Origin of the sequence: Xanthomonas sp. NCPPB 3761 (genome assembly GCF_041475705.2) — a bacterium.
Classification (GTDB): Bacteria; Pseudomonadota; Gammaproteobacteria; order Xanthomonadales; family Xanthomonadaceae; genus Xanthomonas; species Xanthomonas phaseoli.
This window is the reverse complement of sequence record NZ_CM191262.1, coordinates 4,621,990-4,679,660: the sequence shown is the minus strand read 5'-3', so window position 1 is coordinate 4,679,660 and position 57,671 is coordinate 4,621,990. Positions and strand designations below refer to the sequence as shown.

The 57,671-nt window shown below is 66.4% G+C and carries 44 protein-coding genes, 3 pseudogenes and 1 riboswitch (2 of these 48 only partly in view); of the genes and pseudogenes, 25 read left to right on the top strand and 22 right to left on the bottom strand.

Features of this window, described 5'->3' with window-relative positions; translation table 11 throughout:
• On the top strand, positions 1-890 hold the 3' end of the coding sequence (locus tag ACCQ00_RS20370; RefSeq protein WP_039567292.1) for a GH36-type glycosyl hydrolase domain-containing protein. It extends 1,510 nt beyond the left edge of the window; the window shows 890 of its 2,400 coding nt (coding positions 1,511-2,400); its start codon lies beyond the left edge, outside the window; it ends in the stop codon at positions 888-890.
• A gap of 93 nt (positions 891-983) precedes the next feature.
• Here the strand turns inward: ACCQ00_RS20370 and ACCQ00_RS20365 are convergent, their stop codons facing one another.
• Entirely contained in the window at positions 984-3,626 is a 2,643-nt protein-coding gene (locus ACCQ00_RS20365) for a glycosyl hydrolase 115 family protein (protein WP_039567289.1), read from the bottom strand.
• A gap of 684 nt (positions 3,627-4,310) precedes the next feature.
• On the opposite strand from ACCQ00_RS20365, the gene ACCQ00_RS20360 reads away from it, so the two are divergent.
• Entirely contained in the window at positions 4,311-7,763 is a 3,453-nt protein-coding gene (locus ACCQ00_RS20360) for a hybrid sensor histidine kinase/response regulator (RefSeq protein ID WP_228507658.1), read from the top strand.
• A 165-nt stretch (positions 7,764-7,928) separates the two neighbouring features.
• On the opposite strand, the gene ACCQ00_RS20355 is transcribed toward ACCQ00_RS20360, so the two are convergent.
• The 4 genes from ACCQ00_RS20355 to ACCQ00_RS20340 all read right to left on the bottom strand — a co-directional run bounded on the left by ACCQ00_RS20355 (position 7,929) and on the right by ACCQ00_RS20340 (position 12,409).
• The gene (locus ACCQ00_RS20355) at positions 7,929-8,513 is read right to left on the bottom strand and encodes a manganese efflux pump MntP (protein WP_017156050.1); all 585 of its coding nucleotides are present in this window, start codon (positions 8,511-8,513) and stop codon (positions 7,929-7,931) included.
• A 12-nt stretch (positions 8,514-8,525) separates the two neighbouring features.
• Positions 8,526-8,687, bottom strand: a riboswitch (yybP-ykoY riboswitch).
• Between the two features lie 79 nt (positions 8,688-8,766).
• The gene (locus ACCQ00_RS20350) at positions 8,767-10,254 is read right to left on the bottom strand and encodes a S41 family peptidase (protein WP_039567286.1); all 1,488 of its coding nucleotides are present in this window, start codon (positions 10,252-10,254) and stop codon (positions 8,767-8,769) included.
• Between the two features lie 152 nt (positions 10,255-10,406).
• A complete protein-coding gene (locus ACCQ00_RS20345; RefSeq protein WP_039567285.1) occupies positions 10,407-11,534 on the bottom strand; it encodes a helix-turn-helix domain-containing protein in 1,128 nt (375 codons plus the stop codon).
• Positions 11,535-11,659: 125 nt separating this feature from the next.
• Positions 11,660-12,409, bottom strand: coding sequence for an IclR family transcriptional regulator (locus tag ACCQ00_RS20340; RefSeq protein ID WP_017156047.1), 750 nt, complete (start codon positions 12,407-12,409; stop codon positions 11,660-11,662).
• Positions 12,410-12,589: 180 nt separating this feature from the next.
• On the opposite strand from ACCQ00_RS20340, the gene fucP reads away from it, so the two are divergent.
• Complete coding sequence (gene fucP, locus ACCQ00_RS20335) at positions 12,590-13,891, top strand: L-fucose:H+ symporter permease (RefSeq protein WP_039567283.1); 1,302 nt, start codon at positions 12,590-12,592, stop codon at positions 13,889-13,891.
• Between the two features lie 2 nt (positions 13,892-13,893).
• The gene (locus ACCQ00_RS20330) at positions 13,894-14,253 is read left to right on the top strand and encodes an L-fucose mutarotase (protein ID WP_017156045.1); all 360 of its coding nucleotides are present in this window, start codon (positions 13,894-13,896) and stop codon (positions 14,251-14,253) included.
• A 444-nt stretch (positions 14,254-14,697) separates the two neighbouring features.
• On the opposite strand, the gene ACCQ00_RS20325 is transcribed toward ACCQ00_RS20330, so the two are convergent.
• The 6 genes from ACCQ00_RS20325 to ACCQ00_RS20300 form a co-directional block, all read right to left on the bottom strand.
• A complete protein-coding gene (locus tag ACCQ00_RS20325) occupies positions 14,698-16,020 on the bottom strand; it encodes an L-fuconate dehydratase (protein WP_372354015.1) in 1,323 nt (440 codons plus the stop codon).
• Between the two features lie 523 nt (positions 16,021-16,543).
• A complete protein-coding gene (locus ACCQ00_RS20320) occupies positions 16,544-17,401 on the bottom strand; it encodes a fumarylacetoacetate hydrolase family protein (RefSeq protein WP_039567280.1) in 858 nt (285 codons plus the stop codon).
• Positions 17,402-17,615: 214 nt separating this feature from the next.
• Entirely contained in the window at positions 17,616-18,386 is a 771-nt protein-coding gene (locus tag ACCQ00_RS20315; RefSeq protein WP_039567278.1) for an SDR family oxidoreductase, read from the bottom strand.
• Positions 18,383-19,255 carry an amidohydrolase family protein gene (locus tag ACCQ00_RS20310; RefSeq protein ID WP_039567277.1) on the bottom strand — a complete coding sequence of 291 codons (873 nt, stop codon included), beginning with the start codon at positions 19,253-19,255 and terminating at the stop codon, positions 18,383-18,385. The genes ACCQ00_RS20315 and ACCQ00_RS20310 overlap by 4 nt, the downstream gene beginning before the upstream one ends.
• Positions 19,252-20,262, bottom strand: a complete 1,011-nt coding sequence (locus tag ACCQ00_RS20305; protein ID WP_039567275.1) for an aldo/keto reductase — start codon at positions 20,260-20,262, stop codon at positions 19,252-19,254. The genes ACCQ00_RS20310 and ACCQ00_RS20305 overlap by 4 nt, the downstream gene beginning before the upstream one ends.
• Positions 20,259-20,480, bottom strand: a complete 222-nt coding sequence (locus ACCQ00_RS20300; protein WP_039567273.1) for a hypothetical protein — start codon at positions 20,478-20,480, stop codon at positions 20,259-20,261. The genes ACCQ00_RS20305 and ACCQ00_RS20300 overlap by 4 nt, the downstream gene beginning before the upstream one ends.
• 90 nt (positions 20,481-20,570) lie before the next feature.
• Between ACCQ00_RS20300 and ACCQ00_RS20295 the strand changes: the two genes are divergently transcribed.
• Complete coding sequence (locus tag ACCQ00_RS20295) at positions 20,571-22,193, top strand: family 43 glycosylhydrolase (protein WP_039567271.1); 1,623 nt, start codon at positions 20,571-20,573, stop codon at positions 22,191-22,193.
• A 208-nt stretch (positions 22,194-22,401) separates the two neighbouring features.
• On the opposite strand, the gene ACCQ00_RS20290 is transcribed toward ACCQ00_RS20295, so the two are convergent.
• Both ACCQ00_RS20290 and ACCQ00_RS20285 read right to left on the bottom strand, forming a co-directional pair.
• Positions 22,402-22,605 (bottom strand): hypothetical protein, encoded by a 204-nt coding sequence (locus tag ACCQ00_RS20290; protein ID WP_039567269.1) that lies wholly within the window; start codon positions 22,603-22,605, stop codon positions 22,402-22,404.
• Between the two features lie 3 nt (positions 22,606-22,608).
• Positions 22,609-23,172 (bottom strand): peroxiredoxin family protein, encoded by a 564-nt coding sequence (locus ACCQ00_RS20285; RefSeq protein WP_162292280.1) that lies wholly within the window; start codon positions 23,170-23,172, stop codon positions 22,609-22,611.
• A gap of 341 nt (positions 23,173-23,513) precedes the next feature.
• Between ACCQ00_RS20285 and ACCQ00_RS20280 the strand changes: the two are divergent.
• Both ACCQ00_RS20280 and ACCQ00_RS20275 read left to right on the top strand, forming a co-directional pair.
• Positions 23,514-23,973, top strand: a pseudogene (locus tag ACCQ00_RS20280) (DUF4424 family protein); the annotation flags it as partial.
• Between the two features lie 227 nt (positions 23,974-24,200).
• A pseudogene (locus ACCQ00_RS20275) lies at positions 24,201-24,355 on the top strand (DUF4424 family protein); the annotation flags it as partial.
• A 217-nt stretch (positions 24,356-24,572) separates the two neighbouring features.
• Here the strand turns inward: ACCQ00_RS20275 and ACCQ00_RS20270 are convergent.
• Entirely contained in the window at positions 24,573-25,241 is a 669-nt protein-coding gene (locus tag ACCQ00_RS20270; protein ID WP_017156036.1) for a response regulator transcription factor, read from the bottom strand.
• A 289-nt stretch (positions 25,242-25,530) separates the two neighbouring features.
• Positions 25,531-27,474, bottom strand: a complete 1,944-nt coding sequence (gene acs, locus ACCQ00_RS20265) for an acetate--CoA ligase (RefSeq protein ID WP_372354014.1) — start codon at positions 27,472-27,474, stop codon at positions 25,531-25,533.
• A gap of 296 nt (positions 27,475-27,770) precedes the next feature.
• Between acs and ACCQ00_RS20260 the strand changes: the two genes are divergently transcribed.
• The 6 genes and pseudogenes from ACCQ00_RS20260 (at position 27,771) to ACCQ00_RS20235 (ending at position 34,709) form a co-directional block, all read left to right on the top strand.
• Complete coding sequence (locus ACCQ00_RS20260; RefSeq protein WP_039567263.1) at positions 27,771-29,153, top strand: DcaP family trimeric outer membrane transporter; 1,383 nt, start codon at positions 27,771-27,773, stop codon at positions 29,151-29,153.
• An 87-nt stretch (positions 29,154-29,240) separates the two neighbouring features.
• Positions 29,241-29,558 (top strand): DUF485 domain-containing protein, encoded by a 318-nt coding sequence (locus ACCQ00_RS20255; protein WP_039567262.1) that lies wholly within the window; start codon positions 29,241-29,243, stop codon positions 29,556-29,558.
• The gene (locus tag ACCQ00_RS20250; RefSeq protein ID WP_017156032.1) at positions 29,555-31,282 is read left to right on the top strand and encodes a cation acetate symporter; all 1,728 of its coding nucleotides are present in this window, start codon (positions 29,555-29,557) and stop codon (positions 31,280-31,282) included. Before ACCQ00_RS20255 ends, ACCQ00_RS20250 begins: the two co-directional genes overlap by 4 nt.
• Positions 31,283-31,875: 593 nt before the next feature.
• On the top strand, positions 31,876-32,886 hold the full coding sequence (locus tag ACCQ00_RS20245) for a glycerophosphodiester phosphodiesterase family protein (protein ID WP_080948774.1): 1,011 nt from the start codon (positions 31,876-31,878) through the stop codon (positions 32,884-32,886).
• A 68-nt stretch (positions 32,887-32,954) separates the two neighbouring features.
• Positions 32,955-33,839, top strand: a pseudogene (locus ACCQ00_RS20240) (peptidylprolyl isomerase).
• A gap of 162 nt (positions 33,840-34,001) precedes the next feature.
• Positions 34,002-34,709 (top strand): hypothetical protein, encoded by a 708-nt coding sequence (locus ACCQ00_RS20235; protein WP_039567258.1) that lies wholly within the window; start codon positions 34,002-34,004, stop codon positions 34,707-34,709.
• A gap of 32 nt (positions 34,710-34,741) precedes the next feature.
• Here the strand turns inward: ACCQ00_RS20235 and ACCQ00_RS20230 are convergent, their stop codons facing one another.
• Complete coding sequence (locus ACCQ00_RS20230; protein ID WP_039567257.1) at positions 34,742-35,884, bottom strand: ROK family protein; 1,143 nt, start codon at positions 35,882-35,884, stop codon at positions 34,742-34,744.
• Between the two features lie 363 nt (positions 35,885-36,247).
• Between ACCQ00_RS20230 and xth the strand changes: the two genes are divergently transcribed.
• Both xth and ACCQ00_RS20220 read left to right on the top strand, forming a co-directional pair.
• The gene (xth, locus tag ACCQ00_RS20225; protein ID WP_008575976.1) at positions 36,248-37,027 is read left to right on the top strand and encodes an exodeoxyribonuclease III; all 780 of its coding nucleotides are present in this window, start codon (positions 36,248-36,250) and stop codon (positions 37,025-37,027) included.
• Positions 37,024-37,461: a GFA family protein gene (locus tag ACCQ00_RS20220; RefSeq protein ID WP_039567253.1), complete on the top strand. Its 438-nt coding sequence runs from the start codon at positions 37,024-37,026 to the stop codon at positions 37,459-37,461. Before xth ends, ACCQ00_RS20220 begins: the two co-directional genes overlap by 4 nt.
• 61 nt (positions 37,462-37,522) lie before the next feature.
• Here the strand turns inward: ACCQ00_RS20220 and ACCQ00_RS20215 are convergent, their stop codons facing one another.
• Positions 37,523-37,774 (bottom strand): GlsB/YeaQ/YmgE family stress response membrane protein, encoded by a 252-nt coding sequence (locus ACCQ00_RS20215; RefSeq protein ID WP_005914591.1) that lies wholly within the window; start codon positions 37,772-37,774, stop codon positions 37,523-37,525.
• Positions 37,775-37,900: 126 nt separating this feature from the next.
• On the opposite strand from ACCQ00_RS20215, the gene ACCQ00_RS20210 reads away from it, so the two are divergent.
• On the top strand, positions 37,901-38,497 hold the full coding sequence (locus tag ACCQ00_RS20210; RefSeq protein WP_039567250.1) for a 4'-phosphopantetheinyl transferase family protein: 597 nt from the start codon (positions 37,901-37,903) through the stop codon (positions 38,495-38,497).
• 18 nt (positions 38,498-38,515) lie between these two features.
• Here the strand turns inward: ACCQ00_RS20210 and ACCQ00_RS20205 are convergent, their stop codons facing one another.
• Both ACCQ00_RS20205 and ACCQ00_RS20200 read right to left on the bottom strand, forming a co-directional pair.
• On the bottom strand, positions 38,516-40,087 hold the full coding sequence (locus tag ACCQ00_RS20205) for an alkaline phosphatase D family protein (RefSeq protein WP_039567248.1): 1,572 nt from the start codon (positions 40,085-40,087) through the stop codon (positions 38,516-38,518).
• A 169-nt stretch (positions 40,088-40,256) separates the two neighbouring features.
• Positions 40,257-41,885: an alkaline phosphatase D family protein gene (locus ACCQ00_RS20200; RefSeq protein ID WP_039567245.1), complete on the bottom strand. Its 1,629-nt coding sequence runs from the start codon at positions 41,883-41,885 to the stop codon at positions 40,257-40,259.
• Positions 41,886-42,225: 340 nt separating this feature from the next.
• Here ACCQ00_RS20200 and rsmG point away from each other — a divergent pair, with 340 nt between their 5' ends.
• The 9 genes from rsmG to rpmG all read left to right on the top strand — a co-directional run bounded on the left by rsmG (position 42,226) and on the right by rpmG (position 54,356).
• On the top strand, positions 42,226-42,864 hold the full coding sequence (gene rsmG / locus ACCQ00_RS20195) for a 16S rRNA (guanine(527)-N(7))-methyltransferase RsmG (RefSeq protein ID WP_039584097.1): 639 nt from the start codon (positions 42,226-42,228) through the stop codon (positions 42,862-42,864).
• Between the two features lie 909 nt (positions 42,865-43,773).
• Positions 43,774-45,591 carry a DUF885 domain-containing protein gene (locus tag ACCQ00_RS20190; RefSeq protein WP_039571625.1) on the top strand — a complete coding sequence of 606 codons (1,818 nt, stop codon included), beginning with the start codon at positions 43,774-43,776 and terminating at the stop codon, positions 45,589-45,591.
• Between the two features lie 488 nt (positions 45,592-46,079).
• Positions 46,080-46,463, top strand: coding sequence for a DUF2946 family protein (locus ACCQ00_RS20185; protein ID WP_017154871.1), 384 nt, complete (start codon positions 46,080-46,082; stop codon positions 46,461-46,463).
• Between the two features lie 55 nt (positions 46,464-46,518).
• Complete coding sequence (locus ACCQ00_RS20180) at positions 46,519-47,790, top strand: TolC family protein (protein ID WP_039571629.1); 1,272 nt, start codon at positions 46,519-46,521, stop codon at positions 47,788-47,790.
• Between the two features lie 182 nt (positions 47,791-47,972).
• The gene (locus tag ACCQ00_RS20175; protein ID WP_039571630.1) at positions 47,973-49,247 is read left to right on the top strand and encodes an efflux RND transporter periplasmic adaptor subunit; all 1,275 of its coding nucleotides are present in this window, start codon (positions 47,973-47,975) and stop codon (positions 49,245-49,247) included.
• Positions 49,248-49,820: 573 nt separating this feature from the next.
• Positions 49,821-53,033 carry an efflux RND transporter permease subunit gene (locus tag ACCQ00_RS20170; protein WP_039583982.1) on the top strand — a complete coding sequence of 1,071 codons (3,213 nt, stop codon included), beginning with the start codon at positions 49,821-49,823 and terminating at the stop codon, positions 53,031-53,033.
• Positions 53,030-53,677, top strand: a complete 648-nt coding sequence (locus ACCQ00_RS20165) for a cation efflux transmembrane domain-containing protein (protein ID WP_039571635.1) — start codon at positions 53,030-53,032, stop codon at positions 53,675-53,677. Before ACCQ00_RS20170 ends, ACCQ00_RS20165 begins: the two co-directional genes overlap by 4 nt.
• Before the next feature lie 261 nt (positions 53,678-53,938).
• The gene (gene rpmB / locus ACCQ00_RS20160) at positions 53,939-54,175 is read left to right on the top strand and encodes a 50S ribosomal protein L28 (protein ID WP_002809459.1); all 237 of its coding nucleotides are present in this window, start codon (positions 53,939-53,941) and stop codon (positions 54,173-54,175) included.
• Between the two features lie 13 nt (positions 54,176-54,188).
• Positions 54,189-54,356 carry a 50S ribosomal protein L33 gene (gene rpmG, locus ACCQ00_RS20155; RefSeq protein WP_002809462.1) on the top strand — a complete coding sequence of 56 codons (168 nt, stop codon included), beginning with the start codon at positions 54,189-54,191 and terminating at the stop codon, positions 54,354-54,356.
• A gap of 448 nt (positions 54,357-54,804) precedes the next feature.
• Here rpmG and ACCQ00_RS20150 read toward each other — a convergent pair whose 3' ends face one another.
• The 3 genes from ACCQ00_RS20150 to ACCQ00_RS20140 form a co-directional block, all read right to left on the bottom strand.
• Positions 54,805-55,827: an amidohydrolase family protein gene (locus ACCQ00_RS20150; RefSeq protein ID WP_017157749.1), complete on the bottom strand. Its 1,023-nt coding sequence runs from the start codon at positions 55,825-55,827 to the stop codon at positions 54,805-54,807.
• Positions 55,828-56,055: 228 nt separating this feature from the next.
• Complete coding sequence (locus tag ACCQ00_RS20145; protein ID WP_039571638.1) at positions 56,056-57,111, bottom strand: 4-oxalomesaconate tautomerase; 1,056 nt, start codon at positions 57,109-57,111, stop codon at positions 56,056-56,058.
• Positions 57,104-57,671, bottom strand: partial view of a 4-carboxy-4-hydroxy-2-oxoadipate aldolase/oxaloacetate decarboxylase gene (locus ACCQ00_RS20140; RefSeq protein WP_039571641.1) — the 3' portion only. The gene runs 98 nt beyond the window's last position; 568 of the gene's 666 nt are visible here — the last part of the coding sequence; its start codon lies beyond the right edge, outside the window; it ends in the stop codon at positions 57,104-57,106. Before ACCQ00_RS20140 ends, ACCQ00_RS20145 begins: the two co-directional genes overlap by 8 nt.

Sequence of the window (57,671 nt, the reverse complement as noted above, 5' to 3'; positions counted from 1 at the left end):
CCACCGCGTACGCGCTGCGGCTGTGGTCGGACATCTGCGCTGCGCACGGACGCAGCGCACAGGCCGACAGGTTTGGCGAGGCGGTGGGCGCGGTCAATGCCGATGCCAACCGTGAGCTATGGGACGGCAACTGGTACGCGCGCGGCATCACCGACGACGGGCTGCGCTTCGGCATCGCCGACGATGTGGAGGGGCGTATCTATCTCAATCCGCAGAGTTTCGCGCTGCTGGCCGGCACTGCCGATGCGCAGCAACGTGCGGCGCTGCTGGAGGCGGTGCGCGAGCAGCTGCACACGCCGTATGGCCCGGTGATGCTGGCGCCGGCGTATACGCACATGCGCGATGACGTGGGGCGGCTGACGCAGAAGTGGCCGGGCGCGGCGGAAAACGGCGCGGTGTACAACCACGCGGCGGCATTCTATTTGTACAGCCTGTACCAGATTGGCGAGGCCGACCGCGCCTGGGAGATCCTGCGCGCTTTGCTGCCGGGGCCAACCCGCGAGGATGTACTGCAACGCGGCCACCTGCCGGTGTCGTTGCCCAACTACTACCGTGGCGCGTGGCATCAATACCCGCGCACAGCCGGGCGCTCGAGCCAGCTGTTCAACACCGGCACGGTGGCGTGGGTGTATCGCTGCGTGCTGGAAGGCTTGTTCGGGTTGGTCGGGCAGGGCGATACGCTGGCGATCCGTCCGCAGCTGCCGTCGCACTGGCCGCACGCGCGTGCCAAGCGCCAGTTCCGTGGTGCGGACTTCGATGTCACGCTGACGCGCGAGCCGGGCCGCACCGCGATGGAGGTGCGGGTCGATGGCGAGCTCTGTCCGCAGCAGCGCATCGGCAACATTGCGCGCGGGCAGGTGTATCGGGTCGAGGTACGGCTGCCCGGATGACTCCGCGGGCCGGTCGCCGCCTCAGCGTTGGCGGCGGCGATGGCCGGCTGAGAGCGCCACAGCGCGCTCGCGACGCGCTCCAGCTGGCGCGCTTCAGCGTGTCGGCGCGGGCCCCAGATAGGACACAGGCACCGGCACGGTGCTCAGCACGAGTTTCTCAAGGACGATGTTGTCGTCGATCCGGAAGACCTTGATCGTGTGCCGACCCTTCGCCAGCGTGCCCATCTGCGCCGATACGAACACCGCATTGTCCCGCACCGCGGTTGCCCAGGCTTTTTCGGCGGGCGTGTTCTGTGCCCCGCCGGTGGGGTGCAGTTCCCAATTGACGGTGGTCATCGGACCGTCGTCGATGGAGACGCCGAGGCGGAGCGGCCCGCGGTTGGACGTGTCCAGTGTGGGCGCAAGATACAGGCCGAGCGTCGCAGGGCCCGGCGTGGTGACGACCACGTCGTACTCCACTGCGACACGGTCTTCGGCCGCGGTGGCAGGCTGCCCCTGCGGCAGCGCGACCAGGGCGCCTTGGGTACGTCCCAGCGCGGGGATCGCGGTCCATTGCAGCCCCTTGTTGGCGATGACCCGCGAGTACCTGGGCGCTTCGAGCGATAGCACCCCTGGCGTTTGCGGGGCCGGCGGGGCGAACGCGATGGAGCGCGCGATCCGGTCGGGCGGCGTGTCTCCGCCAACGCGGCTGATCGAGGGCATGGACTGCTGGGTGGGGTCGTTCCAGATCACATAGCTCATGTGGACCTGGTTCATCATGCCGTCCCATTTGCCGCCGTTGATCGTGTGGTAGCGCTGTGTCAGGGCCTTGTCGCGCTCGAAGGCGGTTTCGACCATGTCGGCGAAGTAATTGGCACGTGCATCGTTGCGTGCGGCCAGGCGCTTGTTCCATGCGGCCGCGTAATAGAGCTGGTAAAGATTGGACACTGCCGCGATCGGGTATTCGATCAGCTGGTAATAGGCGTCTTGCTGGTCGGCGGGCAAACTCGCCTTGACCTCGAGCATGCGCTGCTCGAGCGCCTGCCATTGCGCCACGATGGCGCCGAACTCACCGCCATCCAGCTCGGTTGGCGCACCTTCGCCCAGGGCGAAGCTGTCCTGATCGACCAATTCCGGCTTTCGCCGTGCAACCAGCATGCCGTAGCGGGTGATCAGCTCTCCGATGCGTGCGGCATGCGCCGCGTCGAACGATTCCTGCGCCCATCGCTGCGGATACGCCGCAAGTGCCCCGGGCGTCATCGCTTCCGGATTCCAAGCCATCTTCAGGAAAAAACTCAGTGGATATTCCATCGGCTTGATATCGCCGACGTTGACCACCCACAGTTGCCGTGCGCCGCGCTGATAGGCCAGATCCATCTGCTGCCAGATCTTTTCGACCTGATTGGTATTGATCCATTTGTAGTTGCGCGGCACCCCCACATAATCGAAGTGGTAGTACACGCCATACCCGCCGGCGCGCTGCAGGTCGGTGACCGGAAGACGGCGGATCTGGCCCCAGTTGTCGTCGGAAAACAGCAGCGTGACATCGTCGGGGACCTGCATTCCGTGGTCGTAGTAGTCCTGCACTTCCTTGTAGAGCGCCCACACCTGCGGCGTCTGCGCAGCCGGCGCTTTCGTCACATCGGCAATGATGGCGCGCTGGTCCGCCACAACCTTTTCCAGTAGATGGCTGGCCGTGTTCTCGGCCATCGGTTCGTCGCCATCGCCGCGCATGCCGACCGTCACCAGGCTGTCGTAGCGCTGGCCGCCGCCCTTGGACATCATCCGCGCGATGCCGCCCTTCCAGAACGCACGCAAGTTGGCGGCATTGCGGGTGTAGTCCCAGGCACCGCCGCTGTTGGGGATGCTCTTGAGATGCCACTCCTTCTGCGCACGCATCATCGGCTCATGATGGGAGGTGCCCATGACGATGCCCATCTGATCGGCCAGCACCATGTTGTTGGGATCATCGACATTGAATGCCTTGCCCCACATCGCCGGCCACAGATAGTTGGCCTTCATGCGCAGGCCCAGCTCGAAGACATGCGCGTACATCTTCGCGTTGACGCCGCCGAATTTCTTCATCGCCCAGCCCTTCAAGGCAGGGTCTTCGTCGTTGATGAAGAAGCCGCGGTAGCGCACCTTCGGCGCATCGGACACGCTGCCGCGGGTGATGAACAGGTTGGAGCGATGCGCCGTTGCGACGTCGGCAAACCAGTACCACGGCGACACGCCAATCTTCTCCGAGACATCGTAGGTACCGAACACCGCGCCACGGCGATCGGCGCCGACGATGACAAGCGCCCGATCGATCTGCGGCGTGGGGCGATCGACGACAATCTGCGTGTACGCCTCCCAGCGCTGCAGCAGGGCGCGCCTGTCGATTTTGCCGGCGGCGATGAGCGCGTCGATGATCGGGCTGTGGCCGAGCGTGCCCACGATCACGGCCGCTCCGCGGACGCCTGCCAGATCGGTGCTCACGCCACTGCTGTGGCCGGCAACCCGTTGCAGGTCGGCCGCGAAATTGTCGGCCACCGATCGCACGGCGGAATCGGCCGAGGCATCGACCACGACCGTGGCCGGCAGCTCCGAGCGGATCAGCGCAAACGCACCGGCGCTGTCGCGTTCGCACACCGACACCGGCGTGGTACACGCCCAGGCACCGTCGGCGGCGAAAAGGCCGGCAACGATGATCAGCAGGGATCGCACGCCTGACGGCGCAATGGACGAGGTCTGGCTTCTGGCTTGAACGGACATGGGCTCTCCACACCTGCGGTGCTGGTTTCTGGATGGGTGCGACACACGGATCGGCTGCACTGCCAGGCGACGGGCGCGGCCGATGCATGCATCGGTATGCGCGGCGCCTGCACGCCGGGACGCATTCCATCGCGTGGTGGTGAATGCGCATCGCGGTGGCTGCCGTCGTTGCACTGCAACAGTCAATCGCATCGCGCGGTGGCGCAGGCGATAGCGATGCGGGGAAGAGGCATTGCTGCAATGCAAGACGCCATCGCGCAACGAAATCTGGGGCATTCGTCCGATTCAAGGTGGACAGACAGTATGGTGTGTTAGCGCTAACATCAAGCCTGCAGCGCGCAGGTCGTGTCTGTCGCGGGCATGTATTCGCCGATCGCGGCGCTGGCAGCGGTGCGATTCGACGGTGCTGGCATGGTTGAACAAGCCATGGGCGCCGTACCGGTGGCCGCACACCAACCACGGATATGCCCGCAGTTCGCGCGGGCATGTGCGCGCGTCTTCGATGCCAATGCCTGGCAAGGTGGCGGCCGCGGATTCTCCAAGGCCTTGCTTGGCCCGGCAGGGTCCGTGGCGCATGCCGATGCGACCCACGGCAGACGCCACCCGGCCCGGATGCTGCGCCTGCAACGCCAACGTGCGCGACTGCGTAAACTCCACCGCTGGCGCTGCGCCACGTCGGAGGACATGTTGGTCTCGAGCTGGATCCTGTTGCTGGTGTCCCTGGGTTACGCAGCCCTGCTGTTCGGGGTGGCGTGGTGGGGCGATCGCCGTCCGCTGTATCCGGAGCGGCCGTGGCTGCGGCCGGCGGTCTACAGCCTGGCCCTGGCGGTGTATTGCTCGTCGTGGACCTTCTACGGCGCGGTCGGCTCGGCGGTGCGCAATGGCATCGGCTACCTGCCGATCTACCTGGGCCCGCTGCTGTTGCTGCTGTTCGGCTGGCGCATCATCGAGCGCCTGGCACTGATCGCGCGCGCCGAAAATACCGTGTCCATCGCCGATTTCATCTCCTCGCGCTATGGCCGCTCGCGCCGGCTGGCCGCGTTGGTGGCGGTGATCGCGCTGATCGGCATCGTTCCGTATCTGGCGCTGCAATACAAAGCGGTGGCGATGAGCCTGGAAGTGTTGACCGGGCATAGCAGCGCCGGGCGCGGCATCTTCGCCGACCCGGCGTTGTATGTGGCATTGCTGATGGCCTTGTTCGCCACCTTGTTCGGCACCCGCCAGGTCGACGCCACCGAACACCACCGCGGCATGATGCTGGCGATCGCGCTGGAGTCGGTGATCAAGCTGGTTGCCATCGTGGCGGTGGGGCTGTTCGCGTGGCTGTGGTTGAGCGAGCACCAACTGCATATCGCCGATTCGGCGCGCACGCTGTTCGAGCACACGCCGTCGGTGGGCTTCATTTCGCAGACATTGCTGAGTTTTCTGGCGGTGATCTGCCTGCCGCGCCAGTTCCATGTGGCGGTGGTCGAATGCAGTGATGTCGGCGATATCCGCCGTGCGCGTTGGTTCTTCGGCGCCTATCTGGTGATCATCTCGGCGATGGTGGTGCCGATCGCCTCGGCGGGCATCGCGTTGTTCGGCAAGGGCAGTGCGGTGGTCGACGATGCGGTGGTGCTGGCCCTGCCGCTGAGCCAGGGCAACACGGTGCTGGCGCTGGTGGCGTATGTGGGCGGGTTTTCCGCGGCTACCGGCATGGTGATCGTGGCCAGCATCGCGTTGGCCACCATGGTCAGCAACGACCTGGTGATGCCGGTGCTGCTGCGTCGCCGTGGCAGCGCCGATGCGCGCGCGGCGGTGGCCTCGCGCGTGTTGTGGATCCGACGTGTTGCGATCCTGCTGCTGGCGCTCATTGCCTACGGATATCACCGCAGCGTGGCCAACGACACCACGCTGGCCGCGTACGGATTGATGGCGTTTGCCGCGGTGGCGCAATTTGCGCCCGGTGTGATCGGCGGCCTGTATTGGCGTGGCGCTAGCCGCAAGGGCGTGGAGACCGGCATGGCGCTCGGCTTCATGACCTGGATCTACACGCTGCTGCTGCCGGCGGCCACACGCGCCGGCTGGCTGCAGGCGGACTGGCTGGTGGACGGGCCGTTCGGTATCGCCTGGCTGCAGCCGCAGCAGCTGTTCGGCATGCGCGGCTGGGACCCGCTGGCGCATGGCACGTTCTGGTCGCTGCTGATCAACGTGGGCGCGATGATGCTGGTCTCTGCGCGCTGGCGTCCGGGCGTGGACGAACGGCTGCGTGCCGCGCCGTTCCTGGATCCGTACGCGCAGCGCCCGGCGGTGGCCGGCGAGTGGCCGGGGCACGTGCGGGTTGGCGACCTGCAGGCGCTGGCCGAACGCGTGGTGGGCGAGCGGCATGCGCGGCGCGCGTTCGTGGAGCAGGCGCAATTGCTGGAACGCGAACTGCAGCCGACGGTGGTGGCCGACCGCGCCTGGGTGCAGTTCACCGAACGCCTGCTGGCCGCCTCCATCGGCGCCGCCTCCGCACGCCTGGTGCTGACCAGCCTGTTGCGCGGTTCGGGCATGGAGCTGGGCGAAGTGGTGGCGGTGCTGGACGAAGCCGGCCAGGAGCTGCGCTTCAATCGCGAGATTCTGTCCACCACGCTGGAAAACATCAGCGCCGCGGTCAGCGTGGTCGACCCGGACATGCGCTTGACCGCCTGGAACCGGCGTTATCAGCAGTTGTTCGGCTATCCCGATGGCATGTTGTACGTGGGCCGGCCGGTGGCCGATCTGATCCGCTACAACGCCGAGCGCGGCGAACTGGGCGAGGGCGATATCGAAGACCAGATCGATCGCCGGATCCGGCACATGCGCGCCGGCTCGCCGCATGTGTTCGAACGCACCCGCAGCGACGGCAAGGTGATCGAGATGCGCGGTCAGGCGCTGCCGGGCGGTGGCTACGTCACCAGCTACAACGACATCACCGACTACAAGCGCGCCGAACGCGCATTGCTGGACGCCAACGAAAACCTGGAGCAACGCGTGGCCGATCGCTCGCGCGAGGCCGAGCTGGCGCAACAATCCAAGACCCGCTTTCTGGCAGCCATCAGTCACGACGTGTTGCAGCCGCTCAACGCCGCGCGCCTGTTCGCCTCGGCCTTGCGCGAGAGCCTTCAGCACAACGAAGAGCAACGGCATCTGGCCGAACGCGTGGATGCCTCGCTGCGTGCGGCCGAAGAATTGCTCGACGGCCTGCTTGACGTCTCGCGCCTGGATGCCGGTGGGTTGCGTCCCACGGTCGAGGATTTCGACGCCAGCGCGCTGATGCACGAGCTGGCCGCGCAATACGCGCCGGTGGCGGCCAGCCGTGGTCTTCGGCTACAGGTGCATGTGCGCGCGATCTGGGTGCGCAGCGACCGCCGCCTGCTGCGCCGGGTGATGCAGAACTTCCTGGCCAATGCGTTGCGCTACACGCGCCAGGGCCGCATCGTGCTGGGCATGCGTGGGCGCGGGCAGCAGGTGGAGCTGCAGGTGTGGGACACCGGCCCGGGCATTCCCGAGCACCACATGCGGCAGATCTTCGAAGAATTCCGCCGCTATCAGCAGCCCTTCGATTGGGGCGAGCAGGGTCTGGGCTTGGGTCTGTCGATTTGCCAACGCATCTCGCGCCTGCTCGACCACGACCTGAGCGCGCGCAGCCAGGTCGGTCGCGGCAGCATGTTCTCGATCCTGTTGCCGCGTGTGGCGCCGGTTCCGGTGGCACCGCTGTTGCCGGTGACGGCCGCACGTGCATCGCCCAGCGGCGATTCGCTGGCCGGCCTGCGCGTGTTGTGCGTGGACAACGACCGCGAAATTCTCGATGGCATGCGCGCGCTGCTCGGCCGCTGGCAGGTGGAAGTGATCACCGCCAGCACCGTGGACCAGGCGCTGGAACGTGCGCGCGAACAGCCGGACCTGATGCTGGTGGATTACCACCTGCACGACCGCATGGATGGCCTGGACACGCTCGATGCCGTGCAAGCCGCCGCGCCGGCGCCGATCGCCGGCGCCCTGCTTACGGCCGACGGTCGCGACGAACTCAAGCAGCTTGCGCGCGAACGCGGGTATCGGTTGCTGACCAAGCCGGTGAAGCCGGCGTCGCTGCGCGCGTTCCTGAGCGCCTACCACGATGCAAAGACACGCTGACAGGTGCACCTGTGCATCGCGACATGCGGGCGGTACGCCGCAGCGATCACGCATTCCATGATGCCGATCGCGTGCGGTTCGCACGCCCACATAGCGTAGGAGCGCACCCGGGCGCGATGGGGGCGTTACCAGGAAAGCGCGCCGCGCCCAGGTGCGCTCCTACGGCTACGCCGCACCGCCCAGGTGCTCGTAAAGAATCACGCTGCCGACGATCACCAGGATCAATCCACCCAGGATTTCGGCGCGCTTGCCGATCAGATTGCCCAGCGCGCGTCCCAGCATCACGCCGGCAGTGACCATGCTGAAGGTGCACAGGCCCACCACCACCGCCACCACGCCAATGTGCACATCCAGAAACGCCAGGCTGACGCCGACCGCCATCGCATCGATGCTGGTGGCAAAGCCGGTGGTGGCCAAGCCCAGCAAGCCATGCCGCTTTGGCGTGCCGGAGGCTGCATCTTCGGCATCCTGCGGCCCGTTGCGCAGGCCGGCCACGATCATGTGGGTCCCCAATGCGCCCAGCAGCACGAAGGCGATCCAGTGATCGTAGGCAGACACATAACTGGCTGCGGCACGGCCCAGCAGCCAGCCGATCACCGGGGTGATCGCTTCGATGCAGCCGAAGATCAGGCCGGCGCGCAGTGCATCGCGCCACTGCGGCTTGCGCATTGCCGCGCCCTTGCCGATCGCCGCGGCGAACGCATCGGTCGACATCGCAAAACCGATCAACACAATGGAAAAAGGAGACATCGACACTCTCGGGTTGGGCACGGTCACAACGGCATGCGCCCGCGCCAACCGTCGTCGTGCACGCATGCCGCTGGTCTCGCCAAACCGAAACTGGTTGCCTGCACCACGGCGCACTGGCCGAGTATGTTGATGCAGGCGCTTTCGATGCACGAAAGCAGGCTACTCCCCAAGGGGCGCGCAGTGTACCAACGCATTGCCGCGTTCGGTGGGTTTGCACTGCACGCGAAGGTCGGTCTGATCTTTATAGCCGTGGCTATGCGGGCGCATTCTGGTCGCCCTGCGGCGGTGTTCCATCACCACGCAGCAAGGCGCGCACCATGTCCATTTCCGCGTCGCGACCGTCTTGCAGATCCTGCGCCGTGATGTGCACGGGCACATCGGGCAACACGCCGCGATCCGGTTGGGCGCTGATCGGAAACTGCCCAATCAGTGGCAGGTCCACTTCGATCTGCGAGTTGGGCAGATGCAGGAAGAAAAACGCACTGCCGTTGATGCCACGCAGGTTGCCGCCGGTGGGCTGGCCGACCAGCGTGGCCAGGCCGTTGCGCTGCACCTGTTGTGCGAACTCGAAGGTGGCCGAGCTGTTCTCGGCACTGGTCAACACGAAGACCTGGCCGGCGAAGTGCGGCGTGCGCAGCGGCAGGTACGCCTGCGCCGCTGCGCCGCGTGGAGAATCGAGTGCGTAGAAACGCGCGTCGTAGGCGCGCGCACGCGTGCCCCAATCACGGAAGGAACGATCCCAGGTCGTGACAGACGATGCCAACGCATCGGGCAGACGCCGATAGCGCACCAAGTTGCGCACGGGCGGCACAGCCACCTCGCCTGCGGCCAGATAACCAAGCAGCACGCTGCCCACATCCAGCCCGCCCTCGTTGCCACGCAGATCGATCACCAGCGCACGCACGCGCCGCTCGGCAAGGCGAGCGAAGCTGCGCGCCAAGAAGGCGTGCCAGTCCCAGCGGCTCTCATAGAGCGCCCAGTCCGGCATGCGCAGGATCGCCAGATCGCTCGAGTCCATCGTCAGCGTCCATGCCGGTGCTGCGCTGTCGCGTGCACGCTGGGGCGCCATCGCGTTGCGTTGCGCCGCGTCGATGCCGCTGACCCGCAGCGCGCGTGGCGCGTTCGCTCCCGGCGTGCGGACCTGCAGCACCGGGTTGGCGGAAATCTGTGGGAACAGCAGCGGCAGGTACACATCGAATGCCTCGATGCGTGCAAACCCTCGCACCTCCATCTGGGCAACGCGCTTGGCATCGTTGCTGCCGTCCGCGCGTGCCACGCTCATCAGGGCCGCCAGAATCTGCGCGCTGGTAACGCCATCGATCGACAGCACTTCGGTGCCGGGGACCAGGCCGGGCTGGTCCGAGCCATTGCGGCTGATGATCATGCGGCCTTGCAGCCAGCGGAAGTGAAACGGGAGCAGCCGCTCGCCGGGGAACAGGGCCTGCTGGATCGGCGCGGGTTGATTGACGAAATTGGGGAAACTGTGGCCGCAGCGCACGCTGGCGGTCAGGCGCGAAATGGCCAGATAGGCCCGGCCGAGCGTGGCGCCGTGTGCCAGTTCGGCGCGCAGCGCGGCGAAGCGTTGCGCAACCTGCGGCTCGGTAGCGTAGCGGTACAGGCCCGGATGCAGTGCTGCATAGGCCTGTTGCAGCACATCGACATCGGCCAGCAGCGCCGGGCCCGACAGCGGGCTGTCCCTGCCCAACGGCGGCGCTGGCGGGGCGGCCCACGCCGGGCACATGGGCAAGCACAGCACGCACCATGACAGGACGCGCCACAACGGCAACGGGTGGGGGCGGATGCGCGGGGACATGGCAACTCCTTGGCAAGAGTCGAGACAATTCCCGACCGCACGGCGGCATGCGCCTCAAATGCCCAATCGCCAAGCGATTTTCAGGATATGGGACGTTGCGTGCGCCGGTAATCGCTGGGCGTGCAGCCAACCTGCGCCCGAAACACCCGGTTGAAGCTGGCCTTGGAGCCGAAGCCGACCGCCAGCGCGATGGACAGGATGTCCTCGTTGCCCGCCAGCAAACGCCGTGCCTCGGCAATGCGCAGCGCGTTGACGAAGGCGCTGAAGCTCAGCCCCAGCCCCTCGTTGAGCGCACGCGAGAGGTAATTGCTGTTGGTGCCGATGCGGCGCGCCAGCTCGGGCAGGGTGAGGTCCGGCTCGCGCCACCAGCCGTGCGCGCCGACTTCTGCGGCGACGCGTTGACCCAGTGCCTGCCAGTCCTTCTCCGGCGCCGCGGGCTGTGGGCAGGCGGGCGCGGGCAGGTCCGGCACAGGCATTTGCGGGTCCAGCACCTGCGCCGCGTCGCGCTGCGGATAGTGCGCGCGCGCATGTCGCCAACCTTCCAGCCCCAGGTAGTAGACCAGGGCGGCGGTGGCCAGATACCGCGGGAACTCGTCGAAGTACGACAGGCGATGCCATAGGCGGTCGCTGGCGGTAAAGCCCAGCCGCAACGCCACCAGCAACGAAGCGGCCAGCAGAAAGCCGCGCAGCCACGGCAGCCGCAGTTCCTCGCGCGCGCTGCTGTGGTGCTCCAGCCAGCGTTGATAGGCCAGGTACTCGCGCCAGGCCAGCAGCAGGTACACCGCCAGCGAGGCCAGCACCAGGGCATCTTGCAGCGGGGCGATCCAGGGCACCTGCACAGCGGCGTTCCAGGCCCACTTGCGTTGCAGCGGCCAGGTGAACAGCCAGGTGTAGTAGGCGCCTTGCAGCAGCGCCGGCAGCAGATGCAGCGCCCAGCGCGGCGGCAACTGCTGGCGTGCCAGTTGGCGCACGTAGAGCCACAAGAGCGGGCCGATGGCCAGCTCCCAGAACAGCGGCGCGTAGGTAAGGTCCGGGTAGGCGTCGTAGGCGCCGGCATAGCCGAGCGTGTAGGGCGTGATCAGCGCCACCACCACCAGCAGCAACGCCGCCAGACAGCGGTTGGCGATGCGGTTGACCGGCGTCAGCAGCAACAGGACTGCACCGAGCACGCCATGCGCGCTGCCGAGCAGCAGGATGGTGCTCCACATCCCGAAGGTGATGCTGGACATGCGATCCCGCGTGGTCGATCGCGCCGAGTATAGAGGCCAACGGCGGCGGCGCCGTTCCGGCCACGTTTCCGGCCACGGTGGCGTGGCCTTCGCGCGGTGTGCGGCTAGTGCAGCGCGCCGGAAATCTCGGCGGTTGCCGCGCACAGGGCCTGCAACGCCGCTTGCGGGCTCACCAGCGCAGGGCGCCGTTCGATAAAGGGCACCGTGAGCGTGTAGGTGGCGCTGCCGCGTTGCAGGATCGGGGCAGTCAGGTCGACCACGCCCACCACCGCCTCGCTGGGCTGCATGGCATAGCCATCGCGGCGCGCCTGCGCGGCGGCGGCCAGGAACTGCACGCGCTCGAACGGCACGTCGCTGGCCTCGAGCATGTCCAACCAGCGCGCCTGCACCTCCGGCTGCTGGAAGGCGAACAGCACCAGCCCGGAACTGGAATGCGTCAACGGGCGACGATGCCCCGGGCGTACCACCAGGCCCAGGTCGCTGGGTACGTCCATTTGCGCGATCACCACGATCTGGTCACCGGACGGCGCCACCAGGTGGCACGGCTGGTAGATCGCATCGGACAGGCGCCGCATCACCGGCAGTGCGGCTTCGCTGATGCTCTGCACCTGCGGCTGCTGCATCCCGAGCATGAACAAGCGGTTGGTCAGCACGTAATCGCCTTCGCCATCGCGGGTGAGGTAGCCGCGCTCTTCCAGCACCTGCAGCATGCGAAAGATTTCCCCGCGCGAGCGCCCGATGCCCTGCGAGATCGCGCCCATGCTCATCGGCTGCGCCTGGCGGGCGAGCAATTCCAGGATGTCCAGCCCCTTGTCCAGGGCGGGTGCGCGGTACTTGGCGGGTGCGGTGCTCATCCGTTTGCGGGTCCAGGCAAGGTGCGGCGCGCCAGGGTACAGGCATCGCAGGCACGGCGGCGGTGGAAGTCTCTCCGTGCAAATATAAACAAAGATTTTATATTTGCATGGCGCTGGCCTGCGCAGTACGCTCGCTCGATTGCAACGCAAGCGCCACAGCCTTGGGAGGGGAACGGTCGCATGCATCACAGTGACATTGCCGCGTCGCCGCGCGGCAACCTGGCGCGCGCCGCCATGGTTCCCCTGTTGTTGATCGTCAGCCTGTTCTTTCTATGGGGCATGGCCAACAACCTCAACGACATCCTGATCAAGCAGTTCAAGAAGGCGTTCGAGCTGACCGACCTGCAGGCCGGGCTGGTGCAGAGCGCCTTTTACATGGGCTATTTCGTGTTTGCGATGCCGGCGGCGATGTTCATGCGCCGCTACAGCTACAAGGCCGCGGTGGTGCTGGGCCTGCTGCTGTACGCATGCGGCGCGTTCCTGTTCTATCCGGCCGCGCAAGTGCACACCTACTGGCTGTTCCTGCTGGCGCTGTTCGTGATCGCCAGCGGCCTGGCCTTCCTGGAAACCACGGCCAACCCGCTGGTGACCGTGCTAGGTCCGGCCGATGGCGCGGCGCGGCGCTTGAACCTTGCGCAGGCGTTCAACCCGCTGGGCTCGATCACCGGCGTGCTGGTCGGCCAGCATTTCATCTTCTCCGGCGTGGAGCACACCCCGGCCGAACTGGCCGCGATGGCGCCGGCCGCGCGCGAGGCGTTTTTCGCCACCGAATCGGCAGCCGTGCAGATGCCCTACCTGATCATCGGCGCGGTGGTGGTGCTGTGGGCGATCCTGATCGCGCTGGTGCGTTTTCCCAGCGGCGCGCCGGAGGCAGGCACCGGCGCCGCGCCCAGGCGCGCACGCTTTGGCGAATTGCTGCGTAACCGCCTGTTCGTGTTTGCGGTGGTGGCGCAGTTCTTCTACGTGGGCGCGCAGGTCGGCATCTGGAGTTACCTGATCCGTTATCTGCAGGACGCAGTGCCCGGCACGCCGGAAAAAACCGCTGCGACCTATCTGACCATCTCGCTGGTGCTGTTCATGGCCGGCCGCTTCATCGGCACCGCGCTGTTGCGTTACCTGGCGCCTGCCAAGCTGTTGGCGAGTTTTGCCGTGATCAATCTGATCTTGTGCGCGGTGGCCATCGCACTACCCGGGTGGATCGGGTTGTATGCGCTGGTGGCGGCGAGCGTGTTCATGTCGGTGATGTTCCCGACCATTTTTGCGCTGGGCCTGGACGGCATGCACGACGATGCCCGCAAGCTGGGCTCGTCCATGCTGGTGATGTCCATTATCGGCGGTGCCTTGCTCACGGCGGTGATGGGCGCGGTGTCGGACATGGCCGGCATCCACTGGGCGATGGTGGTGCCGGGTGCGTGCTTTGCGGTGATTTTGTCGTTCGCATTGCGCGCCCGCCGCGCGGCGCCCGTCGTTGCAGGAGCCTGAGCATGCCGCGTCTTTGTTATGTGTTGGACCTGCACGACGATGCGGACTTGATCGCCGAATACGAGCGCTGGCATCAACCCACCGAGGTGTGGCCGGAGGTGGTGGCTTCCCTGCAGCAGGCCGGCATCCAGGAACTGGAGATCTTTCGCAGCGGCGACCGGTTGGTGATGCTGATGCAGGTAAGCGAGGACTACGATCCGGCAGCCAAGGCCGCGCGCGATGCAGCCGACCCGCGCATCCAGGCATGGGAGCAGTTGATGTGGCGGTTCCAGAAACCGCTGCCCGGCGGTGCGCCGGGCGAGAAGTGGCGGCCGGCCGGGCGGATCTTTGCGCTGAGTGAGGCGATCCACGCGCAGCGTTAAGAGCGCCCTCATCCGCCCTGCGGGCTCCTTCTCCCGCAGGCGGGAGAAGGGCGTGATTGGCGGGCAGGGCAGATGCGTGCGCTGCGGGGTCTTGCGCGTACCGCCGGGCTCCTGCGACACAGCGTGTGGCGAGCCGCCCGTCCTTGCTCGAGGTCGCTGTCCTGGTGGATACGAATGCAGGAGACTTCCTTCTCCCGCAAGCGGGAGAAGATTCCCGCAGGGCGGATGAGGGAACGCGGGCTCCGGTCGTCGTGTCGGCCGCCAGATCCTCAACCCAGACGGGAGATTGCCTTCTCCCGCAAGCGGGAGAAGGTGCCCGCAGGGCGGATGAGGGAACGCGCGCTCAGGTCTTCGCGCTGGCCGCCAGATCCTCAACCCAGACGGAGATTGCCTTCTCCCGCGCGCGGGAGAAGGTGCCCGCAGGGCGAATGAGGGAACGCGGGCTCAGGTCTTCGCGCTGGCCGCCAGATCCTCCACCCAGAACCGTCCGCCCGGATAGCTGAACTCCGCGATCGAGGCGGCGTGCATTTCTGCGGAGAAGCCCGCCGCTTCCGGGGCGAGATAGCGGCCGTGGCGGATGCGCACCGGGTCCAGGAAATGCTGGTGCAGGTGGTCGACGAACTCGATCGCGCGGTCTTCCATCTTGCCGGTGATGGCCACGAAATCGGCCATTGCCAGATGCTGCACCAACTCGCACAGACCGACACCGCCGGCGTGCGGAAACACGCGCACGCCGAACTTGGCGGCCAGCACCAGGATGGCGAGGTTCTCGTTGACCCCGCCCACGCGCGCGGCATCGATCTGGATCAGGTCCACCGCACCGGCCTGCAGCAACTGCTTGAACACCACCCGGTTCTGCGTGTGCTCGCCGGTGGAGACCGGCACCGGCGCGATGCCCTGGCGGATGGCGGCATGGCCGAGCACGTCGTCCGGGCTGGTGGGTTCTTCGATCCAGGCGATGTCGAATTCGGCCAGCTGGCGCATCCAGTCGATCGCCGGGCCCACGTCCCAGCGTTGGTTGGCATCGACGGCCATGGCGATGTCCGGGCCGATCGCTTCGCGTGCCAGGCGGCAGCGACGGATATCGTCACGCACGTTGGCGCCGACCTTGAGCTTGATGGTGCGGAAGCCGTCGGCCACCGCTTCCTTGGCCAGCCGCACCAGCTTTTCGTCGGAGTAGCCGAGCCAGCCCGGCGAGGTGGTGTAGGCGGGGTAGCCCTGTTCGATCAGCGTGGCGATACGTTGCGCGCGCTGCGGCTGCGCATTGCGCAGGATCGCCAGCGCCTCGTCGCGGGTGAGCGCGTCGGTGAGGTAGCGGAAGTCGATGGTGTCGACCAACTGCTCGGGCGTGAGTTCGGCAATGAAGCGCCACAACGGCTTTTTCGCCGCGCGTGCGGCCAGATCCCATGCGGCGTTGATGACCGCGCCGATGGCCATGTGCATCACGCCCTTTTCCGGGCCGAGCCAGCGCAGCTGCGAATCGTTGGTGAGCCGGCGCGCGAACGCGCCCAGATCGGCGATGACGTCTTCCACCCGCAGGCCGACCACATGCTCGGCCAGTGCCGCCACCGCAGCGGTCTGCACGTCGTTGCCGCGGCCGATGGTGAACACCAGGCCGTAACCGGCCAGGTCATCGGCCGCATCGGTGCGCAGCACGACGTAGGCCGCCGAGTAATCGGGATCGGGATTCATCGCGTCCGACCCATCCAACTCGCGCGAGGTGGGGAAGCGGACGTCGTGGGTTTCGAGGGCGATGATGGTGCGCATGAAAATCCTGGGCGGTGAAGGGTGGAAGAAGAACGGACCGACAAGAACGGAAACAGGGAATTGATCTAGCCCCTCTCCTATCGGGAGAGGGGTTGGGGTGAGGGTGCGAACGCGTAGCGCCGGTTGTGTTGACGCATGGCAGGGCCCCTGCGTTTGAAACTCAAATCACTGAATCGATTGCACGACCAACTGCGTATCGCCATCGAAGCGCTACAACGTTTGGACATTCAATGCGGGCGCCCGTTCGCTAAAGACCTGCTGATGATGCGTTAGCACCAGCATCGAGGTAGCAAACCAACAAACAGCGGCATTGCGTCGATTTGCGCGACGACGTGGTACCTCACCCTCACCCCAACCCCTCTCCCGGTGGGAGAGGGGCTTGAGCTGCAGCGCGTACCCATGGTTGCTCGGCGACGTCTACGGTTGTTGTTCGGCTTTTGCTGCAAAAGAAGGGTCTGGGTGGTGGAGCGCAACGCGTCAACACGCTTTCAATTCGGTAATCCTCTCCTGCCGGCACGCAACCTCACCCCGCATCGCGTGGATGCGCCACCACCGGTTGACGCTGACGACCCAGGCCTTCGATCTCCAGCTCCATCACATCGCCCGGCTTGAGGTAGACCGGTGGCTTCTGGCCCAGGCCCACGCCCGGTGGGGTGCCGGTGCTGATCACATCGCCCGGCATCAGCGTCATGTAGCGGCTGATATGGCTGACCAGCTCGGCCACGCCGAACACCATCGTGCGCGTGCTGCCGTTCTGGTAGCGGTGGCCGTTGACCTCCAGCCACATCGACAGGTTCTGCGGGTCGGCGATTTCGTCGCGGGTGACCAGCCACGGGCCGATCGGACCGAACGTGTCCGCGCTCTTGCCCTTGACCCACTGGCCGCCATGTTCGAGCTGGAATTCGCGCTCGGACAGGTCGTTGATCACGGCGTAGCCAGCCACATGATTCAGCGCTTGGTCCACCGAGACATCGCGCGCCACATCGCCGATCACCACGCCCAGCTCCACTTCCCAGTCGCTCTTCACCGACCCGCGCGGGATGACCACCGTGTCATTGGGGCCGCACACCGCCGTGGTGGCCTTCATGAAAAGAATCGGCATCTTGGGCACTTCCATGCCCGATTCGGCGGCGTGGTCGGCGTAGTTCAAGCCAACGCAGATGAATTTACCGATGCGGCCCACGGCGGCGCCGTAACGCTGTTCGCCTTCGATCACCGGCAGCGCAGAGACATCCAGCGCGCGCAGCTTGTCCACGCCGGCATTGGTGAGATGCTCACCGGCGACATCGTCGATCGCACCGCTGAGGTCGCGGATGCGGCCTTCGCTATCGATCAGGCCAGGGCGTTCGTGGCCTTCGGCGCCAACACGTACGAGTTTCATGCAGTCTTCCTTTGCAAGGGAGGAGTGGAGCGGCCAATCACACGTCGCAGGCGGGTGCGGAAGGTGCGCTCGGAACAGGAATATGGATGATGCATGCTGCAAACAGCGGTGACGCCAGGTGTGAAAGAGCGTTTTTTGTCAGCGCACAACGCGCGATAAAACCCTGGCGAGCGTGAGTGCGCCTGGCGGCTGCACTCTCGTTCGCCAGCGGTGCTCAGTTCGACCAGCCGCCATCGATGATGTGGGTCTGACCGGTGGTGAACGACGATTCGTCCGAAGCCAGGTACACCACCAGCTGCGCAATCTCGCGTGGGTCGCCCAGGCGGCCCATCGGCTGGCGGTCGGTGAAGCTCTTCCATACCGCCTGTTCGTCGCCGCCCAGGGCCTTGACGCGCTGGCCCAGCGACGGCGTCTTGATGGTGCCCGGGCAGATCGCATTGCAACGCACGCCCTGCGCCACGTAGTCGGCCGCGATCGCCTTGCTCAGCCCGATCACCGCGGCCTTGGTCACGCCGTACACGAAGCGGTTCGGCACGCCCTTGATGCTGGAGGCCACCGAGGACATGTTGATGATGCTGCCGCGGCCGCGTTCGAGCATGCCCGGCAACACCGCCTTGCAGGCGTAGTACATCGCATCGACGTTGATCGAGAACGAGCGGCGCCACGCCGGCTCGTCGCAGTCGAGAATGCTGCCCTGATGCACGAAGCCGGCGCAGTTGAACAACACATCGAACGGGCCGTGTGCGGGGATCAACGCGTTGATCGCGGCAGCATCGGTGACGTCGAGCAGTTGGGTGGTGATGGCATCGGATTCGGCGGCCAGTGCCTGCAAGGCCCCGGCGTCGATGTCGGTGGCGATCACCTGTGCACCGGCGCGTGCGCAGGCCAGCGCACTTTCGCGACCGATGCCGGCGCCGGCGGCGGTGATCAGGCAACGCTTGCCCTGCAGGCGGTTATTGGAAGTGGTGGGAATCGAGACAGTCATACCGATGAAGTTCCGTGGGTGGGGGCCGCCGGCCGTGGCAGACGATAGAACGTGCGTGCGTTGTCGCCGAAGATGGCTGCCGCGTGTTCGGCGGCATGCCGGGTAACGAGTTGCTGGGCAAGCGCGAACCAGTGTGCGTAATCGGCGCGCAAGGTCAGCACCGGCCAGTCGCTGCCCCAGAGCAGCCGCTGCGCGCCGAAGCGGGCGAACAAGTGCGCCACATACGGCTCCAGCGCGTCCACGCCCGCGCCGCGCGCGGCTTCGGTCAGCAGGCCGGAGAGTTTGCAATGCACATTGGGATGCTGGGCCAGTGCGGCCATGCCGGCGGCCCAGGCGACGAATTCGCCGGCCGCAATCTGCGGTTTGCCGCCGTGATCGACCACCACGCGCAAGCCCGGATGGCGCTTCAGGCGTGCCTGCAGTGCCGGTACATGGGCGGCACGAATCAACGCGTCGAAGGCCAGATCGTGCGCCAGCAGGGCATCGAAGGCGGCATCCAGGGCAGGACTGGCCAGCCAGTGCACGTCGGCGATGTCCTGCACCATCGGGCGCAGGCCCTTGAGCACGCCGCCGCCGGCGCGCACCAAGGCGCCGATGCGTGCAGCCGCATCGGGTGCGGCGAAATCCACCCAGCCCACCACGCCGGCAATGCGCGCATCGTCGCGGGCCAGCTCGAACAGGTAGCAGGTCTCGGCCTCGGTGGCGGCCGCCTGCACCACTACCACGTGATCGACATCGGCCGCGTCCAGCGCAGCGCTGACGTCATCCGGGCCGAAGTCGCGGTACAGCGGCGCCAGCTCCGGCGTCAGCCAGTGATAATCGCCACGGGCCAGGTGCCAGAAGTGCAGGTGCGCGTCGACCCGGCTCATGGCGTGGGCAGCTCCGTTGCGAGCAGACCCTCATCGCGCAGGCGTTGCCACAGTGCCGATGGCACCGGAGCGGCAAGCCGCGTTGCAGCCGATCGCACTTCGGCCACGCTGCGCATGCCGGCCACCACCGTGGTCACCGCCGGGTGCGCCAGCGGGAACTGCAAGGCGGCCGCACCGATATCCACCTCGAACGCCGCGCAGGCCGCGTACAGCCGCTGCGCATGCTGCAGCGTTGCGGTGTCGACCGGGGCGTAGTTGTAGGTGGCGCCGGGGCCGCGTGCGTCGCTCAGCAGGCCGGAGCTGTACGGGCCGGCCGACAGGATCGCCACATTGCGTTGCTGCGCCTGATCCAGCAGCGCACGCGCGCCATGCTGTTCCAGCAGGGTGTAGCGGCCGGCCAGCATCACGCAGTCGAGCGGAAAGCGCGGCAACACCTCCAGTGCCACGTCCTGCTCGTTGACGCCCAGCCCGATCGCCCCGCAGGCACCGGCCGCCTTCAGCTCCGCCATCGCCGGCAAGGCCTCCTCCAAGGCCTGGCGCAGGACGTTGGCGTGGTTGTCGCCGTGGGTGAGCGCACCGATGTCGTGCAGCAGCAGCACGTCCATGTAGTCGGTGCCCAGGCGCTGCAGGCTGGAGTCGAACGCGCGGCGGACGCCGTCGGCGCTGTAGTCGAACTCGGCACGCCGCCCGGCCACCGCAAAGCCATCGCGGCCGGCAACGGCGCGCGCATCGTCGTAGACGCAACGGCCGACCTTGGTCGACAGCGTGTAATCCGCGCGCGGCACGCCGGCCAGGCCACGCCCCAGGCGCGCTTCGCTCAGCCCGTAGCCGTAATAGGGCGCGGTATCGAAATGGCGGATGCCCGCCTCGAACGCGCCTGCAACCGCTGCCAGTGCGTCCGCTTCATCCACTTCCGCATACAGGTTGCCGATCGGGGCCGCACCGAAGCCCAGTGCAGACAGCTGCACGTCGGTGCCGCCCAGGCGCTGCCGTGCCACGCCGCTCATACGCGCCGCTCCGCGAGCAGGGCGCAGGGGCGGGCGCTTGAAGAATCCGTAGACCAGAAGCTGAGCATTGCAACGTCCACCATCCGGCCGGTGCCGGACTGTTCGCATATGAATATGGCAATCATCAATGAACAGATCACGCTGCAGTGCAGCATTGCGCTGGCCTGGGTGTGCGCATCGTCGTCGAGGCCGGCGGCGCTATGTCGGATTTCGCACATGGCATGACCAGTTCCTATAACGCCCCGCCTGCGGTTGCGGCATGACAGCCGGTGCGGCTAGATACCTGCCTTCTTCAACGAACCTGGCGCATGGCAGACACGACACGGCGGGATTTGTTCAAGGGGCTGGCTGCCGGCGCACTGGTCGCACCGCTGGCGGCCGCGGCCCAGGCGTCGGCGACACGGTGCGCACGCACGCCACAGTGGGCGCGCGGTGTGGAGGGGCAGCGCAAGGCGGATCTGGGCGACGGCACCTATCTCAATCCCATCGTGGCCGGCGATCACCCCGACCCCACCATCCTCAAGGATGGCGACGACTACTACATGACGTTTTCGTCGTTCTTTTCCTACCCGGGCATCGTGCTGTGGCATTCCACCGATCTGGTCAACTGGACCCCGATCGGCCCGGCGTTGCATCAGGAGCTGGGCACGATCTGGGCGCTGGACCTGTGCAAGCACAACGATCGCTACTACATCTACATCCCGGCCAATCCGGACGACACCGGCTGGTCGATCTTCGTGATCTGGGCCGACGACATCCGCGGGCCGTGGAGCGCACCGATCGACCTGAAGATCGCCGGCTGCATCGATCCCGGCCACGTGGTCGGCGAAGACGGCAAGCGCTATCTGTTCGTCAACGGCATCCGCAAGATCCGCCTGCGCGATGACGGCCTGGCCACCGACGGGCCGCTGGAACCGGCCTATGCGCCGTGGCGTTATCCCGACCACTGGGTGGTGGAGAATTTCGCGCCCGAAGGCCCCAAGCTGACCTGGCACGATGGGTGGCTGTACCTGGTCACCGCCGTTGGCGGCACCGCCGGGCCGGTGACCGGGCACATGGTCATCGCCGCGCGTTCGCGCTCGGTGCATGGGCCGTGGGAGCACTGCCCGCGCAATCCGCTGGTGCGCACCCAATCGGAGCAGGAGCCGTGGTGGTCGCGCGGGCATGCCACGCTGGTGGAAGGGCCGCGCGGCGACTGGTGGATGGTCTATCACGGCTACGAAAACGGCTTTCGCACGCTGGGGCGGCAGACCTTGCTGGAGCCGATCGAGTGGACGGCCGACGGCTGGTTTCGCGCCACTGGCGGCGATCTGTCCAAACCACTACGCACACCGGCACGCGTGCCTGCCGGCGGCATGGCGCCGGCGACGGGGTTGGCCTTGTCCGACGATTTTTCCAGCGACAGGTTCGGCACCCAATGGAGCTTGCATGCGCCCAAGCCCGGCGAACAGGCGCGGGTGCGGCGTGCGCACAAGGCGCTGACGCTGGCCTGTGCGGGCAGCTCGCCGATCGACAGCACGCCCCTGACCTGCGGCGTGCCCGATCGCGCCTACATGGCAGAGCTGACGCTGGAACTGGTCGGCAATGCCGAAGGCGGCATGGTGTTGTTCTATAACCACAAGGCCTTCGTCGGCATCGGCTTCACTGCCGACACCATGAAGACCTACGAATATTCCGAAGAACTGGTGTGGGCACGCGCGCCCAATACGCATCGGCGCATTCGGGTGCGGTTGACCAACGACCACCAGATCGTGAGTTTCGAATACTCCTTCGACGACGGCCGGCAGTGGGCGCGTCACCCCACCCGCATGGAAGTGTCCGGATTCCATCACAACGTGTTCGGCGGCTTTCTGAGCCTGCAACTGGGCGTCTACGCCGCGCAACAAGGCCACGTGGTGATGCGCGACTTCCGTTATCGCGCGCTGACGTAAGGATGTGGCGTGCCCCACATAGCGCTGCAGTCAAACGGCGAGGCCCGGGGGACCTCGCCGTCAGGCGTGACAGCGACCATCGAGGCCTTGTGCACAGCGTCAGCCGGATGCGGACGGCACGAAGAATTGGAATGTAGACGTGTACATGCCGATTCCGTACGCCGGCCTGCTCCATCCGATAGCGAGGCAGTCGCTCTCGCGATCGCAATTAACCGCAGCAGTAGCAGACGTTGCCCTGGCCCAGGTCGCCGCCGAATTCCGGACACTCGGCTTTGCAGGCCCATGCACTACACGATTCGACTTTCGGCTGTGCGTTATCGACCGCCATCACCTGGAAGGCACCGAACCCGGTACTGGCAAGAAAGGTCGCTGCCATCAACGCATTACGCAAGCTTACCCAACGCTTCTTCATGCATTACTCCTTCACCGTTGCAAAAGCCGCTGGCGCGTCCGTGCGGCGCAAGGCGGCAACGAGGTCCTGCACCCGCTCCGTGGTATCGAAAATGCCAAGATGCGAATGACGCACGCGCCCCTCCCCATCGATGGCCATCAGCAGCGGCACATTGCGTGCGCGGAACAGCATCAGCGCGCGACGATCGGTCAACGTGACCACCGGGAAATCGAAACCGTGCACATGGGCGTAGCGCGCCGCCTGCGCCGCATCGCAATGGCACACGCCCAACAGCTGCGGCCGTCCGGGAAGGTTGGCCTGCAGCTCCCGCGCTGCCCGCAGCACGGTCGGTGCCGAGCGCTGGCAGTACGGGCAGGTGGTGGTGAAAAAGAACAGCACCTGTGCCGGCCCCTGCGGCGCACCGAGCAGATGCCGCCGGCCATCGCCATCGGTCGCTTCGATACGCGGCACGTACATGCCGTCATACGGCGTGCTGATGCGCGTCTGCAGCCACTGCTGCTGCACGCGTAGCTGCCGGTTCTGCCACGCCAGCACCGCAATCAATGCACAGGCCACCAGCAGGCCCATCCAGAGCCAGGGGAAACGTCGCGCCATGCCAGCTCCAAAGCGTCCTGGGTGCTCGAGCCTTGCCCAGGCATCAGCTCATGGTCAATGGTGATATCGACAACTGCGATGTCGCACGGTATGCGGTTGTGGATGCGATCACGCCCCCGCGCTTGGGCTTGTCACTGAAGCAGGGTGTCGCGATCGGCATTTGCGCAATCAGCGCATCGTGGAAGGGTGCAAAGCGGCATTGGCATGGGCAAGCGCGTGGAAGGCTGGGATGACGTTGCGCGAGCGCGCACAACGTTTTCGCCACCACTAGCGAGCGCGACCTGAGCGTACCGGTGGTCTTTCTGATACTGCCGATGTACTACCGAATGGCCGACAACAAGGCACTGAGCGATTTCAAACTCTGGGCCGACGGCAAGCCGGCTGCCACCGCGCGCAAGCTGGGTATGCTCCTGGATGACGGCAGCAAGAACTCCACTGCGTTCGCCGCCACCGGCTGGACCCAGGACAATGTCGCCGCCTTTACCGCACCGGCCACGCCGCCGAACGGACGCAAACCGCTGCCCGCACTGGGTCGATGGCGATGGGCCGGCGCGATTCACGCTTGATGCCTACTTCGTCTGGCAGCAGGAATTTCCTGCCAAGGTCAGAGTGCAGATCCGCCACCGCTACACACCGCCTGTCCACCGGCATTCCGCAGCCCAGCAGGGAGTGGCTGGAGTCATATGCAAAGACACCTGTATCGAACCGACGACCCAGGCCAGCATGCAGCGTCGTGAGGACAAGTGCGGTCTGGAATGGACCAACCTGTGCTACGTGCGCACGAACGGCAACCACTGGAACGGCCCGATCAAGCAGGCAACAGCCTGCGTTGAGGCCGGCATGCTGGCGCAGGCACGATTGCACCGGCGCGCGCAGCGTTTGCTGCCCGCCGGCATCGATACGGTGGCGCTGCTTCCACGCACTCGCCGTCGCTGCGGGCCGTGCCCGGCGCGTCGTACAGCACCAGCCAGGTGGGAATCTTGCCCGCCAGTTGCCTGGGGTTCCGGCTGACCATTCGCAAGCAGGCGGCCAGCGCCATCCCGAGCGTGTGCCTGGATGGCGAACTGAAAAAGCCGACCCGCTGACCTTCCAGTTCACGCAGCCCAACTTGGTGCCGATGCGCGAGTTGCACGTGCTGTTGGTGTGCGCGCCGGAATTGGGGACACGGCCTGAAAGTGCAGGAACGCGCTTGCGCGCGATACCGCACTACCGATAACGCCCTCGCGCCCGGGTGCGCTCCTACCGCGGTGCCGGAGCGTGCGATGTAGCGCAGCGCATCGGGTGACTCGGATGGATGCCGGGTCAGGCGCAGGCGCGCACCCGGGCGCGATGAAGTGTTCCCGAGACGCCCAACGCAGGACGTCCGGCGCGACTCATTCCTCTTCCGGCGGCGGCAGCACGATGCCGTCGGCATCGATGGCGAGCTTGCCGGCCATCAGCACTGCCTGGGTGCGATTGGTGACGCCGAGCTTGCGCAGGATCGCGGTGACGTGGGCCTTGATGGTGGCTTCGGACACGCCCAGGTCGTAGGCGATCTGTTTGTTGAGGCGCCCGGCACCCAGCATCTGCAACACGCGAAATTGCTGTGGCGTGAGATCGCGCAAACGTTGGCCAACCTCGCGTTCCTCGCTGTCGGTCGGCGGCAGGTTTTGCGCTTCGGCCGGGATCCAGCGCTCGCCGTCGAGCACGGTGGCCAGCGCCCGCCCGATGGTGTCTGAATCGGCGGATTTGGGAATGAAGCCGAACGCGCCGTGGTCGATCGCGCGCCGCATCACCGTGGGCTCTTCGCGTGCGGAGACCACCACCACCGGCAACTGCGGATGCAGCGAGCGCATGTGCACCAACGCGCTGAATCCCTGCGCGCCAGGCATGTTGAGATCCATCAGCAGCAGATCGGCGTCCGGCTGCGCATCGGCCAGGGTGTACAGCGCATCCACGTTATCGGCTTCGAATAGTTCCACCCCCGGCATCACGCGCTGCACCGCCCCGCGCAAGGCTTCACGGAACAGGGGATGGTCGTCGGCGATGAGCAGGGTGGTCATTGGGGAGCCGGGAATCGGGAGTGGGGAATCGGGAATCGCGAAATCAAGAGCAGCCCAGAAGCAGGCAAGCAAGCAGCAACTAACGAGGGCACAGGCAGCACACGACAACAAAAGAAGTAACGAACGAATTGAGTGGGGCGGCGTTGGAGGAAATCAGTTGACGACGATGGCAGCGCAGCAAGGAGATTCGCTTCCGACGAATCCCCATCCCCATCCCCCTCTCAGCAACCAGGGAACCGCTCTGCCGATTCCCCACTCCCGATTCTCCATTCCCACGCGCGCCAGCGCGTCAGCGCGCCAGGCGCTCGTTGACCAGCGAATCCACCACCGACGGATCTGCCAGCGTGGAGGTGTCGCCAAGCTGGTCGGGCGCGTTCTCGGCGATCTTGCGCAGGATGCGGCGCATGATCTTGCCCGAGCGGGTCTTGGGCAGGCCCGGCGCCCACTGCAGGTGGTCGGGCGAGGCGATCGGGCCGATCTCCTTGCGCACCCAGCTCACCAATTCCTTGTGCAGGTCCTCGCTCGGGGTTTCGCCGGCGATCAGGGTGACATAGGCATAGATGCCCTGGCCCTTGACGTCATGCGGGAAGCCCACCACGGCCGCTTCGGCGACCTTTGGGTGCGAGACCAGCGCGCTTTCCACTTCGGCGGTGCCGATGCGGTGCCCGGAGACGTTGATCACATCGTCCACGCGGCCGGTGATCCAGTAGTAGCCGTCGGCATCGCGACGGCAGCCGTCGCCGGTGAAGTAGCTGCCCGGATAGGTGCGGAAGTAGGTGTCGATGAAGCGCTGGTGGTCGCCATACACGCTACGCATCTGGCCCGGCCAGGAATCGAGCAGCACCAGGTTGCCTTCAGTGGCGCCTTCCAGGATCTTGCCTTCGGCATCGACCAGCGCCGGCTGCACGCCGAAGAACGGCAAGGTGGCCGAGCCTGGCTTGAGATCGACCGCGCCGGCCAGCGGCGAAATCAGGATGCCGCCGGTTTCGGTCTGCCACCAGGTGTCCACGATCGGGCAACGACTGTCGCCGACCACCTCGTAATACCAGCGCCAGGCTTCTGGATTGATCGGCTCGCCAACGCTGCCAAGCAGGCGCAGGCTCTTGCGCGAGGTCTTCTTGACCGGCTCGGAGCCGTCGCGCATCAGTGCGCGAATCGCAGTGGGTGCGGTGTAGAAGATGCTGACCTGGTGCTTGTCGATCACTTCCCAGAAGCGCGAGACGGTCGGGTAATTGGGCACGCCTTCGAACATCACCGCGGTGGCGCCATTGGCCAGCGGGCCGTAGACGATGTAGCTGTGGCCGGTGACCCAGCCCACGTCGGCGGTGCACCAATAGATGTCGTCCTCGCGCAGGTCGAACACCACTTCATGCGTGTAGCTGGCAAACAACAGATAGCCGGCGGTGGTGTGCAACACGCCCTTGGGTTTGCCGGTGGAGCCGGAGGTATAGAGGATGAAGAGCGGGTCTTCGGCGTTCATGCGCTCGGGCGTGCACTCGGCCGGCTGGCCGTCGACCACGTCGTGGAACCAGCGATCGCGCGGTGCCTGCATATCCACTGCGCCACCGGTATGACGCACCACCAGCATGGTTTCCACCGTATTGGTGCCGGGAATCTTCAGTGCTGCATCGACATTGGCCTTGAGCGGAATCTTCTTGCCGCCACGCAGGCCTTCGTCGGCGGTGATGATCAGCTTGCTCTGGCAGTCGATCACGCGGTCGGCGATCGAGTTGGCAGCAAAGCCGCCGAACACCACCGAATGCACCGCACCGATGCGCGCGCAGGCCAGCATGGCCACGGCGGCGTCGACGATCATCGGCAGGTAGATGGTGACCCGGTCGCCCTTCTTGACGCCCAGGTTGCGCAGCGCATTGCCCAGCTTGCACACGCGTTCATAGAGCTCGCGATAGGACACCGGGTACGAGGCCGCGTCCGGGCTGTCGGGTTCGAACAGCAGCGCGGTCTTGTCGCCGCGCGTGGCCAGCTGGCGGTCCAGGCAATTGACGCTGGCGTTGAGCTCGCCATCGCCGAACCAGCGGATGTGGAAGTCGTCCAGCGCATAGCTGACGTCCTTGATCTGGGTCGGTTGCTTGAACCACTCCAGCCGCTGCGCGGCCTTGCCCCAGAACTGTTCGGGGTGTTCGATCGATTCGCGGTACAGCGCGGCGTACTGCTCGCGCGTCACGCGCGCATCGGCGGCGAACGCGGGATCGACGGGATAAACATCAGCCATGGCACCCTCACTTGCGATGAACTTGTCGGAAGAGGGCGTTGCGGCTGCCCTCGGTAGGCAATCAGTGTGCCGCATCCATTCTGTCCCGGCGGTCAACGGCGCCTTAGACCATGGTCGTAACCCGGATGAGTGGGGCAACGCACATGCCAGGCGTGATGCGGTGCGACCATCGGTCATCTTGCGGAATGCTGCGTTGCAGCTACGACCAAAGGCGAATAGGCTCCGAAGCGCGGACTGCCTCACGCTCCGCACAGCATCGCCATCAAGCGCGAGGCCTTCATTGGGGAGAGGGTTCCATGAAACACCGTATTGCACCGCTGGTGCGCCATCCGTTGGCGGCCGCCTTGTTGGTCGCCACCTTATCGCCGGGCGCTGCGTTCGCCCAGACGTCCAAGGAAAAGGCACTGGAAGCGCGCATCGCCGAGCTCGAGCGTCAGGTCCAGATGCTGGTGTCCGCGCAGCAACAGCAGCAGGGCCAGATCGCGCAGACGCAGACGCAGGTCACCGAAGTGCGTACCTTGCAGGCGCAGACGCCGCCGGCACCGGCGGTGCCTGCCGGCAAGAAGCCGATCCAGCTGACCAGCATCACGCCGAACGCGTTGCCGGGGACAACGTTCCGTTACGGTGGTTTCATCAAGGCCGACTTCATGACCACCCGCACCAGCGACGGCGCACTGCCTGAGGGTGCGGTGGGACGTTACCTGTATATCCCGACGCAGACGCCGGTCGGCGGGCAGGCGTCCAGCACCGATACCGACTTCCACGCCAAGTTCTCGCGCTTCAATCTGGGCGTAGACACTGTCACCGAAAACGGCGACAAGCTCACCGCCTTCATCGAACTGGATTTCTTCGGCAACGCGCTGGCCAACCAGGTCAACAATCTGTATGGCGGCACCTTGCGGCACGCCTACATGAGCTGGAACAACTGGCTGGCCGGTCAGACCTGGTCCAACTTCATCGATCCCACCATCCTGCCGGAAGCGGCCGACATCGTCGGGCCGACCGACGGTGCGTTGTTCAGCCGTCAGACCCAGATCCGGTACACCCGCGGCGCTTTCAGCGTGTCGGCCGAAAACCCCGAGACGCTGACCACCCCGTACCAGGGCGGCAATACCATCCTGGCCTCCGACCATGGCGCGATGCCGGACCTGACCGCACGCTACAACTGGAAGGGCACCTGGGGCACCTTCGGGTTGTCGGCCATCGCGCGCCAGTACCGCACCCGCAGCGCGCTGACCAACGACACCGACTTCGGCGGTGCCATCGCCGGCGGCGGCCGCTGGATCATCAACTCCAAGAACGATCTGCGTTACCAGCTCAGCTACGGCGAGGGCCTGGGACGCTATCTGGGCCTGGGCAACGGCTCGGATGTGGAGATCGACATCGACGGCAATATCCAGACCGTCACCACGGTTGCCGGTTGGGTGGCCTGGCGGCACGACTACAACGCCAAGCTGCGCAGCACCCTCATGTATTCGCAGGTGAATTACGACCATTCGCTGGCCAATACCGGTGGGCTTGCCAGCAAGTCCCAGCAAAGCATTCGCGCCAACGTGTTCTATTCGCCGTTGCCGAAGGTGGATGTGGGCGCCGAGCTGATGTACGGCCGTCGCGAAGCCGAAAACGGCGACAGCGGCGACATCTCGCGTCTGCAGTTCACCACCAAGTACAGCTTCTAGCGTTCTGCCACTGGCGGCCTGTTCCACTGCGGTGGAACGGGCATCGCCGCCTTCATGTCTTACCAGCGCTCTACCAGGAGACAGACCATGACCGTCTCGAATGACGCGTTGATCGCCAAGATCGATGCCAATCCGAAGTACCACGCACTCAAGCGTCAGCGCAATACGCTGGGCTGGACGCTCACCGTACTGATGTTGCTGGCCTATTACGGCTACATCGGCCTGATTGCCTTCGACAAGGAATTCCTCGCCAAGCCGATCGGTGCCGGGGTGACCTCGATCGGCATCCCGATCGCGATCGGGGTGATGTTGTTCACCATCGTCATCACCGCCATCTACGTGCGTCGCGCCAACAACACCTACGACCAGCTGACCGCGCAGATCCTGGAGGAAGCCCGCAAATGAGCAAGACTTCGCGCCTTCTCCTGATCCTGGCCGGCCTGATGCCTGCCGGCATCGCGCTGGCCGCCGGCGGCGACCTGGGCCAGGTCGACAAGCAGCCCACCAACTGGGTGGCGATCGCCATGTTCGGATTCTTCGTGCTGGCCACCCTGTGGATCACCAAATGGGCAGCGGCCAAGACCAAGTCGGCCGCTGACTTCTATACCGCTGGCGGTGGCATCACCGGTTTCCAGAACGGCCTGGCGATCGCCGGCGACTTCATGTCGGCGGCCTCGTTCCTGGGCATCACCGCCGCGGTGATGGCCAACGGCTACGACGGCCTGATCTATGCGATCGGCTTTCTGGTCGGCTGGCCCATCCTGACCTTCCTGATGGCCGAACGCTTGCGCAACCTCGGCAAGTACACCTTCGCCGACGTGGCCGGTTACCGCTTCGCGCCGACGGCGATCCGCAGCTTCGCGGCGTCCGGCACGTTGGTGGTGGTGCTGTTCTACCTGATCGCACAGATGGTGGGTGCCGGTGCGCTGATCAAGTTGCTGTTCGGCCTGGACTACTGGGTGGCGGTGACCCTGGTCGGCGTGCTGATGATGATCTACGTGTTGTTCGGCGGCATGACCGCAACCACCTGGGTGCAGATCATCAAGGCCGTGCTGCTGCTGACCGGCGTGACCTTCATGGCCGTGGCGATCATGTGGCATTTCAACTTCAGCTTCGAGGCGCTGTTTGCCGAAGGCGTACGGGTGAAGACCGCGGTCGCGGCCAGCGGTGGCGCTTCGCCCGAGGATGCGGCGAAAGCAGGCCTGTCGATCATGGGGCCAGGCGGTTTCGTCAAGGACCCGATTTCGGCGATTTCCTTCGGCATGGCGCTGATGTTCGGTACCGCCGGCCTGCCGCACATCCTGATGCGCTTCTTCACCGTTCCCGATGCCAAGCAGGCACGCAAGTCGGTGCTGTGGGCCACCACCTGGATCGGCTACTTCTACATCCTGATCTTCATCATCGGCTTCGGTGCGATCGCGCTGGTGCTGACCAATCCGCAGTTCGCCGATGTTGCCACCGGCACCATCCACGGCGGCAAGGGTGCGGCCAACATGGCGGCGGTACTGGTCGGTAACGCGGTGGGCGGCAACGTGTTCATGGGCTTCATCTCGGCAGTGGCCTTCGCCACCATCCTGGCGGTGGTGGCCGGCCTGACCCTGTCCGGCGCGTCGGCGGTGTCGCATGACCTGTACGCCACGGTGATCAAGAAGGGCAACCCGGCACCGGGCTCCGAGCTCAAGGTCTCGCGTGCCACCACCCTGGTATTGGGCGTGATCGCCGTGCTGCTGGGCATCGTGTTCGAGAAGCAGAACGTGGCCTTCATGGTTTCGCTGGCCTTTGCCATCGCCGCCTCGGCCAACTTCCCGGTGCTGATCCTGTCGTTGCTGTGGAAGAACTGCACCACCCGCGGCGCGGTGGTGGGCGGTTTCCTCGGCCTGATCTCCTCGCTGGTGCTGACGATCCTGTCGCCGTCGGTGTGGGTGGACACGCTGGGCAATGCGGCCGGCTCGGCGCCGTTCCCGTACACCTCGCCGGCGCTGTTCTCGATGACGATTGGCTTTGTCGGCATCTGGTTGTTCTCGGTGCTGGATCGCAGCCCGCAGGCAGCCAATGAACGCGCCGCCTTCAAGGCGCAGCAGATCCGTGCCGAAACCGGCCTGGGTGCCAGTGGCGCTTCGGGTCACTGATAGATGGGTTGATGGTTGATGCGACCGCACAACGCCGGCCCAGTGCCGGCGTTGTGCGTTTTGGCGCCGCCGCCGCTGTGCTGGCGGCCCGGCCAGGGACGTGTGCGAGATACCCGCGCGGCCCTGGCCCAGGTGGCCGCGTGTTCGTGGTGGTGCGCGCGCGCACGCGCAGTGCCCTATGCAGGCCGAGCGCCGGCACTTCGTGGTTGTCCCGACGCCGGGAAACACATGCAGTAGACCCCGGCCGACACATGTTGGACATGTCTTTCGTTGCGTGCGCCATCGCTGCGCGCCGGTAGCAAACCGCCATCTGGTCGAAGAAATTAGGTCATGGAAAGTGACTAAGTTTTTCGCCAAGCCGACCGCCAAGTGCGGCCGGCTTGCGCTCCCTCGCGGCCATTGATCCGTTGAGCGAGTGTGCTGTCCGGCGAGTGCATCGATGGTGTCGACCCGTCGGTCCTTGTCGTTGGGGATGCACCTTCCTTCACTCTGGACAATGAGACATGACCACTTCCTGCGAGATTCATAGGCTGGCCCGTGCGTGCCGGCGCCTCGGAACGATTGCGTTATTTGCAGCGTTGCCACAGTGGGCGATGGCCGCCTGCGGCGACTCCAGCGCAACCAAAATGAACGCCATCCTGTTCAATGGCGCCGACAAGACCACGGTGCTGGCGCATCGCGGCCTATGGGGAAAATACGCCGGGATCGCCGATCTGCCGGAAAACTCGCGCGGCGCGTTGCAGGCTGCCAACGATCAATGCATGGATGGCGTGGAGCTGGACGTCAAGCTCACCAGCGATGGCGTGCCGGTCCTGTTGCACGACTACAACCTTGGCCGCACCACCACCGTGTGGCAGCAGCATCCCGGCGTCAAATACGACCCGATCACCAACCAGGGCGTGAACCCATCGGTGCTGGTGACACCCTGGTCGCAGGTCAGCGCGCTGTTCCTGCTGAGCCCGGACCGCAACACCATTACCGGCTATCACGTGCCGCGCGTCGATGACGTGTTCGCCTATTACAAGCAGCACAACCTGCGCACTCCGATGGTGTTCGACATCAAGGATGCGGCGACGGTACGCGCTGTCCGCAAAGCGGCGGAAGGCGCGTTCGGTGTGGCCTCCGGCAGCTATGTCGCCGCCAAGGTCAATGCAACGCTGTACACCAGTCGCGATGCCTACCGTGCCGACGGTAGCGGCATGGTCGGCATTCCGGTGTTCACCACCAACATGCTCGGCAAGATCAACGTGCGCCAGACGATCTCGGCGTGGATGAACGACGGCCAGCAGACGATGGAGATCAACGTCAAGCAGCTCGGTGGCTTGTTGCAGAGCGATGCCGACTTCATTCGTGAGCGCGGTTATCGCGTCGGTGTATTCCAGGCCATTCCCGATGGACCGTATGCCGGCAAGTTCTATCAAAACAGCGGTGCCTGCTGCTATGCCTTGTCGGATCTGTATTTCTCCTACTCCGGTGGCCGAGACACCGCCGACAATCGCGGCAACCTGGATTTCATCGTGCGCGACGAGGCATTCGGCCTGATCACCACCGATGACCCGAAGGCCGCCATCGCCTATTTGCGTGCGCGCGGCAAGCACGAATAACGCGTGCATCTGGCCGACCCGACGGCGGCGCTGACCGCCGTCGGGTCTTGTCTAACGGAGGTTGTCGTATGGTGTCCACACGTTTGTTGCTCGCTGCGCTAGCGGTGAGCCTGATCTTCTGCGTGGCAGCGGCGCAGGCCGGCGCTGCCGTATCCGATGTACGCAGTCACCAGGCAACGGTGCTGCAGATCGGCAAGCAAGCGCTCGATGCCCAGGAGTACCGCGTGCTTGCACTGGCTGGCTTGCCACAGGATTTCAATCCCGCCAGTGCAGCCGACCCGGAATTTGTGCGCGAATTCGCCGATCGCCTGTTGCTGGTGGAGCAGGCTCGGCGTGAGCATTTGCAGGACGACCCGGTCGTGGCCGCGCGCATACGTCAGGCGACCGATGCGATCCTGGCCAAGGCCGTGTAGACGCGTGCGCGCGAAAGCGCGCAGATCGATGCGTCGCAGATCAAAGCGCAGTTCGATGCGCATCCCCACGATTACGATGAAGTGCACTTGAGCCATTTGTTCGTGGCGTTGAAGCCGCAGGGCGCCGCGCGGCGTGGGACGCCCCTGACCGATGCTCAGGCGCTTGCCCGGGCGCAGCGCCTCAAGCAACAGCTGGAGTCCGGCACACCGTTTGCCGAACTGGCGATGCGGCAGTCCGACGATGCCAGTACTGCGGCCGAAGGCGGCGAACTGTCGCCGATGTTTCTGCGCAATGTGGCGGACGCGTTCGTCGCGCCGGTGCAGGACCTGGCGGTGGGGCAGGTGTCGGCGCCGGTACGTGGCGCGGAGGGTTACCACCTGATCCGTGTCGATGCGCGGCGACCGGCAACCCTGGACAGCGCACGCGGACAGATCGAAGTGCAATTGCGCGACGAGGCGGCTGCCAACGCATTGGAGCAATTGCGTCAGGCCAATCCGGTGCGTTTCGATCGCGCCGCGCTGGAAGCGGCACTGCGTTGAGGGGGCCATGACAAGCCAAGTGCATACCGTGCATGCATCTGGCGAGCGGCCAACTTGGCCGAGCTGGGGCCTGCGTGTCGCGGTCATGGTATTGCTGGCGTGCAGCGCGTGGTGGCTGTGCGCGTTGCATGCTTCAGCCCCCGGCACGTGCAGGATAAATCGATGATGCCAGGCACGCCTCCGGTCGCGGCCCGATCGCGCCAGCGATCGGACAACATCTCGCGCAGCCTGTTCGATACTGCCATGCAGCAACTCGCCTGCCGCGAACGTCAGCACCAACAGGCTGCGCAGATCGCGCGCGGTGGGGTGATGGTCGCAGGGTTGCCTGGTCGGGCCGGATGCGTGGCAGACACGCCCTTGCAGATCGAGGCGATGCTACGGACCGCCGCCGCGCGTGGCGACGCGGCTGCCCAGCGCTATCTGCTGGCGCAACGCGCTGCCGACCTGATGCAGCGTGCTGTGGCGGCCGCGCCTGCAGGCACGCAGCCAACGTTGTCGCCGGATGCAGAGCGCGAGGTGGCTGTCATCGTGAGCGAGCTGGAGGCGCTGGCATTGGCAGGTCACCGCGATGCCATCGATACCCTGGCGCAGGTGGTGGAATCGCCGCTGCTGCATGCGCCCGACCCGGTGTATGCAGCGGCGTGGCGACTGGCTGCACGCCAGCCGCCGGGGCAGCTGCTGGATGCAACTGCGCCGCTGCAGGCCGAAGACGAGATGTTGGACGCGCTTACTCAACAGCAGCAGCAACAGGCACGCGGTTTGGCGATGGAATTGTTCGACGATTGCTGCCGCCATCTGCCGCTACTACGAAATGACGGTAGCGCTTCGGCTCACCGGGGAACGCATCTCTCTTCGCAGCAAGGACGCTAGCCGCGCCGGCCATGCGCGGGGCAGCGCCTCGCTCAGCCGAAATAACGCGCCTGCAACGGCAAGCTGGCCGCGCCAATCGCGCAGGCATCGGCAGGCGCCTCGGCCAGAAGCAGCACCGGCAGGCGCGCCTGGTCGCCGCGTGGCAGGGTGGCGATCTGCACTGCGGCGACCAGGCGTTGCGCCAGATCGCCCGGCAGGCGACCGCCGAACACGATGGCGTCGGGGTCGCACACGGCGGTGATGGCCGACACGATCGACACGACCCCAGGTACGCTGCCGGCAATCCAGCGCTCGATCGCCTCCCAGGCCGGATCGTAGGCCGCCAGCAGGCTGCGCACATCGGCAAACGCCAGGCCGTCTTCGGCCAGCAGTTCGCGCAGCACTTCCAGGGTGGCCGGCTCCCGCTGCGGCGCCGGCAAGATGTCGGCGAATGTGCCGGCGTTGCCACGTGCCCCACGCATCACCTGGCCATCGATGACCAGGCCGCCTCCCAGGCCGTCACCCACAGACAAATAGGCAAAGTCGCGATGGCGCCGGCCAACCCCCAGCATCGCTTCGCCGGCGGCGGCAACGCTGCCGTCGTTATCCATCCACACCGGTTGCCCGAACGCCTCGGCCAGCCACGGGCACAGTGCGATCTGGCCCAGGGCGCGCAGCGGTTGGGGCGGATGGATGAAGGCATCCTCGCCGGTGAAGTACCCGCCCAGCGCCACGCCGATGCCCAGGCGCGCGCCGGCTGTGTCCACGCGTGCCAGCAGCGCCGCATCGGCGGCCTGCAGTTGGGTGAGCACCCCGTACAACGTGGTGTCGGTCAGCGCGGCCTCGCTGCAGGCGAGCAGGGCACCGGAAAAATCCACCAGTGCCAGGGCCAGCGCATCGGCGGCGATGGAGATGCCCAACGTGTGCCCATGCGCCGGATTCAGCGACACCGCCACCCCGGGCTTACCGCGCCCGTGGCGTGCCACCACCTCGCCCATCTGCACCATGCCGCGCGCGTGCAGACCTTCGATCAGGCGCACCGCAGTCTGCATGGTCAAGCCGGTGCCACGGCTGAGGTCGGCACGGGTGAGTGCACCGGCCAGACGCAGGCGGTCAAGCATGTCGCGCTCGTTGCGGCTCAGGCTGGGAAAGGCAGGCGACTGCGGCGGCAATGCGACTGCGGCGGAGGACGGCATGGCTAGCGGTGTCATGGGGGTCGGGCAAGCTTACCCACATCAACCGGGAGGATTGCTTCACGCTAAGTGATTGAATTGGCGGCGGCTGTCCGGCGCAGGTGCCCGCTTCGCGCTTTCGGCGACGGCGGCGGTCGCCGGACTGGCAGCGCCACCGTTCGCGGGCAAGCGTGTCCGTTGCGCCGATCCAGTGCGCCAGCGCAATGGGCAGCACCGATAACGCGCACGGCCAGGACCGCACGCGCCTTCCCAACGACACAACCGCAGCGCGTGGCGGAATGCCCCGGTTCTGCCACGCCGGGCTCCACCGTCCTGAGGGCGACACATGGCGCGGTACCATTGGTGGTTTGAACCACGGTCCGCGCCATGAAGATTGCCTCCTGGAACGTCAACTCGCTCAATGTGCGCCTGCCGCACCTGCAACAGTGGCTCGCCGCGTTTGCGCCGGATGTGGTGGGCATCCAGGAAACCAAGCTGGAAGACCACAAGTTCCCCGATGCGGCGCTGGCGGCACTGGGCTACCGCAGCGTGTTCTGCGGGCAGAAAACCTATAACGGCGTGGCGATCCTGTCGCGCTCGCCGGCCGTTGACGTGCAGATGGGCATCCCCGGGCTCGACGACGTGCAGCAGCGCGTCATCGCCGCCACTGTGGATGGCGTGCGCATCATCAATCTGTATGTGGTCAACGGCCAGGACGTGGGCACCGACAAGTACGCCTACAAATTGCGCTGGCTCGCCGCAGCGCACGACTGGATCGCGCAGGAGCTGCAGCGGTACCCGCAGCTGGTGGTGCTGGGCGACTTCAACATCGCCCCGGATGCGCGCGACGTGCACGATGCGACGGTGTGGAACGAGCACCACATCCTCACTTCGACCGACGAGCGCGCCGCGTTGGACAAGCTGCTGGCGCTGGGCCTGCACGACGCATTCCGGTTGCACAACCAGGACGCCGAACACTTCAGCTGGTGGGATTACCGCCAGGCCGGTTTCCGCCGCAATCTGGGCCTGCGTATCGACCTGACCCTGGTGTCCGATGCCTTGCGCACGCGCGCGGTGGAATCGGGCATCGACCGCGAACCGCGGACCTGGGAGCGCCCCAGCGACCATGCGCCGGCGTGGGTGCGGCTGGCGGAGGTCGGCGCATGAGCGAGCGGCATCTGCGTCGTAGCACGCACAAGGTGGGCGATGTCACGCTGGGGCCGGTGCATCGCCTGAGTTGCCACTGCGGTGCAGTGCAGATCGATCTGGACCTGCCGCATGGCCTGCTCGATCCACGCCGCTGCGATTGCTCGATGTGTCGCCGTCGCGGCGCCATCGTCGCGTCGGTCATCCTCGATGGCCTGCATGTCGTGCAGGGCGAAGACGTGCTGCAGCTGTATCAATTCAACACGCAGACGGCAGCGCACTATTTCTGCGGCGTGTGCGGCATCTACACCCATCATCGGCGCCGCTCCAATCCCAACGAATACGGCTATAACGTCGGCTGCCTGGAGGGCGTCAATCCGTATGCGTTGAACATTGCCGTGCCGGTGGAAGACGGCGTGCATCATCCGGCCGATCGCATTGCCGCCAAAGGCTGAAACGACAACGCCCGGGCGGGCCCGGGCGTTGCATGACGCGAGAACTGTATGAGGCGCCGCGTTAGCGCAGGCGGCCGCGGGTCACCAGATTGACGATGGCCAGCAAAATCACCGCACCCACCAGCGACCACACGAAGGTCCACAGCGTGATGGCCTGGTTGATGCCGCCACCGAACAGGAAACCGGCGATCAATGCACCCACGATGCCGACCACCACATTGAGGATGATGCCCTGCTGCGCGTCGCGGCGCATGATGATGCTGGCCAGCCAACCCACGATGCCGCCGACGATTAACCAGATGATGATGCCCATGTTGCCGATCTCCCTGTTTGCGTGCACCGGAAGCGGTGCATGGGCGCCATTCAACGCAGCCGCGCGTGAAGCAGCTGTCGAGCGTGATGAACGCTGTGGCCGAATGTTCGGCTTGGTGCACGGCGCGTGACAGCGCACGCAAGTTGGCAGGTTGGCCCGGTGCAGCTGTGGCTACGCCCGCACCGCCCTGGCGATCGTGGCGAGCCGCAGGCACGTCAGCTGCTGGGCCCGGCGTTGGGCATCGATCCGGCAGTGGTGCCATTGCAGCGCGATGCACGCGGGCGTCCTTCGCTGCACGCCGCGCTACCCGACCGCGACACCGGCTGGAGCCATAGCGGCGAGTATCTGCTGGTGGGGCTGGGCCAAGGCGTGCGACTGGGCGTGGATCTGGAGCGCATTCGCGCGCGGCCGCGTGTGGTGGAAATCGCGCAACGCTTCTTTCATCCCGACGAGATCGCCTTGCTCGCTGCGCTGGCGCCGGATGCACAACACGCGTTGTTCTTCCGGCTGTGGTGCGCCAAGGAAGCCTTGCTCAAGGCCCATGGGCATGGCCTGTCGTTCGGCTTGCACCGGCTTGCGTATGCGCTCGCACCCGACGGCGCACTGCGCCTGCAGTGGTGCGATCCGGAACTCGGCCAGGCCGCACACTGGCAGCTGCACGAATGGTGGGCTGCTCCGGAGTGTCGCGCGGCGCTGGCGTTCCATCCGTTGGCGGGCGCGTAATCGGTCCGCAGCGTGGGCCTATGCCACGCCGTGCGGCAGAATCGGTTGACGGAACTGCGCCACCCCATCCAGGTCGCGCAGCGTCACCGTGAGCACGCCGCTGCGGCCATCGATGTCCACTTGGCCAAAGAACTGATAACCGGCCAGCGGCGAGGTGTTGGGCGCAGGTGGCGCTTTTTGGAACACCACGCTCGGGCCGAACGTGGCATCCAGCGCATTGGGCCCGAAACTGCCGGCATTGAGCGGGCCGCCGACAAATTCCCAGAACGGGTCGAACTGCTGAAACGCTGCGCGATCGGGGTGGTAGTAGTGTGCCGCGCAGTAATGCACGTCGGCGGTGAGCCACACCGTATTGCGGATGCGTGCGCGGCTGATGAAGCGCAGCAGCGTGGCGATTTCCTGTTCGCGGCCACGTGGCACGCCGGGGTCGCCATTGGCGATCGCTTCCCAGCGCGGACGCCCGTTTCCATCTTCGCCATCGGGCACCTGCAGGCCGATCGGCATGTCGGCGGCAATCACCTTCCATTGCGCGCGCGAGCCGGCCAGTTCGCGCTGCAACCACGCCAATTGCTCCGGCCCGAGAAACGCGGCATCGGGACCGGGCTGCGGTTGCAGGTTGTCGCTGTTGGCGCCGCGGTAACTGCGCATGTCCAGCACGAACACATCCAGCAGCGGGCCGTAGCTGATCTTGCGATAGATGCGCCCGCTGCCGTCGGCGCGCACGCCGCGCATCGGCGCGTATTCCAGGAACGCCTGGCGGGCGCGCCTGGCCAGCACATCGATATCGCGCACCTGGTAGCGCGCATCCACTTGCTTGCCGGGCGACCAATTGTTGGTGGTTTCGTGGTCGTCCCATTGCCACAGTTGCGGCACCTCGGCGTTGAAGCGGCGCACGTGTTCATCAAGCAGGTTGTAGCGATAGTTGCCGCGAAATTCGTCCAGCGTCTCGGCCACCTTGCTCTTGGCTGCGGTGGTGAGATTGCGCCAGCGCTTGCCGTCTTCCACCGTCAGCTCGGTGGGGATTGGGCTGTCGGCGTAGATGGTGTCGCCGCTGTGCAGGAAGAAATCCGGATTGCGCTCGCGCATCGCGCTGTAGATCCGCATGCCGCCGATGTCCGGATTGATGCCGAAGCCCTGGCCGACGGTGTCGCCGCTCCAGACAAAGCGCACATCGCCACGCGCCTGCGGGGCACTGCGCAGATGGCCGTGGACGGGTGCGCTCAACACGCCGCTGTCGGCATCTTCGAAGCGCACGCGATAGAAGATGTCCTGGTCGCGCGGCAGGCCGCTCAGGTCCGCACGTGCGGTGAAGTCGTGCGCCGCCGATGCGATCGTGCCGTCCACGCGCCGCGCCTGGCGCAGGCTTGGGCGGGTGTCCCATTCCACCCGCAGGCGCGCCGGGCGATCGGCACGGCTCCACAGCATCGCGCGGTCGTCCAGGACATCGCCGCTCTGCACGCCGTCGGTGATGGTTGGTCGCCCCGACGGCGCGGCCAGGCTGCGCGCAGACCAACCGGCAGTGGCCGGCAGCAACACACCGGCACCCAAGCCTTGCAGGATGCGGCGACGGGCGGGATCGGAGACGGTCATGCGTGTCCTTCAGGCGGCTGCGGCTGCGTGCAGGTGTAGCGCGGCCGTCTTACCGCCACGTGTCCGTGGCCCCCCTCGATCGTGTTAACACGATGGGCCGCACAGTGCGCCGCGACCAGGACGCCGCACGCCGCATCCTGGGGGCCGTGCGTTCGTGGCTATCGCAGCGTCAGGCCTCGACTGCGCCGGGCCTGCCGTCCTCCACCACGAAGCGCTTGGTCGTGGTCACCGTGGCGTTGCGGTCGCGCCGATCGGAGATGCCCTGCAGCCGCGTTTGCATCTGGCCCGGCGTGAGCGTCACCGACACGTAGCCACGCGTTTGCCCGTCCACGTAGTGCACATGCGGGTTGGCTGCCATGGTCGCGTGCAGTTCGGCATTGGGCTGGCCGTCAGAGGTGACCGAGGTGCCGACGAATTCGGTGGCCAGCGTTGCCGACGCGTCGTCGCCCGCATCGGCCTTCAGGTCGGTGACCCAGTACGAGTGGATGTCGCCGCCCCAGAACACCGGGTTGCGCAGGCGCGTGTTCGCAATTGCATCGAGCATGCGCTCGCGCGTGGCCGGGTAGCCGTCCCAGCCATCGGTCCAGTGCCCGACCACGCCGTCGCGCCCTGCCTGCCGCATCGGTGCCACCAGCAGATCCTGCGCAATGACGTTCCAGCGTGCTGGCGACTTCGCGAAGCCGCCCTGCAGCCAGCGCTCCTGCTCCCAGCCAAGCATGGTGCGCTGCGGGTCGGTGCGCTGGCGGCAACTGTCGGCCACCACATGGCCGCCACGCCAGCCATTGGCCTGCGGGCAGGGTTGCTCGCTGCGGTACTGGCGGCCATCGAGCACGTAAAAACGCGCCAGCTGGCCGTAATCGAACGACCGGTAGATGCGCATGTCCGCGCCGTGCGGGCGATGCCGCGCACGCAGCGGGAAATGTTCGTAGAAGGCGCGGTAGGCGGCAGCGCGCCGGGCCAGAAAGGTGTCGACCGGAATCGAGGGATCCTGCGACCAGCGATTGGCGTAATCGTTTTGTACCTCGTGGTCGTCCCAGGTCGCCACGCAGGCGCTGCCGGCGTGCAGCGCCTGCAGATCCGGGTCGGTGCGATACAGCGCATAGCGATTGCGGTAGCCGGCCAGATCCAGGCATTCGCCGCTGCCGTGCGGGCGCACGATCTTGTTCGCCGCCTCGCCGTGGTTGCTGTACTCGTAGATGTAATCGCCCAGGAAGAACACCAGGTCCGGCTGTTCCGCAGCCAGGTGGCGGTAGGCGCTGAAATATCCCAGCTCCCAGTGCGAGCAGGAGACGAATCCGAACCACGCTGTGTTCGGGGTCTGGTGCGCCGCCGGCAGGGTGCGCGCGCTGCCGATCGGGCTGCGCGCACCCAGCGCCTGGAAGCAGTACCAGTAAGGGCGATCGGCCGCCAGACCGGTGAGCTCCACGTGCACCGCGTGGCCCCAGGCAGGGCTGGCGACGGTCTCGCCCTGGCGCACGATGGTGCGCATCTGCGGGTCGCTGGCCACCTGCCAGCGCACCGGCACCGCGGCGTGCAGGCCGCCGCGTCCGTCCGGGTCCAAGGGACGCGGTGCCAGCCGCGTCCAAATCACGAAGCCATCGGCCAACGGGTCGCCGGCCGCCACGCCCAGGGTAAAGGGATCGGCACTGCCGGCGGCGCGTGCGAAAGGGCTGAGCAGCCCCGCCGCAGCCAGGCTGGCGCCAGCAATGAGTAGGCGCCGGCGGCTGCGATCCACGGCGGCAGGAGCGTTGTCGGAGGCGGGCAAAGGGACTGCGGAAGACGGGTTGATCAAGGACATGGGCACACGGGCGATCCGGCGAACGCGACCATAGTGCGACGGGCCGATGTCCGTTCAATGGCAGCGACACGGCTACCGCTGCCGGTGCAGGCTTGACTGCACTATCGATAGCGGACGGCGGATACGGGAAGTGCCGCGGCGGCGGATGATCCTGCCCACAGCGCTGCGCATGAGCCGGTGCAGCCGGGGTCTGTCGTGGCTGCAGGTCCTGCGCCAACGCCACGTCTGACGATCGTGCTGGGCAAGTTCACGTACGCCAGCGTCCTGTCCAAGCCCCGGGCATCGCCAACGCGCCCGACACGCCCGCACCTGCGCATCATCCAGCTGCGATAATTGCAGCATGAACGATGCCGCACTCGCCCCCGATGTTTCCGCCGCGCTCGAGCGTGGCCTGCAGGCCCAATCCCTGGACGCGGCGTTCGCCGCACCGCTGCTGCGCTACCTGGCCTTGCTGGTGCGCTGGAACAAGACCTACAACCTGACCGCCGTGCGCGACCCGCGCGAGATGGTCACCCGCCATCTGCTCGACTCGTTGGCCATGCAGCCCTATATCGCCAGCGGTACCCTGGCCGACCTGGGCACCGGCCCCGGCCTGCCTGGCATCCCGCTGGCGATCACCCGCCCGCAGCTGCAGGTGACGTTGGTGGAAAGCAACGGCAAGAAGGCGCGCTTCATGCGCGAGGCCTTGCGCCATCTGGAGCTGGGCAACGCCCGCGTGGCTGAATCCCGTGCCGAAGCGCTGGACGAGCCGGCTGCCTACGACCACCTCACTGCGCGCGCGCTGGACACGCTGGCCGGCATCATCGCCGTCGGCGGCCACCTGCTGCGCCCGGGCGGCAGTCTGTTGGCGATGAAGGGTGTGTACCCGCACGACGAAATCGCCGCATTGCCCGCCGGCTGGACGGTGGGCGAGGTGCATCCGCTGCAGGTCCCCGGCCTGGAGGGCGAGCGGCACCTGGTGGTGGTGCGCAAGGGCTGAGCCGTTCGGTCTTAAAGCGCCCTCACCCCAACCCTCTCCCGCAGGCGGGAGAGGGAGTGAACACCGCCCACGACAAGCGCACCGCATCTCTTCCCTGGCCGGGCAGGCCAACTCGCTTCCTCCGCCTGCGGGGGAAGGTGCCCGCAGGGCGGGTGGGGGCAGCCGGCGGCATTCCCGGCCACGCCAGGGCATCGACGCGCGCTCTGCCACAGGCGGCAGAGGGAGTGAACGGCATCCCCGACAAGCTCGGCGCCTGCCTTTGCTGGATAAGCACATCAGCCCCTTCCCCCGGCCCTCGACGAGCAGGCCAACTCGCTTCCCCCGCCTGCGGGGGAAGGTGCCCGCAGGGCGGGTGGGGGCAGCCGGCGGCATTCCCGGCCACGCCAGGGCATCGACGCGCGCTCTGCCACAGGCGGCAGAGGGAGTGAACAGCATCCCCGACAAGCTCGGCGCCTGCCTTTGCTGGATAACCACATCAGCCCCTTCCCCCGGCCCTCGACGAGCAGGCCAACTCCCTCCCCCGCCTGCGGGGGAAGGTGCCCGCAGGGCGGATGGGGGCAGCTGGCGGCATTTCCGGCCACGCCAGGGCATCGACGCGCGCTCTGCCACAGGCGGCAGAGGGAGTGAATAGCATCCCCGACAAGCTCGGCGCCTGCCTTTGCTGGATAAGTACATCAGCCCCTTCCCCCCGGCCCTCGACGAGCAAGCCAGCGTCCTTCCCCGCCTGCGGGGGAAGGTGCCCGCAGGGCGGATGGGGGCAGTCCCCCCTGACACGCCCGCCAATATCAGGGCAGCACCGACACCCCAGCCCATGCGCCTACGCCAGCCCGCGTTGGGACTTCCGGCCCATGGCAGCGCGGCCTAGGGCTGCGATGATCGGGCGTTCGCTCCAGATCAGGCATTCCGCACGTGACCTCTCCGCTCGCCACCGCCCTTGCGCTCGCCCTGCTGGGCGCAGGCTTCGCCGCCACCTCGGCGCAGGCCGCCACGCCTGCCGCCCCCGCCACGCTCACCGCCGAGGCGCCTGCCGACGCACGCTTCCGCGCCATTTACGAGAAAGAGTGGGCCTGGCGCCAGGCCGAGACCGGCCAGGCCGACGAAGACAGCGACACCACCGGCGACAACACCCATCTGCCCGATGTCAGCGCGGCCGCGCAGCAGGCGCGTCTGGCGGTCTGGGACGGCGTCCTCAAGCAGCTCGACGGCATCGACCCGAAGCAGCTCTCGCCCGCCAACCAGATCAACTTCGCCATCTACCGCCCGCAGGTGGAGAACCTGGCGGCCGAAGTGCGCCTGCGTGCCTACGAGATGCCGTTCAATTCGGACAGCTCGTTCTGGTCGAATCTGGGGTTCATGGCGCAGCGGCCGATGAAGACCGCTGCCGAGTACCGTGCCTACATCGCGCGCCTCAACGATGTGCCGCGCTATTTCGATCAGCAGACCGCCAACATGCGCGCCGGCCTGGCACGCGGATTCAGCGTGCCGCGCGCCGTGCTCGACGGGCGCGATGTCTCCATCGCCACCGTGGCCGATGTCAAAGACCCCACCGAATCCACCTTCTACGCGCCGTTCAAGCAGCTGCCTGCGCAGATCCCGGCGGCCGAGCAGGCGCAACTGCGCGAACAGGCCAAGGCCGCATTGCGCACCGCCGTCCTTCCGGCGTACAGCAAGCTGCTGACGTTCTTCCGCAACGACTACATGCCCAAGGCACGCACCACGCTGGCGGCCGAAGCATTGCCCGACGGCAAGGCGTTCTATCGCCAGCAAATCCGCGAATACACCACGCTGGAGCTGAGTCCCGAGCAGATCCACCAGATCGGCCTGGATGAAGTAGCGCGCATCCAGACCCAGATGAACGCCATCATCAAGCAGGTGGGTTTCAAGGGCAGCTTCGCGCAATTTTTGACCTTCCTGCGCACCGATCCGCAGTTCTACGCCAAGACCCCACAGGAGTTGCTCGAACGCGCCGCCTGGATCTCCAAGCGCGTGGACGGGCAGGTGGGCAAGTTCATCGGCACGCTGCCGCGCGGGCGCTTCACCATCAAGCCGGTGCCCGACGACATCGCGCCGTTCTGGACCGCCGGCCGCGGCGGCGCGACAACCTATTGGGTCAACACCTACAACCTGCCATCGCGGCCGCTGTACAACCTGCCGGCGCTGACCTTGCACGAGTCCTCGCCCGGCCATTCGCTGCAGGGGTCGCTGGCGCTGGAGCAGGGCGAGCAGCCGGCGTTCCGTCGCGAAAACTACATTTCCGCCTATGGCGAAGGCTGGGCGCTCTACACCGAAAAGCTCGGCCAGGAGATGGGCATCTACGAAACGCCGTACGAAGAATTCGGCCGGCTCACCTACGAGATGTGGCGCGCGTGCCGGCTGGTGATCGACACCGGTGTGCACCATGACGGCTGGACCCGCGAGCAGGCGCTGGCCTATCTGCGCGACCGCACCGCGCTCAGCGAGCACGAAGTCACCACCGAGGTTGATCGCTACATCTCCTGGCCCGGCCAGGCGCTGAGCTACAAGCTGGGCGAGATCACCATCGTCAAGCTGCGCGCCGAGGCAGAAAAGGAGCTGGGTGACCGCTTCGACATCAAGGCCTTCCACGATGTGGTGCTGCGCCAGGGCTCGGTCACCCTGCCGGTGCTGGAGCAGCAGGTGCGTGCCTTCATCGCCGAGAGCAAGGCACGCCCGATAGACGCCAAATCGGCCGGTCGCGCGGCGCCGTGATGTTGGGTCGCATTGCCGACCGCCGGCCAATCTTCTAGTGCGGTGAGGGCATCGCGCCCTCAGGGCCTTCGCGTTTGCTGCAGGATCCTTGCCCGCCCACCATCGCGGGACACGCCGCAAGACGTCCATGTAGGTTCCTTGGCGGCATTCATGCCGCCACGGGTCCCACGACGGTAGGCGGGCAAGGACCAGTCGCGTTGGCCGGTGTGCAGCGTTTTCAACAAGCAACCAGACCACGGGACGCGGCTCTCGCTCTTCAGTAAGAATCACCAGCCTACTATCTGGTGCGATGTCCTCGCCGCTTGCGGGACCGTTGGCGGCATGAACGCCGCCATCGAGCTCCCACGGACGGGTTCACCGCGTATCCCGCGAGCGGCGAGGGCACCGCGCGCTCGACGCACCGTGCTTGCAGAGTTCCCGAGCACACCCAAATAACACGCGCCGCCCATGCAATTGTGTAACCACCCCGGCCTCTATACGCTGCGCCCATGCTGCTCCGTCGCGCCCGCCTGTCGCACCCATTGCTCCGCCTGATGGCGTTGCTGGTGCTGGTCATGGGCGTGCTGGTCGCACCGGTCGCCTGCGCACTGGGCGATGTGCATGCGCTGGCGCACGACCAGGCCCACCTGGACGACACCGCACCGCATGGCCATGACGGTGCCGACGAAGGCGATGCCGGCGAACGCGACGGTGCCGGTTTGCTGCATGCCTTGATGCACAGCGGCTACTGCCACGGGCACAGCCCGGCCATGTTGCCGGCGTTGGCCTGGGGCCCGTTGCCTGCGCGCACGCACGGGCAGCCGCCCGTGCTGACCACCGCCTACCGCTCGCATCTGAGCGAGACCGGATTGCGTCCTCCGATCGCGGCCTGATGCATCGCCGGCAGCTGCCGGCCTGTCCATCGATCCCGATTCCGGAGACACCCTCATGTGGTTGCGACTGACGGCGCTTGCCGTCTTCGCGGTCGTGCCGTGCGCCAAGGCGCAGGACCTGCCGCCCAAACCCGTGCTGACCCTGGACGACGCCATTGCACGCGTCGCCCGCCAGCACCCCGATCTGCGCCTGGCCGATGGCCAACGCGCGGTCCTCACCGCCGAAGCCGAGCGCGACGCACTGCGTCCGCCGTTGCGCATCGGTGCCGAACTGGAAAACGTGTTCGGCACCGGCCCCACCCGCGCGCTGGACCAGGCCGAACTCACTGTCACCCTGGCCGGCGTGCTGGAACGCGGCGGCAAGTTCGACGCGCGTCGCACCCTCGCACAGGCCCGCATCGACGCGCTGGCGCCGCAACGCGCCCTGGCCCGGCTGGACGTCCTGGCCGAGGTGGCGCGCCGTTACCTGGCCATCGGCATCGCCGCGCAGCGGCACGCGGCGGCGCTGGACACGCTGGCCCAGCGCCAGCGCACCGTCAGCGCTGCGTGCCAACGGCTGCAGGCCGGCGCATCGCCCGAATCGGTGCTGCTGACCGCCCAAGCCCTGCAGGCGCGTGCAGAACTCGAACGCGACCGCGCCCAGCAGGAACTGCTTGCCGCACGCCGCCAATTGGCGGTGCTGTGGGGCGAGCGCACGCCGGACTTCGGCGCCATTACCGGCGACCCGTTGCAGCTGCCGGCCATTCCCGCGTTCGAGGTGCTGGCGCAGCTGCTCGATGCCACGCCCGAACTGGCGCGCTTGAACGGCGAGCAGCGCGTGCGCGAAGCCCGTGTGCGGCTGGCGCGCAGCCAGGCGCGCCCGGATCTGGATTGGCAGGTGGGCGTGCGCCGGCTCGAAGGCAACGACGCCACCGCGCTGCTCGGCAGCGTCTCGCTGGCATTGGGCAGCGCTGCCCGCGCGCAGCCGGAGATTCGCGCCGCCGAAGCGGAGCTGTCGCTGCTGGACATCGAACGCCAATCGCAGGCGTTGGTGCTCTACGCCACGCTGGCCGATGCGCATGGCCGCTACCGCGCTGCACAGCTGGAGGTGGCGCGCATGCGCGAGGATGTACTGTTGGCGCTCGCACGCGCCGATGCCGCCGCCGAGCGCGCCTATCGCGCCGGCGCGACCAGTTATCTGGACTGGGCACAGCTGCAGGCCCAACGCAGCGAGGCACGCCAGCAGCAACTGGCCGCCGCGTCGGAAGCGCAGACCGCGTTGATCGAAATCCAGCGCCTGACCGGGCAGCCGTTCGTGCGCGATCCTGCTGCGCAGGTGATGCCATAAATGCTGTTTCTGCACTGCGTTTTCAGGCCGCGCGTGGGGGCCCTGTTGAAATCGCCGCATCTGCAGTGATGTCGGCGTCCAGCGCGCGCCAAACGCTGTTCACGCCAGGCGCACCTTCTTCGCAACCTACCTCTATTCGTTCGCCCGACCCAGTGCGTCGGCGCCAACCAGGATCATCTTCGATGACACGTTTCATGATTGCGCCGCTGCTGCTGCTGGCGCTGGTGCTCGGTGGCTGCAGCCGCAACAGCGATGCGGCGCACGATGACCACGCAGGGCATGCCGCAGAAGGCGAGGCGGGCGCCGCTGCACACGGCGAGGAAGCCCAGGTCGGCACGCATGGCGGGCGCTTGCTCAGCCAGGACGGCGACAGCGTGGAGCTGGCCATCGCCGAAGACGGCACGCCGCCCACGTACCAGGCCTGGCTGTACCGCGATGGCAAACCGTTGCCGGCCGCCGCCGGCAAGGTGGAAGTGCATCTGACCCGGCTCGGCGGCGTCACGGAAGTGCACCAATTGACGCCGCGCGACGACGGCAGCCTGCTGGCCGACAGCACGGTCGGCGAGCCGCATTCGTTCGATGTGGACGTGCGTGCCACCGTGCAGGGCAAGACCCATCGCTGGCGTTATGCCAGCTACGAAGGACGCACCACCATCGCGGCGAAGGTTGCGCAGGACGCAGGCATTCGTGTGGCCGCCGTCGGCGCCGGCAGCATTGCCGACCAGCACGAAGTGCAGGGGCTACTGACGCCGGCAGAAGGCGCGCAAGCGCAGGCCACCGCGCGTTTTCCCGGGCCGGTACGCAGCTTGCGCGTCAACGTGGGCGACCAGGTGCGCGCCGGCCAGGTGCTGGCCACGGTGGAGAGCAATCTGAGCCTGACCACCTATGCGGTGAGCGCACCGATCGGCGGCACCGTGCTGGCGCGTAATGCCAGCCTGGGCAGCAATGCCAGCGAAGGCCAGGCCTTGTTCGAGATCGCCGATCTGTCGAGCCTGTGGGTGGATCTGCACATCTTCGGCGCCGACGCCGGGCACATCACCGCCGGCGCACCGGTGACGGTCACGCGCATCAGCGACGGCGTCGTGGCGCAGACCACCCTGGAACGCGTCTTGCCCGGCACGGCGACGGCGAGCCAGAGCACCGTGGCGCGCGCGGTGCTGCGCAACAGCGATGGCTTGTGGCGACCTGGTTCTGCGGTGAAGGCGCGGGTCACGGTGGCGCAGCAGCCGGCGGCGATGGTGGTGCCGACCGGTGCGTTGCAGCGGTTCCGCGATTGGGATGTGGTGTTTGTACGGGTGGGCGATGTCTACGAAGTGCGGCCGGTGAAGCTGGGTGCGCGCGATGCGCAGCAGGTGGAAGTGGTATCGGGGTTGGTGGCAGGTGACGCGGTGGTGGTGGAGCAGAGTTACCTGGTGAAGGCCGATATCGAAAAGTCGGGGGCTTCGCATGATCATTGAGCGCGTTGGGGTGGGCGGCATTGCGTTTTCGAGTGGGAGCGAATGTCGGATACGGGGATGCACGCCAGATCCAAGGCTTTCGCGCCCTGTCGGGCTAGAGCAAAGGCTTTCGCGGCACGAGCAAAGGCTTTCGCGCCCTGTCGGGCACGAGTCACTTTTTCTTTGCTTGTGCAAAGAAAAAGTAACCAAAAAGAAAGCACACCCCGTCCTCGCGCCCTCCGCGCCTGCGGCGCTGCGGGTGCGCAAGTCCGGCAGAAATTTTTGTAAGGGACGTCCCTGTCCCTTACAAAAACGTCGCGCATCCATGCGCGCCGCCCTGCGGGTTGTATCTGCCAGCCTTGCCGCTGCGGTATGGGGCCCCGAAAGCAAACATCATCAACATCAACATCAACATCAACATCAACATCAACATCAACATCCACAGCAACATCCACAGCAACGCTGGTGTGTGGGTGGTGGTTTCTTCGGCGTGTTGCGCGGCTGCGCGGTAGGGAGGCGGCGGTCCCGGTTGGGGTCAGGGCGAGGGCACCGACCGGCGCGGTGGAGTGCCGGGTGTGCACGGAGGGGCGTGTCATGCTGACCAACATCATCCGGTTTGCGATCGCGCAGCGTTGGTTGATGCTGGCGTTGACGGGCGTGCTGATCGCGATCGGGGCGTGGAGTTTTTCGCGCTTGCCGATCGATGCAACTCCCGACATCACCAACGTGCAGGTGCAGGTCAATACCGCGGCGCCTGGCTATTCGCCGCTGGAATCCGAGCAGCGGGTAACGTTTCCGTTGGAGACGGTGCTGGCGGGCTTGCCGGGGCTGGAATCCACGCGCTCGCTGTCGCGCTATGGCTTGTCGCAGGTGACGGCGGTCTTCGCCGATGGCACCGATCTGTATTTCGCGCGGCAACAGGTGGCCGAGCGTCTGCAGCAGGTCAAGTCGCAATTGCCTGCCGATCTGGAGCCGCAGCTGGGGCCGATTGCCACCGGCCTGGGCGAGATCTTCATGTACACGGTCGAGGCCAAGCCGAATGCGCGCAAGCCCGATGGCAGTGCGTGGACGGCGACCGATCTGCGCACCTTGCAGGATTGGGTGGTGCGCCCGCAGCTACGCAACGTGCCGGGCGTCACCGAGGTCAACACCATCGGTGGGTATGCGCGGCAGATCCATATCACCCCCGATCCGGCGCGCCTGGTCGCGCTGGGGTTCACCCTGGACGAGGTTGCCCAGGCAGTGGAGTCCAACAACCGCAACATCGGCGCCGGCTATATCGAACGTAACGGCCAGCAATTTCTGGTGCGGGTGCCGGGGCAGGTGGACGACATCGCGCAGATCGGTGCGATCGTGCTGGATCGGCGCGCCGGCGTGCCGATCCGCGTACGCGATGTGGCGCAGGTGGGCGAGGGACGCGAATTGCGCACCGGCGCCGCCACCCAGGACGGCAGCGAAGTGGTGCTCGGCACGGTGTTCATGCTGGTCGGTGCCAATAGCCGCACCGTGGCGCAGGCCGCAGCGCAGCGGCTGGAGGTGGCCAATGCCAGCTTGCCGGCGGGCGTGCAGGCAGTGCCGGTGTACGACCGCACCGCATTGGTGGACCGCACCATCGTCACCGTCGCCAAGAACCTGATCGAAGGCGCGTTGCTGGTCATCGTGGTGTTGTTCCTGTTGCTGGGCAACGTGCGCGCAGCCCTGATCACCGCGGCAGTGATCCCGCTGGCGATGTTGTTCACGCTCACCGGCATGGTGCGTGGTGGCGTGTCCGGCAACTTGATGAGCCTGGGTGCGCTGGATTTCGGTCTGATCGTCGATGGCGCGGTGATCATCGTGGAGAACTGCCTGCGCCGCTTTGGCGAAGCGCAACTGCGGCTGGGGCGCGTGCTCGAACGCGATGAGCGTTTCGAGCTCACTGCCGAGGCCACCGCCGAGGTGATCCGCCCCAGCCTGTTCGGCCTGGGCATCATCACCGCGGTGTATCTGCCGGTGTTCGCGCTCACCGGCATCGAAGGCAAGATGTTCCACCCGATGGCGATCACCGTGGTGCTGGCGCTGACTGGCGCGATGCTGCTGTCGCTGACCTTCGTGCCGGCCGCGATCGCGCTGCTGCTCGGCGGCAAGGTGGCCGAGCACGAAAACCGCGCGATGCGCTGGGCGCGCGGCGTCTACGCGCCCTTGCTCGATCGTGCGCTTCGGCACAGCCGCTGGGTCGGCATTGCAGCGCTTGCAACGGTGGCGCTGTGCGCGGTGCTGGCCACCCGCCTGGGCAGCGAGTTCATCCCCAACCTGGACGAAGGCGATATTGCGCTGCATGCCTTGCGCATTCCCGGCACCAGCCTGGAGCAGGCCATCACCATGCAATCCACGCTGGAAAAACGCATCAAGCAGTTTCCGGAGGTGGCGCATGTGTTCGGCAAGCTCGGCACCGCCGAAGTGGCCACCGACCCGATGCCGCCGTCGGTGGCCGACACGTTCCTGATCATGCATCCGCGCGCGCAGTGGCCGGATCCGCGCAAGCCCAAGGCGCAGTTGCTGGCCGAGATCGAGGAGGCGGTGAAGCAGTTGCCCGGCAACAATTACGAGTTCACCCAGCCGATCCAGATGCGCATGAACGAGCTGATCTCCGGCGTGCGTGCGGATGTGGCGATCAAGGTGTACGGCGACGATCTGGACACGCTGGTCACGCTCGGGCAGCGCGTGCAGGAAATCGCCAGCGCGGTGCCCGGTGCGGCCGATGTGAGCCTGGAACAGGCCACCGGTTTGCCGATGCTGGCGGTGGTGCCCGATCGCGCCGCACTGGCCGGCTACGGGCTCAATCCCGGCGTGGTGCAGGACACCGTGGCGGCGGCGGTGGGCGGGCAGGAAGCCGGGCAATTGTTCGAAGGCGACCGGCGCTTCGACATCGTGGTGCGCCTGCCCGAAGCCCTGCGCCAGGACCCGACCGCGCTGGCCGATCTGCCGATCCCGCTGCGCGGCGATGGCGAACGTGCCGATGCGGACGAGTCCAGCCGCGCGGCAGGATGGCGCAGTGGCGAGCCGAGCACCGTGCCGCTGCGCGAGGTCGCCAAGGTCGATACCGTGCTGGGGCCAAACCAGATCAACCGCGAAGACGGCAAGCGCCGCATCGTGATCACCGCCAACGTGCGCGATCGCGATCTGGGCGGCTTCGTGGCCGAGGTGCAGCAACGCGTCAAGGCGCAGGTCAAACTGCCCACCGGGTACTGGATCGGCTACGGCGGCACCTTCGAGCAATTGATCTCTGCCAGCCAGCGCCTGGCCTGGGTGGTGCCGGGCACCTCGCTGCTGATCTTCGCGTTGCTGTACTGGTCGTTCGGCTCGCTGCGCGATGCGCTGGTGGTGTTCAGCGGCGTGCCGCTGGCGCTGACCGGCGGCGTGGTGGCCTTGGCCCTGCGCGGGCTGGCCCTGTCGATTTCCGCCGGCGTGGGCTTTATCGCCTTGTCGGGCGTGGCGGTGCTCAACGGCCTGGTGATGATCGCCTTCGTGCGCAGCCTGCGCGCTGACGGCATGCCGCTGGAGCAGGCATTGCGCGAAGGCGCGCTGGCGCGGCTGCGGCCAGTGCTGATGACCGCCCTGGTGGCCGCGCTGGGCTTCGTGCCGATGGCCTTCAACGTCGGGGCCGGCGCCGAAGTGCAGCGCCCGCTGGCCACGGTGGTGATCGGCGGCATCGTCTCTTCCACCCTGCTCACCCTGCTGGTGTTACCGGTGCTGTATCGCTGGCTGCATCGGGAGCGGGCGCCACGCGTCGCATCGCTCCCCACGCAGCCGCACGGGAGCACGCCATGAGCGATGCCTGCTGCGGCTGCGGCAAGGCCGTGGATGTGGCTGCCATGCAGGCGCGCCAGCGGCGCGTCCTGTGGTGGGTGCTGACGATCAATACCGGCAGCTTTGCGCTGATGTTGGCCGGCGCGCTGCATAGCGGCGCGGCTTCGCTGCTGTCCGGCAGCTTGGACAATCTGGGCGATGCACTCACCTATGCACTCAGCCTGGCGGTGGTTGGCGCCAGCCTGACCGCCAAGGCGCGGGTGGCCCTGCTCAAGGCCGGCATGATTCTGCTGGCAGCGCTGGCGGTGGCAGCCGAGATCGGCTGGAAACTGGCCCACCCGCAGCTGCCGCTGTTCCAGAGCATGGGGGTGGTGGCGGCGCTGAACTTCGCTGCCAATCTGGTCTGCCTGCGCCTGTTGTGGCCCTACCGTCACGGCGACATCAACCTGGCGTCGGCCTGGGCCTGCTCGCGCAACGATGTCTACGAGGGCATTGCGGTGCTGGCGGCCAGCGCAGCGGTGTGGGCGTTCGGCAGTGGCTGGCCGGACCTGCTGATCGCAATGGCCTTGCTGCTGTTGTTCCTGCGCTCGGCCTGGCAGGTGGCGCGTAGTGCCTGGGCGGAACTGCGCCGGGTCGCTGCGCCAGCGCACGCCGAAGGCGGGTGATCGTGCCTTGGCACGGTTACCGGTGTGCGCCGGCAACCGCGGCTGGGCAGGTAGCGTAAGTGCTTGCGGCACATAGGAAAGCCGTGCATAATGCGCGGCTCGCTGTGCCCGGATCGCTCCGGATGGCGGTACCCAGCGCAATGGGGTTGCCGGCCTGTTCCAGCGTAAGTTCTTGATTCCCAACGTTGCGTGACAGCCCTGGCGCTGTCGGGGCCGCCGCTCCCCAGGCTATGGGTGGCAATTCATTTATCGAGGTGCGTAATGTCCCGCGTATGCCAAGTGTCCGGCAAGCGTGTGCAGACGGGTAACAACGTCTCCCACGCAAACAACAGAACCCGTCGTCGCTTCCTGCCCAACCTGCACGAGCGTCGCTTCTGGGTTGCCAGCGAAAACCGCTGGGTGAAGCTCCGTGTTTCCGCGCATGCATTGCGCACCATCGACAAGAACGGCATCGATGCCGTTCTGAAAGAGCTGCGTGCGCGCGGCGAAAAGGTCTGAGGAGTAAGCAGTCATGGCAAAAGGCAAGCGTGACAAGATCCGTATGATTTCCTCGGCCGCTACCGGCCACTTCTACACCACGGACAAGAACAAGAAAAACACTCCGGGGAAGATGGAAATGATGAAGTACGACCCGGTCGTGCGTAAGCACGTGATGTACAAGGAAGGCAAGATCAAGTAATCCACCGATTACGCGATCTGCATTCAAGCAAACACCCGCCGAACGGCGGGTGTTTGCGTTTGCGTTTGTGGATGTCGGATTCCGTATTGGTGCGTGCAGGTACCGTTGGAGGTGTCATTGCCGATATCGCGCAGCTAAGTCAAGCCAGCCAAGACCAAGGTCAAATGGGCAGCGGCGCGTGACTGCGTCCGTCTCCCCCGGGGCGACAAGGCACGGCTTGCACGCCGAAGGTGTGCGTGCCTTGGAGTGCTCGCGCCGCTGGCGCGGGCCGGGGCGCGCCAGCGGGGGTTGGGGTGAGGTACGGGCGAAGCCGCAGGGACACGATGGACACGAGGCTTCGCACGTACCCTCATCCGGCCCTTCGGGCCACCTTCTCCCCCATAAAGGAGGGACAATGTCGCAATGGGAGAAGGGAGCAATACGGCAAGCTCGCCGTGCAACGCCGCAGTCACAGCCCACGCGCACGCAATTGCGCGTCCAATCTCGGATACACCCGACGCGCATTGCGTTCGAACACCTTGCGCTTATCGGCGTCGGAAATGGCCAGCGCATCGATGTAGCGTTTGGTGTCGTCGAAATAGTGGCCGGTCTGCGGATCGATGCCGCGCACCGCGCCGACCATTTCCGAGCCAAAAAGGATGTTGTCGATGTCGATCACCTCGAACAACAGGTCGATCCCGGGCTGGTGATACACGCAGGTATCGAAGAACACATTGCGCATCACATGCGTGGACAGCGCAGGCTTGCCCAGCATGTCGGCCAGGCCGCGGAAACGGCCCCAGTGATACGGCACCGCACCGCCGCCGTGCGGAATGATGAAACGCAATTGCGGAAAATCGGCGAACAAATCGCCTTCGAGAAACTGCATGAAGGCCGTGGTGTCGGCATTGAGGTAATGCGCGCCGGTGGCATGGAAATTGGCATTGCAACTGCCGGAGACGTGCACCATCGCCGGCACGTCCAGTTCCACCATTTTCTCGAAGAACGGGTACCAGGCGCGGTCGGTCAGCGGCACGCCATTCCAGTGCCCGCCGGACGGGTCGGGATTGAGATTGCAGCCGACGAAACCCAGTTCGTTGACGCAGCGTTCCAGTTCGGCGATCGCGTGCGCGATCGGCACGCCTGGCGATTGCGGCAGCTGGCACACGCCGATAAAGGTGTGCGGATACAGCTGTACCACGCGCGCGATCAGGTCGTTGCAGTGGCGCGTCCACACCTGGCTCACCGCTTCGTCGCCGATGTGATGCGCCATGGTGCTGGCGCGTGGCGAAAAAATCGTCATGTCGGCGCCGCGCTCGCGCAGCAGGCGCAGTTGGTGCAGCTCGACACTTTCGCGCAGCGCATCGTCGCTGATATGCGGATACACCGGCGCCGGCAGCGTTGCGTCCGTGTAATGCGCAATCTGCGCCTTGCGAAACGCATCGTGCGCGGCGGGTGCGGTGGTGTAGTGGCCGTGGCAGTCGATGATCATGGCGATGGTGTGCGTGTTGCAGCGGAAGCGGGGCGCCAGCGACTGCCTGTGCGCCAGGTGGGACGGTCCGGTGGACGGAAGCTGCAGGTCGCAACGGCAATGGTGGTCCCGATGTGCGGATGGGCACGGGTCACGGCGCTCTGCCTGTCGATGATCTGCTTGAGCAGCACACGCGCGCACGCGCCGCTGCGATGGCGGCCGCGGCAGCTTGGCGATGCAGCGGAACGTTCAGCCATACAGCTCGCCATCGAACAATTTGCGCGCCGTGCGGAGCACCGCGGCACCGACTACGGCGCCGTGCGCATCGAGATCGATCAGGCAGCTGCTCGCACCGCTGGGGTGTTCGACATCCAGCCGCTGGCTGCGCCCGCCGGGCACCTGCGCCAGTGCGTGCGCGGGCGAGCCGGGCAACAGGCAGGCAGTGGCGACCGTGACCGCACCCAGTACGCCAATGGAGGCATGACAGCGGTGCGGGATGAACGAGCGCACGCTGATCGCGCCACCGGCGCGCGGGGCGGCGACCAGCATCATCTTCGGCACCGTGGCGTGGCGCACGTCGCCCAGCTGCATCACCGGACCTGCCTGCAGGCGCAGTGTTTCCAGGCGCGCCCTGAGCGCAGCATCGGCGTCGAGCGTGGCGCGTTCTTCGTAACCGCTGATGCCGACATCGCTGGCGCGTAGCACCACGCAGGGCATGCCGTTGTCGATCAGCGTGACCTGCAGGCCCTCGAGCGTGTCCACCGCATGCCCGCTCGGCAGCAGCGCGCCGCACGAAGAGCCGGCGATATCGGCGAATGCCAGCGCGACCGGCGCGGCCGTGCCGGGGACGCCGTCGATGCGGGCATCGCCGTCGTAACGCACCGTGCCATCGGGCGTCTGCACGGTGGCGGTAGCCAAGGTGCCGGTGTTGCGCATGAAGATGCGCACCTGGGTCTGGCCGTTGCATGTGGGGAGCAAGCCACGTTCCAGCGCGAACGGGGCAACTCCGGCCAGCATGTTGCCGCAGTTCTGTGCATCGCTGACCTGCGCCTGTTCCACCGCGACCTGCAGGAACAGATAGTCCACGTCGGCATTGGCACGCGCCGAGCGCGACACCACGGCGACCTTGGAGGTCAGCGGGTCGGCGCCGCCCATGCCGTCGATCTGGCGCGCATCCGGCGAGCCGTAGGCGCGCAGTAAGAACGCGTCGCGTGCGGCGGTGTCGGCGGGCAGATCGTCGGCCAGAAAGAATCCACCCTTGGAGGTGCCACCGCGCATCCACATGGCGCGCACGTGCTCAGACATAGCGCAGGCCTTTGGCGGCCAGGCGTTCGCGCATCGCATAGATGTCCAGGCCCAGTTCGCCGCGTGCCAGGCGTTCGCGCTTGAGCAGCTCGCGTGCCTGGCGCGCCTGCGCCTCGGTCAGCACATCGGCAGCGCTGGCACGCGGCACCACGCAGACGCCATCGTCGTCGGCCACCACCACATCGCCGGGCTGGATCAGTTGCCCGGCGCACACCAGCGGCACGTTGACCGAACCGAGCGTCTCCTTGATGGTGCCCTGCGCGCAGATGGCGCGGCTCCACGCAGGGAATTGCATGGCGGTGAGATCGCGCACATCGCGAACGCCGGCATCGATGATCAGGCCGCGACATCCGCGCGCCTGCGCCGAGGTGGCCAGCAGGTCGCCGAAGTAGCCGTCGCAACAGTCGCTGGTCGGCGCGACCACCAGCACAGCCTGCAGTTGCTCGATGGCCACATGCATCATCCAGTTGTCGCCGGGCGGAATCGACACGGTGACCGCGGTGCCGGCGATGCGGCAACCGGCGTAGATGGGACGTAGTCGATGGTGCAGCAGGCCGCTG

Coding starts and splice junctions, on each gene's coding strand:
- ACCQ00_RS20235 (WP_039567258.1), top strand. CDS start 34,002: ATGATGCCAGGCACGCCTCCGGTCGCGGCCCGATCGCGCCAGCGATCG.
- ACCQ00_RS20365 (WP_039567289.1), bottom strand. CDS start 3,626: ATGTCCGTTCAAGCCAGAAGCCAGACCTCGTCCATTGCGCCGTCAGGC.
- ACCQ00_RS20270 (WP_017156036.1), bottom strand. CDS start 25,241: ATGACCACCCTGCTCATCGCCGACGACCATCCCCTGTTCCGTGAAGCC.
- ACCQ00_RS20355 (WP_017156050.1), bottom strand. CDS start 8,513: ATGTCTCCTTTTTCCATTGTGTTGATCGGTTTTGCGATGTCGACCGAT.
- ACCQ00_RS20220 (WP_039567253.1), top strand. CDS start 37,024: ATGAGCGAGCGGCATCTGCGTCGTAGCACGCACAAGGTGGGCGATGTC.
- ACCQ00_RS20285 (WP_162292280.1), bottom strand. CDS start 23,172: ATGGGCCTGCTGGTGGCCTGTGCATTGATTGCGGTGCTGGCGTGGCAG.
- ACCQ00_RS20250 (WP_017156032.1), top strand. CDS start 29,555: ATGAGCAAGACTTCGCGCCTTCTCCTGATCCTGGCCGGCCTGATGCCT.
- rsmG (WP_039584097.1), top strand. CDS start 42,226: ATGAACGATGCCGCACTCGCCCCCGATGTTTCCGCCGCGCTCGAGCGT.
- ACCQ00_RS20165 (WP_039571635.1), top strand. CDS start 53,030: ATGAGCGATGCCTGCTGCGGCTGCGGCAAGGCCGTGGATGTGGCTGCC.
- ACCQ00_RS20255 (WP_039567262.1), top strand. CDS start 29,241: ATGACCGTCTCGAATGACGCGTTGATCGCCAAGATCGATGCCAATCCG.
- rpmB (WP_002809459.1), top strand. CDS start 53,939: ATGTCCCGCGTATGCCAAGTGTCCGGCAAGCGTGTGCAGACGGGTAAC.
- xth (WP_008575976.1), top strand. CDS start 36,248: ATGAAGATTGCCTCCTGGAACGTCAACTCGCTCAATGTGCGCCTGCCG.
- ACCQ00_RS20185 (WP_017154871.1), top strand. CDS start 46,080: ATGCTGCTCCGTCGCGCCCGCCTGTCGCACCCATTGCTCCGCCTGATG.
- acs (WP_372354014.1), bottom strand. CDS start 27,474: ATGGCTGATGTTTATCCCGTCGATCCCGCGTTCGCCGCCGATGCGCGC.
- ACCQ00_RS20305 (WP_039567275.1), bottom strand. CDS start 20,262: ATGAGCGGCGTGGCACGGCAGCGCCTGGGCGGCACCGACGTGCAGCTG.
- ACCQ00_RS20315 (WP_039567278.1), bottom strand. CDS start 18,386: ATGACTGTCTCGATTCCCACCACTTCCAATAACCGCCTGCAGGGCAAG.
- ACCQ00_RS20215 (WP_005914591.1), bottom strand. CDS start 37,774: ATGGGCATCATCATCTGGTTAATCGTCGGCGGCATCGTGGGTTGGCTG.
- ACCQ00_RS20260 (WP_039567263.1), top strand. CDS start 27,771: ATGAAACACCGTATTGCACCGCTGGTGCGCCATCCGTTGGCGGCCGCC.
- ACCQ00_RS20345 (WP_039567285.1), bottom strand. CDS start 11,534: ATGTGGAGCACCATCCTGCTGCTCGGCAGCGCGCATGGCGTGCTCGGT.
- ACCQ00_RS20145 (WP_039571638.1), bottom strand. CDS start 57,111: ATGTCTGAGCACGTGCGCGCCATGTGGATGCGCGGTGGCACCTCCAAG.
- ACCQ00_RS20350 (WP_039567286.1), bottom strand. CDS start 10,254: ATGTGCCCGGCGTGGGCCGCCCCGCCAGCGCCGCCGTTGGGCAGGGAC.
- rpmG (WP_002809462.1), top strand. CDS start 54,189: ATGGCAAAAGGCAAGCGTGACAAGATCCGTATGATTTCCTCGGCCGCT.
- ACCQ00_RS20310 (WP_039567277.1), bottom strand. CDS start 19,255: ATGAGCCGGGTCGACGCGCACCTGCACTTCTGGCACCTGGCCCGTGGC.
- ACCQ00_RS20170 (WP_039583982.1), top strand. CDS start 49,821: ATGCTGACCAACATCATCCGGTTTGCGATCGCGCAGCGTTGGTTGATG.
- ACCQ00_RS20320 (WP_039567280.1), bottom strand. CDS start 17,401: ATGAAACTCGTACGTGTTGGCGCCGAAGGCCACGAACGCCCTGGCCTG.
- ACCQ00_RS20300 (WP_039567273.1), bottom strand. CDS start 20,480: ATGTGCGAAATCCGACATAGCGCCGCCGGCCTCGACGACGATGCGCAC.
- ACCQ00_RS20205 (WP_039567248.1), bottom strand. CDS start 40,087: ATGACCGTCTCCGATCCCGCCCGTCGCCGCATCCTGCAAGGCTTGGGT.
- ACCQ00_RS20330 (WP_017156045.1), top strand. CDS start 13,894: ATGCCGCGTCTTTGTTATGTGTTGGACCTGCACGACGATGCGGACTTG.
- ACCQ00_RS20180 (WP_039571629.1), top strand. CDS start 46,519: ATGTGGTTGCGACTGACGGCGCTTGCCGTCTTCGCGGTCGTGCCGTGC.
- ACCQ00_RS20245 (WP_080948774.1), top strand. CDS start 31,876: ATGGCCGCCTGCGGCGACTCCAGCGCAACCAAAATGAACGCCATCCTG.
- ACCQ00_RS20230 (WP_039567257.1), bottom strand. CDS start 35,884: ATGCCGTCCTCCGCCGCAGTCGCATTGCCGCCGCAGTCGCCTGCCTTT.
- ACCQ00_RS20360 (WP_228507658.1), top strand. CDS start 4,311: ATGTTGGTCTCGAGCTGGATCCTGTTGCTGGTGTCCCTGGGTTACGCA.
- ACCQ00_RS20150 (WP_017157749.1), bottom strand. CDS start 55,827: ATGATCATCGACTGCCACGGCCACTACACCACCGCACCCGCCGCGCAC.
- ACCQ00_RS20340 (WP_017156047.1), bottom strand. CDS start 12,409: ATGAGCACCGCACCCGCCAAGTACCGCGCACCCGCCCTGGACAAGGGG.
- ACCQ00_RS20325 (WP_372354015.1), bottom strand. CDS start 16,020: ATGCGCACCATCATCGCCCTCGAAACCCACGACGTCCGCTTCCCCACC.
- ACCQ00_RS20200 (WP_039567245.1), bottom strand. CDS start 41,885: ATGTCCTTGATCAACCCGTCTTCCGCAGTCCCTTTGCCCGCCTCCGAC.
- ACCQ00_RS20290 (WP_039567269.1), bottom strand. CDS start 22,605: ATGAAGAAGCGTTGGGTAAGCTTGCGTAATGCGTTGATGGCAGCGACC.
- ACCQ00_RS20295 (WP_039567271.1), top strand. CDS start 20,571: ATGGCAGACACGACACGGCGGGATTTGTTCAAGGGGCTGGCTGCCGGC.
- ACCQ00_RS20175 (WP_039571630.1), top strand. CDS start 47,973: ATGACACGTTTCATGATTGCGCCGCTGCTGCTGCTGGCGCTGGTGCTC.
- fucP (WP_039567283.1), top strand. CDS start 12,590: ATGCATCACAGTGACATTGCCGCGTCGCCGCGCGGCAACCTGGCGCGC.